Consider the following 57,671-nt stretch of genomic DNA (forward strand, 5'->3'; position numbering starts at 1 on the left):
AGCAGTCCGTTTAAGCTTGGGAATAAAGAAACGTAAAGTAAAGCCAACGAGTACAAACCAGATGATAAATGGGATTAATAATAAGCTGTCTAAGTTAAATAAGATGACACCAGTGGTAATAAAATAAACGATCACATACATAAACATATCAGTGACCGTCATCACCGTATCGCGTACGGCTAGTGCGGTTTGCATTACCTTGGCAGAAACTCGACCAGAAAACTCATCTTGATAAAACTGCATCGACTGCCCGAGCATATGCTGATGAAAACGCCAGCGCATTTGCATCGGGAACACGCCCTGAATCGACTGAAAATGAATAAACGACGATAAGGCAATCCAAAACGGACTCAGTAGCATTACCGCTAGCATCAAAAGGAGCACGTCGCCTTTTTCAGTCCATAGCGTTTGCGGCGTATAGATACCTAGCCAGTCAACTATATTACCAATCCATGCAAATAGCATCGCTTCATAAATGCCGATACCCGCGGACAAAATCATAAAAAACAGTAGCCAGCCACGTAAACCTTTGGTACATGCCCACAAAAATCTCAACAGCCCTTGACGAGGTGAGGGTAATGGCATAGGAGTATCAGGAAAGGCGGGTAGACGATTTTCAAAAAAACGGAATAGAGCATTCATAGGCAAAAATGATACGCCAAGATAAACGATATTAAACGTCATCTTGGGCACTTACTTGTGTTATTGGGATTGCGCACTATTTTAGCAAAACTTCAGAGTTACACCTGCATGCTAATTGTAATTTGAACGCTACAGGTCGTATTTGGTATTAACTATTAAAAACCACTATAAATAGATTGCTGTACAAAAAATATTTTGTTACCTTCCCCTATTTCGTTTTATTCAATGGGGTATATTCTCTATTAATAATCATTGGCTTATCTAAAAATCAAACGCTTAAAAATGACTATATCAAGATTCTCAGCACTGGCATACAAACAATAAACCCGCAAAATTTCGATTTAAAAAGGTAGAAGCTAATGATTTATTTAACGATTGCAGTGCTATGTAGTGTCGCTGTTTCCGTTCTGCTCAAAGTATTGCGACAAAAGAACATAGATATTCGCCAGACGATCGTTGCTGGTTATCCAGTCGCCTTTTTACTGACTTTTATCTTATTAAAACCAGATGTGAGTAGTGTTAATACACTTGGCGCTGCATGGGGCATTATTATCGCTCTTGGTGTGCTGTTGCCCGCCGTATTTGTAATGCTTGGACGTGCCATTGAAGCCGTTGGAATGGTGGCAACCGATGCAGCTCAGCGTTTATCATTGATTATTCCTATTGTTGCCGCCTTTTTATTATTTGGTGAGATTTTGACTGGCACGCGCATATTTGGGCTAGCTTTAGGATTTTTGGCACTAGGAGCCTTGGTTTATCGTCCGCAGCAAGCTGTCATTGCTAATACCAGTGGCAATACTACTACTAGTGGCAATAACACCAATAGTATAAGTATGGCAGCTACTGAGACTGCCAATAAAAATCCTGTACTCAAAACACCCCTATGGTTGTTTGGGGTGTGGGCAGGTTATGGCATCATTGATATTTTGTTCAAACAAGTTGCCAAGCAAGGCACGGCATTTCCCTTGACTTTGTTTGTCAGTTTTGGACTTGCAGGGTTGTTGTTGTTTATTTATTTGCTCATCACTCATATACGATGGCAAGGTAATGCACTTGTCGCAGGATTACTGCTTGGTGCGCTCAACATGGGTAATATTTATGCATATGTGCGTGCACATCAAGTATTGTCTGACTCACCAAGTATCGTATTCACAGGTATGAACGTTGGAGTCATCGCAGTGGCGACTATCATTGGAGTAGGTGTCTTTAAAGAATCTCTTAATCGTATCAATATGCTGGGATTGTTGTTAGCAGTAAGCGCTGTGGCAGTACTGTTCTTAGCTTAGACAACGAGACAATGTAAATTTCACGAGCAATTTAACATTTATAATAGGAATAGAAGGTTAAGTTTGTATATGCTGATACCAGTATATATAATAAAGCATAGTGATATCATATATAAATCCAACAACTGTTCTTAAAAATCACTAATTCTTAACTTATTCAATGTAGGCACATAGTATGTCCTATGGTAAAGTTACTTATAGTTAGATCGTATGCAAGTTGTCATATAGCGCATAAGGTGTCACAGTAAAATTGATACTTATTAATAATTAGAGGATGCACACTTAATGGAATATCAAAAGCAATCACAACGGATAAAAGACGGCTCAGGATTTATCGCGGCACTCGACCAAAGTGGTGGAAGCACGCCTAAGGCACTTGAGAATTATGGTGTGAGTGGGGATGAGTACGATAATGACGAAGCCATGTTTGATCTTGTACATGAGATGCGTGTACGGATTATGACTTGCGACTGCTTTGATAGCGAGCGTGTTCTTGGGGCGATTTTGTTCGAAGATACGATGGATCGTGAGGTCAATGGTAAGCCTACGGCTAACTATCTATGGGAAGATAAAAATATCGTGCCTTTTTTAAAGGTGGATAAAGGCTTAGCAGAACAAATGAGTGGCGTACAAGTGATGCGTCCAATACCTAATTTAGATGCATTATTAGATAAAGCCCAAAATTACCCAGTGTTTGGCACTAAAATGCGTTCAGTGATTTATGAGCCAAGTGTCGATGGTATTGAGCTTGTCGTCCAGCAGCAGTTTGATGTGGCTAAGCAAATTATCTCTAAAGGTTTTATGCCTATCGTTGAGCCAGAAGTAGATATCAATAGTGATAAGAAGCACGAATGCGAGCTACTGCTTAAAACCAATCTATTACATAACCTTGAGCGCTTGGCTGATGATAAGCAAGTGATGCTTAAGCTGACTTTACCTGAAGAATCTGGTTTTTACCAAGAGTTGATTGATCATCCAAAAGTATTAAAAGTCGTTGCATTGTCTGGCGGTTATAGCCGTAGCGATGCTTGCGAAAAGCTTAAGCAAAACCCAGGTATGATTGCCAGTTTCTCACGCGCGTTTACCGAAGGTTTGAGTAAACAGCAAAGCGATAAAGAGTTTGCTGATACGATTAATACCTCAATCGATGAGATTTATAAAGCGTCGAAGGTTTAATCGAACCACTTTTCCTACATGCTAACGTAAAAAAGCTTGAACCTAACAATTAGGTTCAAGCTTTTTATTTTAACTAGATTTTAGTAAATGAATAGCTATATCTCTTTATACAACTGACGGCCTTCACTATGATGTTTTTCGGTCATCTCTGCCATACCTTTACTTCCTCGGCACTGGCTTTGCCAACTTGCTCGACCAGCTCAGTTTCTACTTCTTTAATCAGATGACCAGCATTGGTTAAGTCGCCCGTTTAAGGCGTTACCTTTTTATTAGCGGCATCTTTATCCAGTCCCGCTGCATATTCCCGCACGTTTTGAGTGATTTTCATCGAGCAAAATTTTGGGCCACACATTGAGCAAAAGTGGGCGGATTTGTGCGCATCTTTTGGCAAAGTTTCATCATGATATTCACGCGCGGTATCAGGGTCGAGGGCTAGATTAAACTGATCATCCCAGCGGAACTCAAAACGAGCTTTGGACAAAGCGTTATCACGTGCCTGCGCACCTGGATGACCTTTGGCAAGATCGGCAGCGTGAGCGGCAATCTTATAAGTGATGATGCCGTCTTTGACATCCTTTTTATTGGGCAGACCTAGATGCTCTTTTGGCGTGACATAACAAAGCATGGCGGTGCCGAACCAGCCAATCATCGCTGCTCCGATGGCACTGGTGATATGGTCATAACCCGGTGCAATATCGGTCGTTAATGGCCCTAACGTATAAAATGGCGCGTCCGCACACAGCTCAAGCTGCAAATCCATATTTTCTTTAATACGGTTCATCGCGACGTGACCCGGTCCTTCAACCATGACCTGCACATCATGCTCCCATGCTACTTTGGTCAGCTCACCTAACGTTTTAAGTTCACTGAATTGCGCTTCATCATTGGCATCTTGTAAGCAACCAGGACGCAGACCATCACCCAAACTAAAGGCGACATCATAGGCTTTCATAATCTCACAGATATCTTCAAAGTAAGTGTACAAAAAGCTTTCTTGTTGGTGCGCCATGCACCACTGCGCCATGATTGAGCCACCACGTGACACAATGCCTGTAAGGCGTTCGGCAGTCATCGGTACATAATCGAGCAGTACACCTGCATGAATAGTGAAATAATCCACGCCTTGCTCTGCTTGTTCAATCAAGGTGTCGCGGAATATCTCCCATGTTAAATCTTCAGCGACGCCATCGACTTTTTCTAGCGCTTGATAAATAGGGACCGTACCAATCGGCACTGGTGAGTTACGAATTAGCCATTCACGGGTTTCATGAATATGATTGCCGGTCGATAAATCCATAATGTTGTCTGCGCCCCAACGTGTTGCCCACGTCATTTTTGACACTTCTTCGTCAATAGAGGAGCCGAGTGCTGAGTTACCGATATTGGCGTTAATTTTTACTAGGAAATTGCGTCCGATAATCATCGGCTCAGATTCAGGGTGATTGATGTTATTAGGGATAATTGCGCGTCCAGCGGCAACTTCATCACGTACAAATTCAGGGGTGATAATTTTCGGCGTATTAGCACCGAAGCTCTCACCATCATGTTGACGCATATCAGTCAACTCGTGCTGCTTTTGCGTCTCACGAATGGCGATATACTCCATTTCAGGGGTGATAATGCCGCGACGAGCATAGTACATTTGCGTGACATTTTTGCCTGTTTTTGCACGGCGAGGTTTATCAATGTGGGCAAATCGTAAGTTGGCAGTGCTAATATCACGGGCGCGCGTTTGTCCATACTGACTTGATAGACCTTTTAACTGCTCGGTATCTCCGCGCTCGTTTATCCAGCCTTCACGTAATTTTGGCAATCCTTTGGTGAGGTCAATCTCAACATTGGGATCAGTATAAACACCTGATGTGTCATAGACATAAAACGGTGGGTTTTGCTCCCATTCGTTCTCAGAAATGCCTTGCACAGGGGTTGGATCAAGCGTTATTTCGCGCATCGGTACTTGAATATCGGGTCTTGAGCCTTCGATATAAATTTTACGGGAGGCGGGCAAGATACGGTGTAAGTCGCGGGCATCTTCTTCAAAGCGCGCGTCTGTTTGATGGCGATGGGCAGGTGTTTTTAGGGCATCTGCTTTTTTATCCGCTTTGCTGTCAGTCGCGTTGAGCGAAGCATTAGCTGGGATATGGGTTTGAGCAGCTTTTGTGTTCGAGGTAATGTCTGAGATAGTCATATGGTGTCCTAGCGTGTTGGTTTTTGAATAAAATCAACACCGCCAGTAGCTGCGGGGTAAGCATTAGTTATCCATGCGATATCAATTTAAATAAAATGATTACTCTACTAAACTTAGATCTAGTAAATTATTTTAGAAATTGGTAGACGCAGCTTCGTATCATTCGTCATTATATAGCGCTTGGCAAGCGACAAAAAATAGTGACGGTAATAAAAAGGCATTTCTGCACGCCCTTTGCACATATATAACCATTGCTTAAGACTTCCCTGCGTCGGTACTAACCGCATCAGGTTCGGCGGGTGATCTCTCAGCGAATGTACAAAGGCGATTACTTTAATAAAGTAAGTTTAGTAAAGCGAGCCTTTAATACACCGCACCCCGAGTCTGTCAGTGTTGTGAATCAACTTTATACTAGCAAACTTCTATGGCGAATTATAGTCATTTACCAAGTTTAATAGTATCAGGTTCAAAAGTGTAAACCTTAAGCCTCTGGCGTCCAACCTTGTGCACGCTCATAGTCTTCATTATCCAAAAACTTATCACGCTGTTCGGTTAAGAATTTTTTGGCTGCAGGATCCATCATGCTTAAATGGTTCTCATTAATAAGCATCGTCTGATGCTCAAGCCATTCTTTCCACGCTTTGTCAGATACCGTTTCTTGTAGCTCTTGACCTTTTTTATTAGGAAAAGGCGGATGCGGCATTTTTGGCAATTCTTGCTGATATTTACGGCAAAAAACTGTATTGGCTTGTGGGTTAAAACTCTCAGTCATGAGATGCTCCTTATTAAGTAAGCTATTAATTTATTAAGTCAAATATCGATATCAACCTATGATAACGGTCTTGGTCGATTTAGCAAAGGCTATCAAGTATATAGAAGGTAACCGTAAATCTGTTTAATACCAGTTTTGCCAGTATTATGACAAATAAAAAACACCCGCCCTAAGTAGTGAATGTTAGGAGCGAGTGTTAAATATACAATATTAAGGCGGTTTTTTTAAACCAGGCGTTTAAGCAAAAACTTTTAAGCGTGCACGACCATTAACGACAGCTTGCTTAACTTGATTGGGTGCAGTGCCACCTAAATGATCACGAGCTGCTAATGAACCTTCTAATGTTAAAAAGTCAAACACATCATCACCAATAGCATCACTAAACTGCTGTAGTTGGGCAAGTGACAAATCACTCAAATCAACGCCCTCTTTAATACCTAGAGCAACGGCATTACCGACCACTTCATGCGCATCACGGAATGCCACACCTTGGCGTACGAGATAATCTGCTAAATCGGTCGCAGTTGCATAACCTTTCATGGTGGCAGCACGCATGTTTTCTTTGTTTGGCGTAATATTTGGCAACATATCAGCGAACGCCAAAAGCGAACCAGTTAAGGTATCAACACAATCGAATAGAGGTTCTTTGTCTTCTTGGTTGTCTTTATTATAGGCAAGCGGCTGACTTTTCATAAGGCTCAATAAAGTCATCAACTGACCAAATACGCGCGCTGCCTTACCGCGTACCAGCTCTGGCACATCAGGGTTTTTCTTTTGCGGCATAATAGATGAACCGGTACAAAAACGATCTGGTATCTGTACGAAGTTAAACTGCGCTGACATCCACAGAATAATCTCTTCGCTCATGCGTGACATATGCATCATTAAAATAGAGGCAGCTGAAGTAAACTCGATAGCAAAATCACGGTCAGAAACTGCATCTAGCGAATTCTGGCAAATACCTTCGAAACCAAGCAACTCAGCAGTGATAGTGCGATCGATTGGGAAGGTCGTACCAGCAAGGGCGGCGCTACCAAGTGGCATCTGATTGATACGGCGGCGTGCATCAACTAGACGTTCAGTATCACGATATAACATCTCAAACCATGCCATTACATGATGACCAAAGCTGACAGGCTGTGCGGTTTGCAAATGGGTAAAGCCTGGCATAATGGTATCGGTATGTTGTTCAGCCAAGTCAAGTAGGCCGCTTTGCAGACGTACCAATAAGGCAATGATATTGTCAGTTTCTTCACGCAACCATAAACGAATATCAGTTGCGACCTGATCATTACGGCTACGTCCAGTATGCAGCTTTTTACCCACTGCACCGACGATATCGGTTAAGCGCGACTCAACGTTCATGTGCACGTCTTCAAGCGCAATCGACCATTTAAACTCGCCTGCTTCAATCTCGACAAGCACCTGCTTTAGACCGTCGATAATTGTTGCAACCTCGTCAGCCGTCAGAATGTCACATTCTTTGAGCATAGTAGCGTGAGCGATTGAGCCTTCGATATCATGTCGCGCAAAGCGCTGGTCAAAGCCAACCGAAGCGGTAAAGGCTGCAACGAAGCTATCGGTCGCCTCACTAAAGCGTCCACCCCACATTTGTTGCCCCTGTGCATTGTGGGCAGGGCTGTCAGCTTGATTAGGGGTAGCGGCATTTGTCTGTGTGGCCGCTGCATTTGTGCTAAAATCAAGTGAATTTGAATTTTTATCTTGCTTGGGATTACTAGGATTTGAAGAGTTGGCGTTCATATTGGTCTAAGACAAGTCAGGAAAATAAGAGCTCAAGTATAGCAAAGGATGAGGTTGCCTTGCTAGCTGAGCGCTTAGAGTTTTTTATGCCTAGGCTTACAGAAATGATGAAACCATGGCAATGGATGCTCTACATCTTCTTTTGGGCGTTGTTTGTTACGTCGATTGATCGTCATGATCTGGCTACTTGGCCTCAATTCTTCGTTAAATTCTTGAGCCGGATTGTTCAATATGTTTTGAGCATTATCCCGTCTTTATATCTAATAGATTATCTGCGGCCTATCTTTAAACGCGCCAACCCTATTAATGTCAGCATGAAAGTCTTACTTTTATTTACCATTACCTCTGCTGTGTCTGTAACGCTAGTCATGTTGGTTATGATTAATACTGGCTGGCTGGTTTATGAGCGTAAAGCCTTTGTATTAAACGTACTATTCAATATTGTGATTACCGTCGGTTTTACTTTAGTGTTTATGTTGTACTTTATTAGACGTTATCGTGAGCTGATCGCACTCAAGCAGTCATTTGAGCACAAACTTACTGCCCAAAATGACTTAATAAAAGCACGTATTGCCCCGCATTTTTTCTTCAATACAGTCAATAGTTTAGTATCACTTATTGAATCTAAGCCTCCGCAGGCCGCAGAGCTTTTACAACATGTATCAGCACTCTTTCGAGCCACTTTTAATGGCGCGCGCGAAATTAGCTTTGAAGAAGAAGTTGCCCTTTGTGAGCATTACTTAGCGATTGAATCGAGTCGTTTGGGCGATAAGCTGGTTGTAAATTGGAATCTTCCTGACGATGACGTCATGTATGATATGGTAATTACCGCGTTAACTTTACAAAGCGTTCTTGAAAAAATGCTGCTTAATGTCGTTGAGATGACAACTGAAACTATTTTTATCGATATTACTGTAACATGGCAACAGCATCGCGTTACTATCACTGTTACGGTCCAACTGCCCAGTAAAACCTTAATGGTTGTTCATGACTTACGTCGCCATGTGAACTTTTATATCCAAGCTGAGCGTCTCAGAGCCTATTTTGATCAAAGTGCTAATATACAAAGTGATGTCACCAACGAGCGAATTGTGACCGTGATTAACTACCCTCTACATGATGTAGGATTTTAGTTTTTCTTATTACACAACTTAAATCGACCATTTTTTCACCTTTCATTCGAGTATCGCTACCGTCAATTCAAACATGGCATATTTATTGCTGCTTATCTTGCATAACCATATTTTGGAGACTTAATCACTCGTATGCACTTAGGTTGATTGATTGGTAGCTACAGGGTTTGAATCAAAAACTATATGAATATCATCGTCAAGCTGTCTGTTTTAATAACATATAGATGACAAACGCTTTCCAAAACTCATGCAGGTTTTATAGCCTGGTTGGAGTAAGATAAATACGAATTATCGGTGTCTAACTAATTAATCATAGAGTTATTAAATAATTACTTTTATGTATGCTGGGCTACTACGAATTTATACAAAATAATATCAAGAGTAGTTAAAATATATTTATTATGCTGTAAAAGAGGAATCTACATGCGAATCGTAGTTTGTGATGATGAGCCACTTGCTCGTGAGCGCTTGGTCAGAATCGTGCAAGAATCAGGGTACGAGGTGGTCGCCCAAGCAACGACTGGTGCTGAGGCCATCACTGCAGTAAAAATACAGCAGCCTGATATAATATTGCTCGATATACGAATGCCAGAAATGGATGGGGTACGCTGTGCACAAGCACTTAATGAGCTTGAGCATCCGCCAGCTATCATTTTTGTTACAGCCTACGACCATTATGCCATTGCAGCGTTTAAAGCCAATGCGATAGGCTATTTACTCAAGCCTGCAAATAAAGATGAATTGTTAGAAGCGTTGAGTCAAGCAAAAAACCTGAATGCCGCGCAATTGAATGAGATTCGTAAACTTGAAGACCCGACTGCTCGTCCTGTGCGTGAACATATTGCAGCACGTACACATCGTGGCGTCGAGCTGATTAAACTCAAAGATATCTACTACTTTACTGCTGACCAAAAGTACGTCAAAGTCCGTCATAAAGAAGGCACAGTACTCATAGATGAGACTTTAAAAGAGCTTGAGCAAGAATTTGAGAGCCGACTGTTTCGGGTCCATCGTAATGCCATCATCAATCTAAGCTTTTTGGATTACTTAGAAACCATAGATTCTGGGCAATATCAAGTACGCTTTAAAGGTCTTGATGAGACTTTAGCGGTTAGTCGTCGACATCTACCAGCGCTACGAGAAAAGATTCAAAGTATGTAACCATGGCTTCTTATTATAGAAATGACTCAGAGATAGGTGTCTTCAACAACATATTCTAGAAGCTAACGCCTTTATGAATAGCTAGTAACAACCAAAATATCTCGACCATATCTTCGTACCCTTATTTATGCTTAAATAGGGGTATTTTTTTGCGTCAGATAAAAATTTTTGCACCTATTAAAAGCTTGTAAATAATAAATTTTCTGACGCATCAAACATAGTATTAACAATATAGCACTTAATAATCTTGAGGCCTATCATGAGTACCACGCAGCCATCTGCTTTGCATACCTTAAATATCGCCACACGTCAAAGCCCGCTTGCCTTATGGCAAGCAGAGCATATTCGTGATCGATTGCTGGAACTGTATCCAGAGATGACTATCAATTTACTAAAAATCATCACTAAAGGTGACAAGATTTTAGACACCCCACTAGCAAAAATAGGCGGTAAAGGCTTATTTGTTAAAGAGCTTGAGCAAGCACTATATGATGGGCAGGCAGATATTGCTGTGCATTCACTAAAAGATGTCCCTATGCAGTTGCCTGAAGGTTTAACACTTGGCGTTTATTGCAAACGTGCAGCGCCAACGGATGCATTTGTCTCTAACACTTATAATAGTATTGATGAATTACCACAAGGCGCGGTCGTTGGTACCGCAAGTTTACGCCGTCAATGTCAAATCAAAGCCTATCGTCCAGATCTACAAATCAAGACCTTGCGCGGTAACGTGGGTACACGTTTAGGCAAACTTGATGCAGGCGACTACGATGCCATTATTTTGGCAACCAGTGGCCTACAGCGCATCGAGCTTGATGAGCGTATTCGTGGTGAGTTAGCGATCGATACCTGCCTACCAGCTGTTGGTCAAGGGGCATTAGCAATTGAATGCCGTGAAGATGATGCAAATGTATTGGCACTGCTTGCCCCGCTTAACGATGATAAGGCGCGCATTCGCTTAATCGCTGAGCGCGCTTTAAATCGTCATTTAGAAGGTGGTTGCCAAGTTCCGATTGCCGCTTATGCGGTATTGCATGCTGATAACGCTAAAGAAATCACTACCGATTATGATAACGATGATAGCGGTCATAACTTATGGCTACGTGGCCGAGTCGGACAAGCAGATGGTAGTGAATTGCTAAAGGCTGAAAAGCGTATTGCATTGACTGGAACGCAAGCAGAGAAAGAAGCACAGGCCAATCAATTAGGTATCGATGTCGCCAAGATGCTACTTGCCGATGGTGCTGGCGCTATTTTGGCTGCGATTTATCATCCGTAATTATACTTAGTCATAAGTATTTATATAAACAATAAGTAGTATGTTACGCCGCTAATACAGATAACACTAAGTTGAATAGGTGTTCACTATCTGTAGTAGCGGTATCTAATTACACAATCTTTTGAGCAGTGGTAGGTCTATGTCTTGCGCATTGTCGTCTCAGTCAATTGATAATTTATCATTACCGCCAGCAGTCGTAATCAATACTCGTCCGTTAGAGCGTGCAACACCCTTAACAGAGCATTTGCAGGCTGCAGGTCTGACCGTAATCGAGATGCCAATGCTAACGCTACAATCGCGCGCGGTAAATGATACAGATATCGAGTTGATGCGTGATTGGTTAGCAGGTAGTTATGAAGCGCTCGTTATCGTCAGCCCTACTGCGGCAGCAGCAGGATTGGCAGTATGGCAAGCTCTTGAACAAACCAATAAACCATCTGATAATGGTGCGTTGTCAGAGTCAGATATGCTTAATGTTAACAAAGCACCAAGTCATTTGATTGCAGTAGGGGAAGCGACAGCTTCTGTTTTGCAAGATCCCAAACTGCCATTTAACTATCCAATATTACAACCGACTATTGCCAATAACGAAGGTATGCTAGCCATGCCGGAGATTGAGCATCTACAAGCGGGCGATAAATTTCTGATTTGGCGTGGACTGGGTGGGCGACGATTATTGGTCGATACGTTAAAGGCGCGCGGGGTACATATTGATAGTATTGCTTGGTATGAGCGTACTTTACCTACCGATGCCAGTACAAATTATAAGCAATGGCTTAAGCAGTTTATTAGGCAAAATAAAGTACAATCGCAGCAGGTTACTCAACTACAAGCTGCTAAGCCTATCGTTATTATTAGTAGTGGTACAGCATTTGAACACTGGTCAAGCGTAGTCGAGCAAGCGCAGTCAGATGCAGATTTTGCTATAGAACGTACAGTGTTACCAACATTAGCAGATTTTAATTATGTGGTATTGGGTGAGCGCTTAGCTGATATGGTAGCAGCTGAGCAAGTAAGCTATTGGCGAGTAGAAGACTTATCTCCTGCGACTATTTTGGCAGCGATTGTGCAGAATGTTCTTTAAGCAGAATTGTCTGTAAATAGAGAGTAAAACGACAAACCTACCTTATTTGCTCATTTTTAAGTGTCATTAAAACTACCAATAACGGTGCTGTCTTATGTCAACCGAATTTAAAACTTCTACAGCTGATACATTATCTGTAAATCAGCAGCGTCGGCAGGCGAATATCTTGTTATTACGTTTGCAATGGTTGTTTATCTTATTATTAGTCATTGCCTTAGTTTGGCTATATGTTGCTCAGCAACGTTTTCAAAACCAAATCAATGAACGTCTGCAAAGTAATGAGCATGTAGTCAGCCGTCTAAATGAGATGGACGACCGTTTATTTTCAATCAGTCAACAGAGCCTACCAGAGCCAAATACAGCCGTCAGTAATCAAGCTCAAAATCAGCTCAATTTATTGCGTATTCAAATGCAGGTAGCAGACAGACTACTCGCTGATAATAATTATAAGGCATCAATTGAATTGCTACGTGGTTTACTATGGCAACTGTCACAAGATAATAATGAGATATCGCCAGCGTTGACAATTGTCATTAAAGAAAGCTTGACCAAAGATATTGAGCGTTTACAAGCGCAAAGCTCACAGCCTAGTCCATGGCAATTACAAAACTTGGCCATTCAAAACATTCAAGATTTTTTGCACAGTTACGATCGCAAAATTAGTCGTAATGATATTAGTTATCCTGATAGTAACCGCAATAATAATACAAAGACATCTTCTGATACTACTACTGGTTCAGCGCGTACGGCTACTAACAAAGTACATAATAATAGTGCTCCATTAAACCGTCAGCAGTTAACTATTCATGAAGTCATCATGACTCTGAATCTAGCTATTCAAGCCAGCAATATGCGTGAGCAAGATCAGCTGATTGTATGTTTAAGCCAAGCGCGTGAGCAGTTACAAACGTTGGTTAAAAACACTTCCAGTACTCAGAAAAATAATGCTAGTAAAACAGCACAGTCCTCTGCTACAGACACCGACCAAATTAATAAAGGTCAACAAAGTCCAACGGCTACGGAAGCGCCAGAGAACATCACAGAGGTAATTGTTTGGCTTGATAAACTGATTGCTGATGCGCCCAAGCCTAAGCCTTTATTGACTACTCAGATTTTGGATAAGCCTAAGCGTTAAGTTATATTAGATTGATAGATGTTTGGGCATTTTAGATTCTGATATATTAAAAATACAGATTAAGGTGGTTTATGAACAACGCTAGTCATGAAATAAGATTAACAGCTGACATACCAGACGATAGCTATCCTGCTGAATTGGCAAATTATCCAGTAATACATACTCAGCCCATACATTGGGGTGAGATGGATGCCTTTAATCATTTAAATAATGTGGTGTTTTATCGTTATGCTGAGTCAGCGCGCATCGCTTATTTGCAGACCTTAGGTATGTTTGATGGCAGTATGGTCACTGTGCTGGCCCAGTCTAGCTGTCAATATTTACGTCCAGTCGTATACCCTGATACTCTATTACTGGGCGTGCGCTGTCAACGCTTGGGCGCGACCAGTATCGTCATAGAATATAGTTATTATAGCTGTGCGCAGCAAGCCGTAGTCGCTACTGCTGAGGCAGTGATAGTACGACTAGAGAGTGATGGCAAAACTAAGTTGCCATGGACAATCGAGGAGCGTGCGCGTTTGTTAGTGCTTGAACAAAAAGTAGCTCACACCCCTAAGTTATAATATGCGTCATTGAGCTGAAGCTAAACGATAAAAGAGTTAAATAATAAAAAGGCACGCTAATCAGATTAGCGTGCCTTTTTTGAATAATCTTTTTGAGCGATTTTTTAATTGTTTATCACAATGGTTTTAGCAAATTAACTTAAGCTGGTTAGTCGTTTAATCTTGCTTTGGTGCATGAATAAAATCGATGACATTTAGCTCAAAGCCTGATAGCGCATAGAACTTCATTGGCGATGATAAAAGGCGCATATCGCGTACACCTAGGTGGCGTAAAATCTGCGCGCCAACACCAATACTGCGATAAGGCTGCTGGGCGATAGTTGAGAGCGACTGGTTTTCAGAGGCTTTATCTAACGCATCTCCCAAGTCGATTGGTTGATGGCTACCAATCCAAACCAAGACACCACGTTCTGAAGCACTGATTTCTTCTAGAGCTGATTGTACGCTCCAACCACTGCGTCCTGTGGTATCGTTTTTAGCCGCAAATAAATCACGTAGCGGATGGAAGCCATGTACACGTACGGTACTAATGCCTTCGCTAACATTGCCTTTTACCAAGGCTATATGAGTCTCATCAGCACCAAACTCGCGGAAACGATGCAGAGTGAAAGTACCATATTCAGTCTCAAACGGATGCGATTCAATCTCTTCTACCGTTTGCTCATTAGCGATGCGATAGTTGATAAGGTCAGCAATGGTGCCGATTTTGATATCATGTTCTTTGGCGAATATCTCAAGGTCATCACGGCGCGCCATCGTACCATCGGCATTGATAATCTCTACAATAACGGCTGCAGGCTCAAGTCCTGCTAGGCGTGCTAAATCACAGCCAGCTTCGGTATGTCCGGCACGGTGTAATACGCCACCATTTTGTGCCATGATTGGGAAGATATGCCCAGGTTGAACGATATCTTCTGGTTTTGCCGCTGATGAGACTGCTGCTTGGATGGTGCGTGCACGATCCGCTGCAGAAATACCAGTAGTAACGCCTTCAGCAGCTTCAATAGAAACAGTAAAGTTGGTACTGAATTTTGCTTCGTTACGATCTGACATGAGTGGCAATGCAAGCTGTTGGCAACGCGCTTGTGACAAGGTTAAGCATACCAAGCCGCGGGCATGGGTAATCATAAAGTTAATGTCTTCAGGACGGACATGCGTGGCCGCCATGATGATATCACCTTCGTTTTCGCGATCTTCATCATCCATCAAAATGACCATTTTACCGGCGCGAATGTCTTCAATAATTTCAGGAATCGTATTTAAACTCATAAGAAGTCTCAATGATTTATTATTTATAGATATGTAGGGGTATAAAATTTTATCAGCCCATTGTAGCAGATAGGCTAAAGGGCTGTAATTGTCGTAAGTTGCTAACAGTCATTGGTTAAGATTTAATGATCATCTAAACTTTGTTGCTTTTGGCGCATTGTTGCTGTTGGTATATTGTCACTTTCAGCATATTTTAAAGGTTTTTTTGCCATGGCGTACGGTTTCATCGTTAGACCAGAGTGTTTAATTAGTTAATTCCTGCTATTTAGCGCTAGCCATTTAAAAAAAATAATCTGAAGCATAACAAGGGATGTAACGAAAGCTTTCTTTAGTTATTGCTAGCGGCTTGGCTTTTGAGCCAGTCCATAAACTGCTTACTATGTTGTTCGCGTTGGTTATCTGCAAACTCATAAAAACGTGTACCCACCAGATTATCAGGCAAATAAGTCTGCGGATAATAATGATTGGGATAGTTGTGCGGATAAGCGTAGCCTTTGCCATAACCTTGTTCACGCATAAGCTTGGTCACCCCATTACGGAGATGGAGCGGTACAGGTGAAGCATCTTTTTCTGCCAGCGCCATCGCAGCATTAATAGCATTGTAGGTGCTATTGCTCTTAGCACTGGTCGCCAGATAAACCACTACTTGCCCTAGGATGATTCGCGCTTCCGGCATACCGATTGATTGCACACTGCGTAAAGCAGCATCAGCAAGTAATAAGGCATTAGGATTGGCATTGCCGATATCTTCGCTGGCCAAAATGACTAAGCGCCGAGCAATAAAGTCAGCAGGCTCACCGCCAACTAGCATTCGCGCCATCCAGTATAAAGCGGCATCAGGATCAGAGCCGCGTACGGACTTTATCAGCGCTGAGACAATATCGTAATGCTGCTCGCCATCTTTATCGTAGCGCACTAATGCTGTTTGAGCGACTCGGCCAACCAGCTCATCATTAATAATAATCGGCGACTGCTTTGGGTCAGCGGTTTGTACTGCAAGCTCTAACAGGTTTAATGCTTTACGTGCATCGCCATGCGCTAACTGGCTAATAAAATCCTGTGCTTGCAAGTCAATAGATAGCGATTTTAATACCGTGTCTGCCGTAATAGCACGCGTTAGTACGGTCGCGATTTGCTCTGCGATGAGTGGTTCTAAGCGATATACTTGGCAGCGTGAGAGTAGGGCATTATTGACACTAAATGAAGGGTTTTCTGTAGTGGCCCCAATCAAGGTAATATCACCGGATTCGACAGCGCCCAATAATGCATCTTGTTGTGCTTTATTAAAGCGATGAATCTCATCGATAAAAACCACTGGTGATTCAAAGCTTAAAGAGTCCTTGCTGTCTAACACCTCACGTAACTGCTTTACGCCAGTATTAAGTGCTGAGAGTGCATGAAAAGGTCGCCCAACTGCATCAGCTAATAGCATGGCAATAGTAGTTTTACCAATACCTGCCTCCCCATGCAAGATAATCGAAGGCAGATGATTCTGTTCGACCAAGCGCCGTAGAGGTGCACCCTCCGCTAATAAGTGCGCTTGACCGATGATATCGTCAAGGGAATTGGGGCGCATGCGCTGGGCAAGTGGCGTATCAGCATGAAAGTTAGGGGCCATAAGACTCTCTATGTTTTTGTATTGAACCTCATATAAATCCGCTACAGTAGCAACTGTGCTTACTGTACGATATGAGTTATCTATGCACAGCTCTTCTTTACATCATAAGATAGTAACCATGATAGTAATATCGAAATTATATGAAATCAGACAAATGATAATTTAAGTAAATTTTTTAGTAGTTATTATCAGTAATTTTTTAATAAATATTATTAAAAAGTCACTGATAATTAAAGCAAAGGTTAGGGCACTTTTGGTTCAAAAAAGCCATACAAGTGTACAACTTATGTCCTTTGCACTTTTATTTTATGGTCATAGGCTTTATTTATAGCCTATTAATCCATCTATTAGCTGTCAGTGCTAAACATTAACCATGGAGATATTCATCGCCTATGACACATTCCGTAAAGCAGTTATTGAGTCAAAGCCTGCGTTTATCAAGTCGTTTTGCCAAGCAATCACGTAAGCTTAGTGCAGGTGAGATCATGTTAGCGCGTTCAGTCTTTGGCGGTGGTATCGATCTTGAGGCAGTGCGGTTAAAAACGGCTTGGTGGGTACTCAAAAATTACGCAGTCAGCCCTAATGGAAATATATATTTTCATCCGGAGGACTGGATAGCAGACTTTAGCAATGCCACTCTTAGTAAGCAAAGCTGGCTAATTCATGAGCTTACTCACGTTTGGCAATTGCAGCAAGGTTTAAAAGTGATTCGCGGCGCCCTTGTTGATCGTCGCTATGATTATGACTTAGAGCTGGGTAAGCCATTTTTTAAATACGGTATTGAGCAGCAAGCACGCATGGTGCAGGATTATTTCGTCCGCCATCAGCTTGGTCAAGACTGTCAAGATCTAGAAGCCTGTATTCCTTTTTTGACGGTAGGCTCTAACGCGGAGACTAAGCGTACTAATAAACCATTCACAGTTTAACCTTCAACTAAGGTCTCATAACCGCTATTATAAAATATAATTAAATTAATATTAACCATAAGAATTAACAACAAATTCTATCTGCTATATTAGCTTTTAACAAAGGAATTGTGCCGTGATTTTTACTTTTTGGAACTCAAAGCTTGATACCGTTCGACCAAAAAACCCTAGTCATCAGGGTGCTACTGTTCATTTATGGCGAACACCTAATTTAATAGTAGCGATACTTGCAGGAACATTGATGCTGGCAGGTTGTCAGCAACAGTCAGAAACTACGGAATCTGACAATGACAGTCAAACAAGCACACAAATTGATGCTGAAAATGCTAAGCCTGCGCCATTGAGTGATTCAGCTGAAGCGCGTATCGAGCAGTTTCAGCCTTTGTACGTCGTCCAGATGCAAGGTCTACAACGACGTTTGCAAGCAGAGTTTGAGGCACTACAAGCAGCTGATGCTTCTGATAGCGATAATGCCTTGTTGCTTGATAGTGCATCTGAGCCAGTCGATGATACGACTAATACTAATAGCCCCGATTCTACAGTTAGCGCCACTGCTGACCCTATAACCAATGATGCAGATATTGAAGCTACTAACGAGGTAGCTACGAATGATGCCGAAGTTGAGATAAATACTAGTACTGAAGTGGGGGAGCGTGATCTAGAGGTACTAAAGCGTATTAGCCTTGAGCCGCGCAGACCTGAAGTATTAACTGAAGAAGAAATTATCGAACGTTATCAACAAGCGATGCAAGCGCTTTATGAGCCAGCGACTACCGCGCTTAGTGCTCAAGATACAGACACTTTACTAAATATCGCTACTCTAGTGCCGCAGTTATTTGAACATGCAGAGATTGCTGAGAGAGTAAGTGTAAAGAGCCCCGCACTAGCACGCTTAATCATCCAGCATCAAGTATGGCAGCAGATAGAAGCTCAACAAGCGCTCGATATGCAGCAAATGAAATTAAAGCAACAGCAAGAATTTGAAGTTCTAATGACGAAGTTTAATGACACTATCAAAGACTATGATGAGCAAATCGCTAAATACGAGCAGACTTTACAAGAGTTTCAGTAACCGCTTCTGTAATCCTCTTGAATGGCTTCTTTTTTCAATACGTACTTTTCTGATAATTGCTTATAAGCGCTCAAACTATTCATTTAAACGACAATAAAAAATCCCGCACAATGGCGGGATTTTTTATTGTTTTAATATCTAATTAAACTTACTTACGGTCTTCAACTTTAACGAAATCGCGATGCGTTTCACCAGTATATAGCTGACGTGGACGACCGATTTTGAACGGTGCGCTATGCATCTCTAACCAATGGCTGATCCAACCAGAGGTACGAGCTAGCGAGAAAATAACGGTAAACATTGACGTTGGGATACCAATGGCTTTTAAGATAATGCCAGAGTAAAAGTCAACGTTTGGATATAGGTTACGCTCAACGAAGAACGGGTCTTCTAGAGCAATCTTTTCAAGTGCCATTGCAAGCTCAAGCTTAGGATCATTGATACCTAGGGCACCTAATACTTCGTCACAAGTCTCTTTCATGACTTGGGCACGTGGATCAAAGTTTTTATAGACACGGTGACCAAAGCCCATTAGCTTCACTTCACGGCTCTTCACTTTTTCCATAAATGCAGGTACGTTTTCAACTGAACCGATTTCATCAAGCATCTCAAGGACAGCTTCGTTAGCGCCACCATGTGATGGCCCCCATAGCGCAGCGATACCAGCAGCGATACAAGCATAAGGGTTAGCGCCAGTAGAACCAGCCAAACGTACCGTAGACGTTGAAGCGTTCTGCTCATGATCAGCATGTAAAGTAAAGATCTTGTCCATTGCTTTGGCAATCACAGGGTTTACTTTATAGTCAACGTCAGCAGGGGTTGCAAACATCATATATAAGAAGTTTTCTGCATAATTAAAGTCGTTACGTGGATACATGAACGGTTCGCCTTGTGAGTATTTATAACTCATCGCAGCAAGCGTTGGCATTTTAGCAATCAGACGGATAGCAGTGATTTCACGATGATTCTCATCACTGATATCTAATTTATCATGGTAAAACGCTGATAAAGCACCAACGACACCAACCATAATTGCCATTGGATGCGCATCACGGCGGAAGCCTTCAAAGAACTTACGCAGTTGATCATGAACACCTGAATGCTTACGGATTTTTTCAAAAAAGTCTGCTTTTTGCTCAGCAGTAGGTAGATCACCATGAACAAGAGCATAAGCAACTTCTAAATACTCAGCATTGTTCGCTAACTGATCGATAGGATAGCCGCGATGTAATAACTCGCCTTTACCACCATCGATAAAAGTAATCTTTGACTCGACAGGAGCAGTAACTTTAAAACCGGGATCATAAGACCAATAACCAGATTCTTGTAAAGCGGCAACGTCGATAACCGGGCGCCCTAAAGTGCCTTTAATAATTGGAAGTTGGTATTCCTTACCATCTACTGTTAGGGTGGCGTTGTTATCAGCCATAATTTCATCTCCATTGGTTTTAGCTTGTTAGAGTAAAAGTACTAACGACACATAACTTCGTGTCGTCACATGAACAAATACGGATTCAACTAATTTCAGATTCTGGCTATGTTACCAGTAATTCGGCACAATTAGAAAAGACTTTTGACAGCCATTCCCCCAATTTACGTGGTTTCAGGGTATTTCTATCGGGTAATTTTTGTATCAAAATATGTCTGCTTGCTTATTTATAGTAAATTAAGTGTTTTTAGCAGAGTAACATGATGACTATTATCATGATATAAAATGACTCTTTTTAATTGTTTAGTTATACTAAATTTTATATTAATACGGTTGAAAACAGACAGTGCATACCTAGTAGAGTAAAACCATAAAAGCTACTATCAATAAAAGAGTAGTAGGTTTACGACAATTCTATTACAGATAATTGACTTTATGTTAAGACAGCCACGATATTCACTATTTAAGGGATAAATTTGTAATTGTTGGCTAGCCATTTTATAATGGCGTGATTTGACTGATGCTAACTTTGTTTTAGTAAATGCTCGCTAGCGTATGTTGGTTCATTAAATGCTTAACCGAATGCTTTTTGTTAAAGTTAATATGTTAATTTGCAAGCATAACAATAGTTTATGACTTGAATGCTGTCGTTGTTTGTTCTATTTTTAGATTGACTATGATTCAGTTCATTTTAGAAAAGATGACCGAGTAGCGTTATCTTTTTTGCCTTAAAGAACTAATTAAAAATAGACCAGTTAACTGTACAGCCAACTATTATATTAATGGTAGATAAACAAAACAACAGATCGCTTCAATGACAGCATAGCCTTGTTATTCATTTATGTTTTATCGTCAGTGAATAACTAATAAGTGCTCACGATAATGAGTAGGTGCAGCATAAACAGTTAATTGTTAACTTCTTAATTAGCACAGTCAGCTAGCTCTTCCTTACTTTATTCGTCTCATGTGTTGCTGGATGTTTAGTAGGATCAATTCCTACTTAGCGTTGTTAGTAGACACAGGAGTATAACCGCAAAAAGGATGCCCGCTGTGAAAAGCAACCGACCTATTGATCTGCCTTTGAGCCAAGTGATTAGCGTTAATCGCTCACCGATTGCGATAGCTTCAATTTTACATCGTATATCTGGCATTATTCTATTTCTATTAATTCCTGTCATGCTTTGGTTATTACAGACCTCTTTGGCCTCGCCTGAGAGCTTTGAAACCGTGTTTGATAACGTCTTTATTCGCTTCTTAGCATGGATATTTGTTGCCGCAATTGCTTATCATTTTGTGATGGGTATGAAGCACTTATTTGCTGATATGGGCATGAATGAGGAGCTGAAATCTGGCCGTATTGCCTCTATGGTCAGTTTTGTGATTGCAGCGATTCTAATTGTCGCGTCATTTGTATGGGTGATGTTCTAATGATAAAAAATGATTCAGGAATCAAAAGCGCCACCGGTCTGACAGGTTCAGGCTCACGTGACTGGATTGTCCAGCGTATTAGTGCTGTCGTATTGGCAGTCTATAGTGTTGTATTACTGGGCTTCTTTTTGACACATGGTAATGTGACCTTTATTGAGTGGTCAGACTTTATGACCAGCTTACCAATGCGTCTATTCAGTTTAGTCGCTGTACTGGCGCTTGCTGGCCATGCTTGGGTCGGTATGTGGACAGTATTTACCGATTACATTACGTCTGGCAAGATGGGTGAAAGCGCTCCAAGACTACGTATGGTATTACAAACCTTAATGATTATCGCCATTTTAGTTTATCTATTCTGGGGTATTATGATTTTTTGGGGTAATGGCTTCGGTGTCGTTGCTGTTTAACTATTGAAGACATCTCGTTTTCAGACCCTACAATGACGGACTGCTCAGTCAGTTTTAATGGCCTCTAAAGTCTTTAAGAGCAGTCAGTCAGTAGCCATATTAGATTCATCATGTTGGATAGTGTGCACAAACATTGTCAGCTTAGCGCATTCATAATGGTAGGATGCACTATATAATGTATCAAGCGCCGATACGAAGGAAGCTTATTAAAAGCTACGTAGAGTCTCAAGCTTAATATAATGATGAATATGCAAATTTTAGTAAGTGGTTGAAGGTTGTCTCAAAGATATTAGCGCTTCTGTTGAGCTTATTCTATTGAACATATAAGGATACTCAAATAATTGAACGTGATGTCTGATAGACACTCCTTGTATTTACTTCACAAGCATTAGGAAAACCGTAATGGCAACAAGACAAGACAATACTATTAGCAACATTAAGACCCTGAACTACGACGCAGTCATCGTTGGCGGTGGCGGTTCAGGCATGCGTGCTTCACTACATTTGGCTGAAGCGGGCATGAAGGTTGCAGTGCTTACCAAAGTATTCCCAACGCGTTCGCATACTGTTGCGGCACAGGGCGGTATCGGTGCAAGCTTAGGTAATATGAGCAATGATAACTGGCACTTTCACTTTTATGACACCGTTAAAGGGTCAGATTGGTTAGGTGATCAAGACGCTATTGAATATATGTGCCGTGAAGCGCCAAAAGTTGTTTATGAGCTTGAGCACATGGGCATGCCGTTCGATCGTAACGAAGATGGTACGATTTATCAGCGTCCATTTGGCGGTCATACGTCAAACTATGGCGAAAAAGCCGTTCAACGTGCTTGCGCTGCAGCTGACCGTACAGGTCATGCATTACTACATACGCTATATCAGAAAAACCTAGAGCAAGGCACTGAGTTTTTTATTGAGTGGATTGCCCTTGATTTGATCAAAGACGAAGCTGGCAACATCAACGGTGTTGTAGCGCTTGAGCAAGAAACAGGTACGGTTGCGGTATTCCAGTCACCAATCACTGTCCTAGCGACAGGTGGTGCTGGTCGTATCTTTGCTGCCTCTACCAACGCTTATATCAATACTGGTGACGGTATTGGTATGGCAGTCCGGGCAGGTATTCCATTGCAAGATATGGAATTCTGGCAGTTCCACCCGACGGGCGTTCATGGTGCAGGCGTACTGTTGACCGAAGGTTGCCGCGGTGAAGGGGCTATCTTACGTAATAAAGACGGTGAAGCCTTTATGGAGCGTTATGCGCCAACCGTGAAAGACTTAGCACCTCGTGATCTAGTATCGCGCTCTATGGACCAAGAGATTAAAGAAGGTCGTGGTTGTGGTCCTAATGCGGATCATATCGTAATGGATATGACCCATTTGGGTGTTGAAACCATCATGAAGCGCTTACCATCAGTATTTGAGATTGGTAAAAACTTTGCGAACGTTGATATCACTAAAGAGCCAATTCCAGTTATCCCAACCATTCACTATATGATGGGCGGTATTCCGACTACTATTCATGGTCAAGTCATTGTACCGGATTTAGAAGCGGGTACTGACGAAGACGGCCTATATGCAAAAGGCAACGTGGTTAAAGGTCTATATGCTATCGGTGAATGTGCTTGCGTTAGTGTTCACGGTGCCAACCGTTTAGGTACTAACTCACTGCTTGATTTATTGGTTTTTGGTCGCGCAGCAGGTAAACATATCGTTGATGAATATCATCATGCTGATCATAACTACAAGCCGCTTGACCCTCATGTATTAGATTTCACGGTACGTCGTTTGGATAAATTGCAGCAGTCTACAGAAGGCTACAATGCGCAAGACGTGGCGGATGAGATTCGTGCGACTATGCAAACGCATGCGAGCGTCTTCCGTACGCAAGCGATGATGGATGAAGGCGTTGAAAAGATTTTAGCGCTAGGTGAAAAGATTGATCAAATTCATTTGGGTGATAAATCACAAGTGTTTAATACTGCCCGTATTGAAGCATTCGAAGTTGCCAATCTATATGAAGTAGCGAAAGCGACGATGATATCAGCAGCTAAGCGTCACGAAAGCCGCGGTGCTCATAGTGTGTCTGATTATGATCGTCCAGAAGACGATGACTATGCACCAAATGGCCGTAATGATCACGATTGGATGAAACATACCTTATGGTATTCTGAAGATAACCGTATCATTTATAAGCCAGTTCGCAAAGTTCCATTGACTGTCGATTATGTCGAGCCAAAAGTTCGCGTTTATTAATTCTGTATTACACGCTGTTTGTGTATGAATAGGATTAACGTTTTATCCCTTATTAATTTATTAAAAAGGTGACCGCCAGCTACAAGCTTATGCCAGTGCTATGATTGAGATTAAACATTAGCACTGGCATGTTGCAACCTTTGTATGCCCGCCATCACCTACGTGTGGAGTTTAGCATTATGAGCCGAGGTACTCGCACCATCGAAATCTATCGCTACGATCCTGATCAGGACGCAGCGCCACGCATGCAAACTTATACGATTGAGCTACTAGACTCAGATCGTATGTTGCTTGACGTATTATTACGCCTAAAAAAGGAAGATGAGACCATTACCTTCCGTCGCTCATGCCGTGAAGGCATCTGTGGCTCTGACGGCGTAAATATCAATGGTAAAAACGGCCTAGCATGTTTGATCAACATGAATACGTTGCCTGAAAAAGTGACCGTTCGCCCATTACCAGGTTTGCCAGTGGTTCGTGATTTGGTTGTTGATATGAACCAATTTTACGAGCAGTATGAAAAAGTACATCCGTACTTAATCAATGAGCAGCCAGCGCCACCAACTGAGCGTTTACAGTCACCTGAACAGCGTGAAAAGATGAATGGTCTTTATGAATGCATCTTATGTGCTTGTTGTTCAACCAGCTGCCCATCATTTTGGTGGAACCCTGATAAGTTCTTAGGTCCAGCAGCACTACTTAATGCTAACCGTTTTGTAGTTGATAGCCGTGATACAGATACGCAAGCGCGTTTGGCTCGTTTGGATGATCCGTTCAGCCTATTCCGCTGCCGTGGAATCATGAACTGTGTATCAGTTTGTCCAAAAGGTCTGAATCCCACTAAAGCAATCGGTAATCTACGTAATATGTTGCTTGATCAAGCCGGTTAAATAAGTCGATTAACAACAAGTTTGTTTAAATATCCAATACTAAAACACCGTCTGAATATCAGGCGGTGTTTTTAATTGCTTGTTATTTTTTAGAGTAGATAATAAAAGTGATGAGTCGGATTTTGGCAGTCATGCAACTTATCTGTAACCAATATCTTGTTCAATGTAAGTCTATGCGTACAGTGCGTTGGTAGCGTGTAAGAGTTCGGAGCTTAGCATCTGTTTACCTGTACAATTTACCTCTATAAGCAAAGCATTTGTAAACTAGTCTGGTGTTAACTTCGCTTGCTGTAGAATGGTACTGTTTTTCAACGATACTATTTTTAAAATAAAGCCAGTATATGACAACTTGTGATAAATATTCGGCTCTAAAAATGCTATCATAGTCACTGTAAGTGTTATTCAAAATCAGACCTATCGCAATGCGTTCATTATGGGCGAAGATTATTATTTCACTCTGAACAAGTGGATAATTTTTGCTGAATGATAATTAATATTTATTACGTAAATACATAGTATTGAACAAACAAACTATGTCAGGTAATTGATGCATGTTACCCTATATAGCAGTGTATGCTTGGCGTAAAAGCAGGTGATAATGTTTAGTAGTGAGTATTTTCGGCAGTAGTTAACTGAGATAAACCAATAAATACTCAGATTATTATCAATAAAATTAGATTAATAATGCGCAGTAAAATTTCGTTTGATTAATCTAATGGTTATAGATGAAACCATTATATATAAATTAAATTTGTGAAACGAGGCAAGAAACAAGACCGAACGTTCACAAATATTTGTAATAGTGGTATCACGGTAATAATGAGGGTTAAAGTTACTTGTTGCTATCTATTCCAGACAGTTATAAAAAGTAAATTTTGGGCTTGATATTGTAGTTGGTCATACATATCTACCCCATCAAGTAATAGCATGTAAAAGCGCTCCTTGATAAACAGTACTTAACGATATATGTCAGTTTTTCTAAAAGCCTAGCATATGACAGATTACACAACAATAAGCACAATTCCATTCATTTATCTATCAAATAGACGATTATTATGAATAGTATAACTAAAGAAGCAGCCGGTGTAGAACATACTGAACTTGCCGCTGACAATGCCCATTATATCGAATCTCTTTATGAGCAGTTTTTAAGCGATCCGAGTAGTGTCGATAACGATTGGCAAGATTATTTTAAACAATACCAGTCTCCTAACGATGCCAAGCACAACGAGATTAAAGATCAGTTCTTACTGCTTGCACGAAATCAAACCGCTAATAAAGGTGGCGCTGCCCCTGATAGCTCACCTACGAGCACATCAGCAGACTGTGCTGATCCTAAACAGATGGGTGTTCAGCAGCTGATTTCAGCGTATCGCCGCCGTGGTCATCGCCGTGCGCAGCTTGATCCTTTAGGTTTGCACCCGCGTGCTGAAGTAGAGGATTTAACCCTTGCTTATCATGGCTTATCAGAAGCTGATCTTGATACTATATATCCTACCAGCGATATTAGTATTAGCAAATCAGAAGCGCCATTGCGTGAGATCATTGAAATCATGGAACGCGTCTACTGCCGTTATATTGGCGTAGAGTACATGCATGTTACCACCAGTACTGAAAAACGCTGGATGGAAAAATATCTTGAGACAAACTTAGGTTACATCAAATTCGATAAAGAAAAGCGCTTATCTATTCTTGAGCGTTTGACTGCGGCTGAAGGTTTAGAGAAATATTTAGCGCGTAAATATACGGGTGTAAAGCGTTTCGGCTTAGAAGGTGGCGAGAGCTTTATTCCTGCTGTTAATGAAATCATTCAACGTGCTGGCAGTTATGGTACTAAAGAGATGGTTATCGGCATGGCACACCGTGGACGTCTTAACTTATTAGTGAACGTTCTAGGCAAAAACCCAGCTGATCTATTTGATGAGTTTGATGGTAAAGTGCAGCCAGAAAAAGGTTCAGGCGACGTAAAATATCATAATGGTTATTCATCCAACGTGATGACACCAGGTGGTGAGGCGCATTTAGCGTTGGCCTTTAACCCATCGCATCTTGAAATCGTAGCCCCAGTATTGCAAGGTTCTGTCCGCGCGCGTCAAGTACGTCGTAATGATCAAGCCCGTCATAACAACAAAGATGGCAACTCAGTATTGCCAATCGTTGTTCATGGTGATGCCGCATTCGCAGGTCAGGGCGTCGTGCAAGAGACTTTCCAGATGTCACAAACGCGTGCTTATACCACGGGTGGCACACTACATATCGTTATCAATAACCAAGTTGGTTTCACTACCAGTCGCCAAGAAGATTTGCGCTCGACAGAGTATTGTACCGATGTGGCAAAAATGGTGCACGCACCTATCTTACACGTGAATGGTGATGATCCTGAGTCAGTAATCTTTGCCGCTCAGCTAGCACTTGATTACCGTCATGAGTTTGACAAAGATATCATTATTGATCTCTTCTGCTATCGCCGTAACGGTCATAATGAAGCCGATGAGCCGTCAGCGACTCAGCCACTGATGTATGCGGTTATCAAGAAGCTACCAACGACTCGTGCTATTTATGCGCAGCAGCTTATTAAAGATGGTGTCATTAGCGACGAAGAAGCTACAAACTATGAAGATGCGTACCGTGAGTCACTAGATCGTGGCGATTATGTGGTGAACTCTTTAGTTAGTGATCCTGATGAAGCGCTATTTGTAGATTGGAAACCTTATCTAGGTCATGATTTGGTTGATGACTGGGATACCAGTGTCGATATAGAAAAGCTAAAACAATATGGTCGCCGTATGGCTGAGATGCCAGAAGGCTACAAACTGCAACGCCAAGTTCAAAAAGTCGTTGACCAACGTTTAGCTATGCAAACTGGTGAAGAGCCTCTTAACTGGGGTGCGGCAGAAACGCTTGCTTATGCCTCACTTGTCGATAATGATGAAGTGTTAGTACGTATCACCGGTGAAGACGTGGGTCGCGGTACTTTCTCACATCGTCATAGTGAAATATATAACGTCAATGACGGTAGTATGTATGTGCCACTAGCCCATATTAGTGAAAAACAAGCTCGCTTTGCGACTTATAACTCATTGCTATCAGAGGAAGCAGTATTGGCCTTTGAATATGGCTATGCGACGACTGTTCCAGATGCATTGGTCGTTTGGGAAGCACAGTTTGGTGATTTCGTTAACGGTGCGCAGGTAGTCATTGACCAGTTTATCTCTAGTGGTGAGACTAAGTGGCAGCGTGTTTGTGGTTTAACGATGCTATTACCGCATGGCTTTGAAGGTCAAGGTCCTGAGCATTCTTCAGCGCGTCTTGAACGCTTTTTACAGTTATGTGCTGAAGACAATATGCAGGTCATTACGCCAACTACGCCAGCGCAAATATATCACGCGCTCCGTCGTCAAGCGGTACGTCCAATTCGTAAGCCGCTAATCGTCATGTCACCAAAGAGCTTACTACGTCATAAGCTTGCGACTTCACAGCTTGAAGAGCTTGCCAATGGTAAGTTTGAAACGGTATTACCAGAGATCGATCAGCAAAATGCCGATCAGGTCACACGTCTAGTATTGTGTGGTGGTAAGGTTTATTACGATTTACTTGAGCAGCGTCGTGCTTTAGGGTTAGATCATGTGGCCATTGTGCGTATTGAGCAGCTCTATCCACTTCCAGAAGAACGCTTGATTGCTGAAATAGAAAAATATAGCAATTTAAAAGAAATTGTTTGGACGCAAGAAGAGCCGTTGAACCAAGGCGCTTGGTATTATTTGGCACCGCATATGTTCCGTATCGTCGTACCACATCCGACTAAAGCGAAAGTTATGGAGCCGGTAGCGCGTCCTGCTAGTGCAGCACCAGCAACAGGCTCACCAAAATTGCATGCTCAGCAGCAGCAAGCATTAATCGCTGGTGGTCTTGGCATTAGTGTCGATGAGTTGGCTGAATAAAAGCTATCAGTATAAGATAAATCAATCAGGCGATAGCAGTTAGGACTCATTACGTTATTAGATCATCAATAAGTAAGTTGTTTATAAGGGTGTATCATTATCCATGACACGCCCTTAAATGAGCACTAACTGTCTATCACGACTTAATAATAAATAGTAATATCCAAATCTAAGGAGTATATCGATGGCTGAAATTAAAGCCCCCGTTTTTCCAGAATCGGTTGCCGATGGCACAATCGTTGAATGGCACGTCACTGAAGGCCAACAAGTTAACCGTGATGACCTTTTAGCAGAAATCGAAACTGATAAAGTAGTACTAGAAGTCGTCGCGCCTGATAATGGCGTTGTGACCAAAATCGTTAAGCAAGTTGACGATACTGTACTATCTGACGAGCTTATCGGTGAGTTCGAAGCCGGTGCTAGCGCTGGTACAGCCCCAGCCGTAGATCCAGACCAACCTGCTGCGCCTGTGCAAGAAAAACAAGCAACTGATGGCGGCGAGCCAGTACAAGCGACTGATAAAAAAGGTGGCGCTGAAGCCGATCATAAAGATCAAAGCCCAGCAGTACGCAAAGCGGCCAAAGAGAGTGGCGTAGATCCTAAAAACGTCGAAGGCAGTGGTCGCGGAGGTCGTGTTACTAAGACTGATATGGCAAGCCCAACGCTAAAAGCTGACAGCTCTATCAAATCTGATAGCGGTCGTCCTGTAGCTGAGTCAACAGGTGAGCGTACTGAAAAACGTGTGCCAATGACTCGTCTACGTAAGCGTGTCGCTGAGCGTCTATTATCAGCGTCGCAAGATACTGCGATGCTAACCACGTTTAATGAAGTCAACATGAAGCCGTTGATGGACTTGCGTACTAAGTATAAAGATAAGTTTGAAAAGCGTCATGGTGTACGTCTAGGCTTTATGTCTTTATTCGTACGTGCAGCTACCGAAGCGCTAAAACGTTTCCCAGCAGTGAACGCCTCATTAGATGGCGATGATATCGTTTATCATGGTTTTTACGATATCGGTGTTGCTGTCTCATCAGATCGTGGCCTAGTTGTTCCTGTATTGCGTGATACTGATCGCATGAGCATGGCGGATGTTGAGAGCAAAATCCGTGAGCTTGGCGGTAAAGCACAAGAAGGCAAATTAGGTTTAGATGAGATGACTGGTGGTACATTCACTATCTCAAACGGTGGTGTATTTGGCTCACTTATGTCAACGCCTATCTTGAACCCACCGCAAACTGCTATCTTAGGTATGCATGCTATTAACGATCGCCCAATGGCAGTCAATGGTAAAGTTGAAATCCTACCGATGATGTATCTTGCGTTATCTTATGATCACCGTATGATCGATGGTAAAGAAGCGGTACAGTTCTTAGTCACTATCAAAGAATTGGTCGAAGATCCATCATTGCTCCTACTAGACTTATAAGCTTCTAAGCTTGTATCGGCAATCGCTGATACAAGCTTTTTGCTTTGGTGCGAAAGATTATAGATGCATTTTTATAAATGCTTTGCAGTCTTTAATATCCGGTTTTTAGTAATATGGATAAGCGCTATATGACACACGATGCTGAATTAGTGTATTAACTATCTATTTATCGCGTGATGTATGGCTCTTTTTTATTAAATCGTATAATGATTGCACCTATAAACAGAACTAAAATCAAAACCAAAATTAGAAAAGGAACGGACTATGAAAGACAATTATGATTTAGTCGTCATTGGCGGCGGTCCTGGTGGTTACGAAGCAGCTATCCGTGCAGGACAGCTGGGTATGAGCGTTGCTTGTATCGAAAAACGCGTTTATAAAGGCGAGCCTGCTCTTGGCGGTACTTGCTTAAACGTCGGTTGTATCCCATCAAAAGCGCTACTTGACAGCTCGCATCGCTATGAAGCTACTAAGCATGATCTTGATGAGCATGGTATCAGCACAGGCGACGTATCTATCAATATCGAACAAATGATAGAACGTAAAGAAGGCATCGTTAAGCAATTGACTGGCGGTGTTGCAGCATTATTAAAAGGTAACGGCGTTGACTGGCTACAAGGCTGGGGCACGTTAGTTGATGGCAAAGGCAGCGATAAAAAAGTTAAGTTTGTCGCTCTTGAAGACGAAGCGGAAAGCACTATTACTGCTAAGAATGTGATTCTAGCGGCAGGTTCTGTGCCTATTGATATCCCAGTTGCCAAAACTGACGGTGATCGTATCGTTGATTCTACTGGCGCGCTTGATTTCACTGAAGTGCCTAAGCGTTTAGGCGTTATTGGTGCAGGTGTAATCGGTCTTGAGCTTGGTTCTGTCTGGCGTCGTTTGGGTTCAGAAGTTGTGGTATACGAAGCACTACCTGAATTTTTAGCAGCTGCTGATAAAGACATCGCTAAAGAATCGCGTAAGATGTTGAAGAAGCAAGGCCTTGATATCCGTGTTGATACCAAAGTAACCAATGCTGAAGTACAAGGTGACGAAGTTGTAGTTACCAGTGAAAACAAAGGCGAATCAAGCGAGGAGCGCTTTGATAAGCTAATCGTCTGTGTTGGTCGCCGTGCTTATTCTGAAAAACTACTTGGTGAAGACAGCGGTATTACCTTGACTGAACGTGGTCTTATTGACGTGAATGATCAATGTAAAACCAATCTCGATGGCGTATACGCAATCGGTGATTTAGTCCGTGGTCCTATGCTTGCGCATAAAGCAATGGAAGAGGGCATGATGGCTGTTGAGCGTATCCATGGCGAAAAAGCTCAAGTTAACTATGATACCATTATCAATGTTATCTACACGCATCCAGAAATCGCGTGGGTTGGTTTGACTGAACAAGAAGCGACTGAAGCGGGTTATGAAGTCAAAACTGGATCATTTAACCTAGCTGCTAACGGCCGTGCGCTTGCACAAAGTGAAGCGCAAGGCTCTATCAAAGTCGTTGCTGATGCAAAAACAGATCGTCTATTAGGTATGCATGCTATCTCAGCTGGTGCTGGTGATATCGTCCATCAGGGTATGATTGCGATGGAATTTGTCTCTAGTATTGAAGACTTGCAGCTAATGACGTTCGCGCATCCAACGATTTCAGAAGCAGTGCATGAAGCTGCTCTATCTGCAGATGGCCGTGCCATTCACGCGATTCAGCGTAAAAAGCGTAAGTAGCTTTTGAAATTAAGATATTCAAAATTAAGATAATCAAAGTTAAGACAATTTAAGTAAATAACAAGTTTAACCGGATGGCGCGACCGCATTCATTATTGAGATAGCGGTCGTGACCATCATAAGTGCTCAGATATATTTTTCTAAGCACTTATTTTCACTTTTTATTAATTGTAAAAAATAAAGGATACAATCAATGAATTTACATGAGTATCAAGCAAAAGAGCTACTAAAAAGCTATGGTTTGCCAATTCAAGAAGGCATCATTGCCTATAGTGGCGAAGAAGCTGCTGCCGCTTTTGACAAGACGCCAACTGATATCGCTGTTATCAAAGCACAAGTACATGCTGGTGGCCGTGGTAAAGCTGGTGGTGTTAAGCTAGTTAAGACTCGTGAAGAAGCTAAGCAAGTCACTGATGAGCTTATCGGTACCAATCTAGTGACGTTCCAAACTGACGCTGATGGTCAACCAGTCAACTTTGTATTGGTTGCAGAAGATATGTATCCAGTACAAACTGAGCTATATCTTGGTGCTGTCGTCGACCGTTCTACTCGTCGCGTAACCTTCATGGCATCAACCGAAGGTGGTGTTGATATCGAAGAAGTGGCTAACGAGACGCCAGAAAAAATCTTTAAAGTAAGCGTAGATCCATTAGTAGGTCTCATGCCTTACCAAGCACGTGATGTCGCATTCAAGTTAGGTCTTGAAGGCAAGCAGATCAATCAGTTTGTAAAAATCATGACTGGTGCTTATCAAGCATTTATCGAAAACGACTTTGCTTTACTTGAAGTTAACCCGCTAGCTGTTCGTGAAAACGGCGAGATCGTTTGTGTTGATGGCAAAATCGGTATTGATTCAAACGCTTTATATCGTTTACCAAAAATTGCAGCTCTACAAGATAAGACTCAAGAAAATGAGCGTGAGCTAAAAGCCGCTGAGTTTGACCTAAACTATGTTGCCCTAGAAGGCAATATCGGTTGTATGGTAAACGGTGCCGGTCTTGCAATGGCTACGATGGACATCATCAAATTGTATGGCGGCAAGCCTGCTAACTTCTTAGACGTTGGCGGCGGGGCAACTAAAGATCGCGTTGTTGAAGCGTTCAAAATCATTCTAGAAGACAGCAGTGTTGAAGGCGTTTTAATCAACATCTTTGGCGGTATCGTACGTTGTGACATGATTGCAGAAGCTATTATCGCTGCGGTCAAAGAAGTTGACGTAAAAGTACCTGTTGTTGTACGCCTAGAAGGTAATAACGCTGAATTAGGCTTACAGATCCTAGAAGAGTCTGGTCTAAAACTGACTTCAGCCCAAGGCCTAGCAGACGCTGCTCAAAAAATTGTCGACGCTGTTCAAGCATAATGTATTTAAAGCACAGTTCTTTAAATATAGGTGCTTAAACATAGTAGTCAAAGCGTAGTAGCAGTTTTAGTTGATGACAAGTCGTTAACATTTAACGATATGTAAGCTAGCAAACTGCTATTACAAGACAACCGAATACAAGGAATAAACAATGAGTGTATTAATTGATAAAGATACCAAAGTATTGGTACAAGGCTTCACTGGTAAAAATGGTACGTTCCACTCTGAACAAGCCATCGAATACGGTACTAAAGTCGTCGGCGGCGTAACGCCAGGTAAAGGCGGTCAAACGCACCTAGGCCTACCAGTATTTAACACTATGCGTGAAGCTATGGAAGCTACTCAAGCTGATGCTTCAGTTATCTACGTACCAGCACCATTCGTACTAGATTCTATCGTTGAAGCAGTAGATGCAGGCGTGAAGCTGATCGTTGTGATTACTGAAGGCGTACCAACGATCGATATGCTAAAAGCTAAGCGTTATATCGAAGAAGCAGACGGCGTCCGTATGGTTGGTCCTAACTGCCCAGGCGTTATCACTCCAGGTCAGTGCAAAATCGGTATCATGCCAGGTCATATCCATCTGCCAGGTAAAGTAGGTATCATTTCACGCTCTGGTACGCTAACTTATGAAGCGGTTGCGCAGACGACTAAGCTCGGCTTTGGTCAATCAACCTGTATCGGTATCGGTGGTGATCCTATCCCTGGTATGAACCAGATTGACGCACTAAAACTGTTCCAAGATGATCCACAAACCGAAGCCATCGTATTAATCGGTGAAATCGGTGGTACTGCTGAAGAAGAAGCAGCCGCTTATATCAAAGAGCACGTGACTAAGCCAGTCGTTGGTTACATCGCTGGTGTAACGGCTCCAGAAGGCAAGCGTATGGGTCATGCTGGCGCGATCATCTCTGGTGGTCAAGGTACTGCTGAAGAGAAATTCAAAGCCTTTGAAGATGCAGGCATCGCGTATACTCGTGATCCAGCTAAAATCGGTGATAAGCTAAAAGAAGTTACTGGTTGGTAATATAGCTTTAGCTCTAATATATAAGCTTAAAGTAACATTAAAAGAAACACTCCTACATTGGGGTGTTTTTTTTGGTTGGAGAAAGTGTGTTTAGTACATCTTAAACCAAATTTAGAAAAACCTCACTCAGTATCATCATACATATATTGCTACGATAACTTGGATGGAATAGCTATTAATGGCGATAATCGGTACTTTATCCTATGTATAAGATATTTTTTACATTAAATTTTAGTATTAAATATACTTATATTCACAAATATGAATATTTCGTAGAGCTTACTAGTCAAAGCTTAAACTCGCAAAAGCAAATAAACCCACAAATAGCGTGTATCTGAGCCATTACATTAACTAGATTAACACCTTGAAAAAACTTTGCTACAACCCTACAATGAGGTGTTTTTATTGTAGCGAATTGTCATGAATAACAAGATCTTAGTAACTGGTGGCGCTGGTTATATTGGCTCACATACCTGTATAGAGCTGCATAGGTAGGATAGTATGATCTTTTAAAAATTATTCATAAAGAACTGTATAGGAACAGCTCTTGGAATATTGTTTTGATAGATACTTACAATATCCGAAACAAGCAAATAAATCATGCTGTTACTGTTATATCCCCAATTAAAGCGTAGTTAAAGAAGCATTGTTAGAAAACAATCATATCTCATATAATGTTAACCTATATAACATTCTCAAGACGTGAAAAGAATTACTAGATAAAAATGTCGAAATAAGTATATTAAGCGACTATTAAAATTATCTTGAAAAAGTATAGTGACACTTCTACAATTGAGTGTTTTTATTTAAATATTACGTGAATTAAGGTTAAGAATAAATGTTAAGTAACTCAACAATTTTAGTAACTGGTGGTACAGGCTCTTTTGGTCATAAATTTATTCCAATGACACTTGAAAAGTATAACCCTAAAAAAATTATCGTATTTTCGCGTGATGAAATGAAGCAATGGGAAATGGCTAAGCTTTTTCAAGATGACCCACGCGTGCGTTTCTTTATTGGCGATGTTAGGGATAAAGAAAGGCTTTATCGAGCACTAGATGGGGTCGATTATGTTGTACATGCTGCTGCTACAAAAATTGTTCCAACTGCCGAGTACAATCCCTTTGAATGTGTAAAAACCAATGTACATGGAGCTATGAACTTAATTGATGCTTGTATAGACAAAGGCATAAAGCGAGTAGTTGCATTATCAACTGATAAGGCAAGTAGCCCTATTAACCTATATGGTGCTACGAAGCTTACCTCTGATAAATTGTTTGTAGCAGGAAATGCTTATAGTGGTCAGCATCCTACACAATTTGCTGTAGTACGTTACGGCAATGTCATGGGTTCACGTGGATCGGTTATTCCATTCTTCTTATCGATTAAAGAGAAAGGTGAGCTACCTATTACAGATGACCGTATGACACGTTTTATGATTACTTTAAAAGAAGGTGTAGAGCTTGTATGGCATGCTTTTGAAGACATGGAAGGTGGAGAGATCTACGTTAAGAAAATTCCATCAATGAATATTATGGATGTTGCTAAAGCTGTAGCACCAGAAGCTCAAACTAAGATTATAGGCATTAGACCGGGTGAAAAATTACATGAGCAAATGATCGGTGCTGAAGATTCTTACTATACTTATGAGTACGCTGAGCACTTTAAGATATTACCTACCATTAACAACTGGGGTAATTCACCAGAACGTGTTAAAGATGGCAAAAAAGTCCCAGAAGGTTTTGTTTATTCAAGTGATAACAATACTGAATGGATGCCAAGGAAAGAGCTTGAGTCTTGGATACAAGAAAATAAAGATAGAATTGGTAAAATATAATGAATTTCATACCGTATGGTCGCCAAAATATCACTAAAGAAGACATTAATGCCGTTGTAGAGGTATTAGAATCGGATTTTCTTACTCAGGGGCCAAAGGTTCCTGAGTTTGAAAACTCTATCAAAGAGCAGTGCAATGTTGAATATGCTTTGGCAATGAATAGTGCAACATCTGCTTTGCATGTAGCATGTTTGGCTTTAGATGTTGGCAAAGACGACATTGTTTGGACGACACCTATTACATTCGTAGCGTCAGCAAACTGTGCCTTGTACTGTGGCGCTATTGTAGATTTTGTAGATATTAACCCTAAGACTTACAACTTATGTGCTCAAGCTTTAAGGGAAAAGCTGCAAATTGCTAAAGCAGAAGGGGAACTACCCAAAGTAGTTATTCCTGTACACTTATGTGGTCAGCCTTGTGATATGGAAGGGATTTATGAGCTTTCTAAAGAGTATGGCTTTTCGATTATCGAAGACGCATCACACGCAATAGGTGGTAAGTACAAAGATGAGCCAATAGGTAATTGTCAGTATTCTGATATTACCATATTTAGCTTTCATCCAGTCAAAATTATTACGACTGCTGAAGGTGGTGTTGCTACGACTAATAGTAAATATTTAGCACAAAAGATGGACTTGCTACGCAGTCATGGTATTACACGTGATTCTGAGTTGATGACTAACGAACCAGATGGTTCTTGGTATTATCAACAAGTCATGCTTGGATTTAATTATCGCATGACTGAAATGCAGGCTGCATTAGGTGTATCACAAATAAAGCGTCTCAGCACTATCACTGATAAACGTCATCAGCTTGCCAAAAATTATGACAGCTTATTAGCTGAGCTACCCATAATAACGCCTTATCAGCATTCAGATGGATATTCGGGATTACATCTCTATGTAATACGTCTCAAAACCAACCAGATTCAAAAATCTCATAAAGAGGTTTTCGATGAGTTGCGGGCTGCTAATATTGGTGTAAATCTGCATTATATTCCAGTGCATTTACAGCCCTACTATCAGCAGAAACTAGGGTTTAAGATGGGCGACTTTCCTGAAGCGGAGTTATATTATTCTCAGGCGATTAGTTTGCCAATGTATCCCGATTTGACAGAAGAGCAGCAAGCTTATATCGCTCAAACTCTGAGGAGTATATTGAACCATGGCTAATATTGCAGTCATTCCTGCACGAGGTGGAAGTAAAAGAATTCCAAGAAAAAATATAAAAGAGTTTTGTGATAAGCCTATCATTGCTTATGCTATAGAATCCGCTATCAATAGTGGATGTTTTAGTGAAGTTGTAGTGTCTACTGATGATCACGAAATTGCACATATCGCAAAGAAATATGGAGCAAGCGTTCCATTTATTCGACCACAAGAAATTTCGGATGACTTCGTCGGAACTAATGCTGTAGTTTCGCACTGTTTAGATTGGTTTGAGGAAAAAGATATCGTCTTTGATTATGTATGTTGTATATATGCTACAGCTGCATTTATTAACAAAAATATCATTCAATCGGGGTATCAGGCTATATGTTGTGAAGAGTATGACTATGCAGCTACCGTGACTAACTATTCAGCGCCTATTCAAAAGGCTATGTATATAGATGATGAAACTAGTACTCTGGTAATGCGCGAAAAAGCAGCTTCAGAGGCACGAAGTCAAGACTTACAACCTTTTTATCATGATGCTGGACAAATATATTGGTCTACACCTGAGTTCTTTAGAAAAGATGCTAGAGTTTTTTTAAATAGAGTCTATCCAATAGTAATACCAGAGTATTTAGCTCAAGATATTGATACTCCAAGTGATTGGATAATAGCTGAGGCATTATTTCAAACTTTAATAAAAGATAGTAACCTTTAATGAGTACATATATTGCTTTTCGAGTAGATGCTTCTTCTGAAATTGGAACTGGGCATTTAGTGAGGTGTTTAACATTAGCTAAGAGGTATCTTGACAAAACCGATTATAAAATTGTATTTATAACTAATGAATTGCCATCTACTTTGCTGAGCTTATTTGCTAATAAAAAGGTTAACTTGTTACAAATTGATGTCAAGCATATTAGAGAGAGACCAGTTTGTGAGAATTTAGTCAATAATTGGGAAGAGGATTTATTAGAGACAGTAAATATACTTAGCAGTAATAATATAAGAAAGGTAGACCTATTTGTTGTAGATCATTACGGTCTGGACTATAAATGGGAAGAAGGGATCAAAAGTATTTACGATACAAAAACTCTGATTATTGATGATTTAGCTAACCGGAAGCACTCGGCAAACATCCTTCTTGATACAAACTTACATAATAATTCATCTGTAAGATATAAAGGATTAATAGGAATAGATGTATTGTGTTTGTTTGGCCCGTCTTTCGCATTATTGCGAGAAGAGTTTTTAGAGTATCACTCTCAGGTTAAAGTCTCTAATAAAAGCGTTATAGCAATGTTTGGTGGAAGTGACCCTACAGGAGAGTCATTTAAACTATTAGATGCAATTGTTGATTTCAATAATAAAGATTCAGATTTATTATCAGGGTTAAAAATATATGTTGTAGCAGGTAAGGCAAATAAGCATATAGAAAAGATTAAGCACTTCAAAACTTTGAACTTGCAAAGTGTAGAGATATTTGACTATATCGATAATGTGGCTGAGCGTATGGCAGAGTGTTCATACGCGATAGGTGCAGGTGGTACTTCAGTATGGGAGAGAATGTGTTTAGGTGTACAATCCTTTATAGTCTCTGTTGCTGAAAATCAACTCGAAGCCTCAAAGTACCTAGATAGTCTGGGATATGTATCATTTATAGGTGAATCAAATGAAATAGCTTCAAAGGATTATTTAGAAATATTATATACAATCGCAAAGTCTAAAAGTGATTCATTCCTGATTTCTGATCCAGAGCTACTAAAGCAGATAGTTCCAGGAAATGGGTGTGAGTTAGTAGTTAATAAGACTATAGAGTATTTGAATAGAAGTTATATACTTAATTGAGCAATGCTATGAAATATCCAAAGAATGAGTTTAAACCTTTTACCTATGAGTTGCTTGAGCTAGTTCGTGGTTGGAGGAATGAACCACGAATAAGAAATAATATGTATTCCACTGATATAATTGGTCGAGATCAACAGGTGGAGTGGTTTGAGAAAATGGTTGAGGACCCAAGTAGGGAGTATTTTGTATATTTCCAAAACGATAAACCGATTGGCTGCTTAAGTTTTACATCTATAAATAATGAGGATTGTCAATGGGGATGCTATCTTGGAGAAGAGAGAGTTTGGCCTGGTTCAGGTATTATTTTAGCAGTAGCAGCTCTTGATTATGCTTTTAAAGGTATTGGTGTTGAGCTTCTAGAGGCCGAGGTTCTAGAGTTTAATAAGTCACCTCAACAAATGCATCAAACATTTGAGTATCCAGAATCTTATATTAAGGAAACTAATGCTATAAGAGATGGTAAACAAGTAAATGCTATAGTGTATAAATACTCGAGGGAAGCTTGGGAAAAAAATAGAGACAACGTACTTGATAAGTTCCCAATAAAGTTTAGACACGCGGCAAATCACATTTTCTTTAAGGGTAAGCTTTTATCTTAAAGCGGGATAGGGCTATAGTATTATTAAATAACTGAATCAAAATCGTATAGATAGGAGCATGTAAATGAACGACTTAAAGCAGCTTATTATTGATAAAATCAACGAGGTAGCTGAGCAAACGGATAGTGAACTTGTAGATAATCTGAATGATGAAACTGTCTTACTTGAGAGTGGTCTCTCGTCACTCGGTTTTGCAATTTTAGTGGCTACACTAGAAGAAGAGTTGGATTTTGACCCGTTTAGTGAAATGGATGATGCCGTTTACCCTCGTACATTAGCAGAATTTGTAAAGATATATGAAAGAAATTAATCAATCAACAAAAAGCAATCTAGCCTTTCTTATAAGTAGGATAGAGTCTGATAGACCGTTAGTATCGTTCAATGATAAGCTTATTGACGTTGGTGAGTTAATTGATTGTGCTCACGAATTGAGAGCTGGAACTCTCAAGGATCTATTTAATCAGGATGTAGCAGTCTGTATTAGTGATTCGCTAACATATATTCAATCATTAATAGCTTTAGATGGCTTCGCTAAAAGTATTTTGATATTACCACCTTCCTTAAATAGTGATATAGCTGCAGCTTTAATAAAAGAAAGTAGTTGTGCTTATTTATTTGACGGAAAATCACTAAGTAATTTGAATGAGTCTGGTATACCTGAAACTAAGGTACAAACTGCAGCTTCAAACAAGCTTAAAACAAATTGGATTCTGGCTACGTCAGGTACTACTGGAACACCAAAGTTAATTTATCACACTTTAGGAAGTTTAATATCAACAACAAAACAAGATATATCTAGAGGTAAAGATTACTGTTGGGGCTTAGTTTATGAACCGACAAGATTTGCAGGCCTACAAGTCCTATTACAATCTTTAATATCTGGTTCTAAGCTTGTTATTCCATCGTCTAACAATTTCAACGAGCAAATCTCTACCTATATTGAGGGAAAGGTAAACGCTCTCTCGGCAACCCCTTCATGGTGGCGTAAATTACTAATGCTACCCAATAGTAATTTAAGGTTAAAAGTCATTAGCATAGGTGGTGAAATTGTTGATCAGACTCTATTGAATCAGTTACTACAAACCTTTCAAAGCGCTAAAATCACTCATATTTATGCATCAACTGAAGCTGGAGTTGGTTTTTCAGTTAAAGATGGTAAAGCAGGCTTTCCTATCGAATGGTTAGAAGAAAGTACTGACTCAAAAGTAAAGCTTAAAGTTTCTAATGAGGGACATTTACTGATTAAACCTCGAGCAAGTGCGTCTGGTAAAGCAATGAATGAAAGAGTTAACGCTGACGGGTTTATTGATACGCAGGATCTAGTTCAAATAATAGACGACAGAGTTCTATTTAAAGGTAGAAGTAATGGAGCTATAAATATTGGGGGTAGCAAAGTACAACCCGAAGAAGTCGAAGAAGTTATACGACACCATCCACAAGTTAAGGATGTTTTAGTTTTACCTAAAAAGAGTGCACTGATAGGCGAATTAGTACAAGCAAAAGTTGTCATAAAAGATGAATCTGTAGATAAAAAACTTCTAAAAAAGGAAATAATTGAGCTTTGTAAATCTTCTTTAGAAGGCTACAAAGTACCAGCATTGATATCTTATGTCGGTGCATTAGAGTATAACTCTACAGGCAAACTAATACGTTAATGAAGTAGAGGATATTGTTGTGAATGATAAGACGGTAGTAGTTACTGGTGGTACTAAAGGTTTAGGGTTAGCAATTGTTGATCGGCTTTCTGAAGAAGGTTACACAGTTGTTGCGATAGGTCGTACCCTCTCAGAAGATTTGGAGAAACTAATTCAGGTTTCTTCTAATATAAAGTTTATAAGTTATGATTTTTGTAACACTGATAATATTAAAAGTTTAGCTAAAGATATAAATAAAAAATATGGCCGAATTTACGGTCTTGTTAATAATGCTGCATTAGGAAATGATGGGATTCTTGCTACTATGCATGAGACAGATATTGAAGAAATGTTAAAAGTCAATATTCAAGCTCCTATTCTACTCACCAAGTATTTAGTAAGGTCTATGTTGTTAAACCAAGAAGGAAGAATTGTAAATATATCTTCTATAATTGCTTCAACAGGATTTAATGGATTGTCTGTATATGCAGCTTCCAAGGCTGCTTTAGCTGGGTTTACTAAATCATTGTCAAGAGAAGTTGGTAAGGCCAATATTACTGTGAATACAGTATCACCTGGTTATATGAAGACTAAGATGACTGAGGGTCTTGAAGGGGATAAGCTGAAAAGTATAGTTCGACGTAGTCCTCTCGGTAGGCTCGCGAGTGTAGAAGATGTTTCAGATGTCGTTTCTTTTTTATTGAAAGATAGCTCTAAAAGTATTACAGGGTCAAATATTACTGTAGATGCAGGTAGTACTGCATAACATATTAGAAATTAGGATAAAAATAATGAATATTTTAGGAAGAAAGATTGATGAAAATCATCCTCCATATATCATAGCAGAGATGTCGGCGAACCATAATGGCTCAATAGACAATGCAAAAAAAATAATATCAGAAGCTAAAAATTGTGGTGCAGACGCTGTTAAGTTACAAACTTATTCTGCTGAAACAATAACAATTAAGTCAGATAGGCCTGAGTTTTTAATCAAAGAAGGTCTTTGGGAGGGTCAAACATTATTTGATCTTTATAAAAGTGCTGAGATGCCATGGGATTGGCATAAACCCTTATTTGAACATGCTAAAGAAGAAGGTATTACAATCTTTAGTAGTCCATTTGATTTTACGGCAGTTGATCTTCTTGAGGATTTAAATACGCCTGCTTATAAAATTGCTTCTTTTGAAGCGATTGATATACCACTTATAAAATACGTAGCCTCTACTAAAAAACCAATGATTATCTCAACTGGTATGGCCAACCTAGAAGAAGTTGAGGAGGCTATAGAAGCAGCTAAAACGTTTGGTTGTCAAGATTTGGTGATTTTACATTGTGTGAGTGGTTACCCAGCTGACCCCCGAGATTACAATCTAAAAACGATACTCGATATGCAAAAAAGGTTTGGTGTAATGATTGGACTTTCTGATCATACGATTAGTAATACTACAGCTATAGCTAGTGTGGCACTGGGGGTTAAAGTAATTGAAAAACACTTCACTATGGATAGGAATGGTGGGGGAGCTGATGACAGTTTTTCTTTAGAACCACAGGATTTAAGACAGTTATGTAGTGAAAGTAAGATTGCTTGGGAGGCGTTAGGAAAGGTTAGTTACGGGAATAAAGGTGAAGAAAGTAAGAATTTACAATTCCGTCGATCCCTGTATGTTGTGAAAGATATTGAAAAAGGTGAAAGGTTTACTTCTGAAAATGTTAGGTCTATTAGACCCGGGTTAGGTTTAAAACCAAAGTTTTATGACAAGATTATAGGTAGTAAAAGTAAAACCAACATTGAAAAAGGTACTCCGCTCTCTAAAGATCTCATATGTTGAGACTGACAACTACGTAGGTATATAACTCTGTGAAAAGAAAATTAAAGAAACTCTTCCAAAATCCTAGAAAATCTTTGGTAGATACTTATAAAAAAAGAAGCTTTCAGATGATTGATACATCTGAAAGCTTCTTGAAAATAAATTTTAGCTCAATTGATTTTAAATTAACTGAACTAATTCCAGACCTCAAGAAAAATGATAAAGAGTTATTAGCAGATGTCTCAAACTCTATCATTAAACTAAATGAACATCAGTTCCAAAAATCATTTGAGATTTTACATTTTGAGCTGTTAAGTAGGGTACAGGATTTTGATAGCAATGACTTTACTATTACGAGGTTTGACGGGTGGTGCTCGGCAGTTTGTAACCTGACAGGCATGTACTGTTACGCTAATCAGCGTTTTCTTGATCAAAAGGGATTAATATTTCCTGATGAATACTATGATGATTTAGAGCAAACTCTGAAACTTGGTATTGAGAGTTTAATTCAAAAGCAAGGTCCGGTTAAAAACTTAGCGGAATGGCAGAAAATAGATGAATCCTATTACAAGAGTTCAAGAAAATCACTTGCAAACGCATTAAATTATTTAGCAAGAGAAGCCTATGTCTATTCTCGCTCATCATTTAAGGACGGTTACAGTCTTTTTCTAAATCGATATGACATATTAGCACATAGCTATACTTTTGCTAGTATAAATATTGTTGATGAAGATGACGAGCATTTAAAAAATCTCTATAAAATTCATGATGATATTAAAGTATATTTATCGAATAAGAGTAACCAGACGGTTGGGAAAGGATTATTCATTCAAAATCAAGACATATTTTTTAAAAAAATATTTTATGTTTTTGTGAACTTATCAGTAAAACTTTTTAAAACCGATGATGTTGTTAGATTTAAAGATTGGTTTTATATTCCAACTGCCAACGCTCCTTTTAAGGTTGATATAACACCTTTCTTACCCGTAATATTTAATCATATTCAAGAGTTTCCTTATTTTCATGAGCGCTTCTCTACAGTAGTCGAAATAGAGTCTGTCTCTATGCGTCTATCAAAGATCAAATATAAAATTGATACAGGGCAGCTTGGATATATTAATATAGAACAGCCTTTTTTAGACAAAATTAATAACATGCATTTAGGCGATATATATAATTTACTTAATGTTTTGACGTTTGTTTCTTTTAAAGAAAAAATAAAAATATTGCCATCGATTAAAAAAAGACTGAGAAATTTAAAGTATAGTGATGGTCATAATATTAATTATTTAGCTAGAGTTATTCAAAGTCAAAACACTGAAAATGACATTGAAAATCAAAAGGCATTAAATGAAGCCTATGCTATATCTGTATCAGGGTTTGATAGTGAAGTGAGTAATTGCGATGACAGTGTATGTATAGAAAATAATAATGTTGTTTTATTTGCATTAAATCAATGCCGTATTACTGCTCCTATGATGTCTGGCATTTCCAAAATTCTTTATGACTCTAATTATAAGTTTTTTAATTTAGAAGAGCATTATCAAATTAGTCATACAGTTCCTAAATGGCCATTTTCAGTAACATTATCTTCAGATTTTATGAGCTGTGTAGGAGTTCCTTCAGAACCAAAGGAGCTTTTAAACAAGGGTTGGTTAGTTGATCTAGAAAATTCAATTTTGAAGTTGGATGGTATCAATTATTACCAAGGGATGTATGAACGAGTTAGTAGAGTTCTTAAGGTGTTTAATGTGCCTTGGCACCTTCCAGTAGCTAAAACATATCTTAATATGTGGTTAATACAGATAGATAGAGTTATATATGCTCTAAAAGAAGTACGTAAAGTTGCAATTGAGAAAAAATTAAAAATAATTTTAGTTAGCACTCAGGCGCATTTTGTGCCTTGGTTTGCGCTCAAAACATTTGCAGTCAATCATAGCAATGAATTTTCACATGTTACTTTAAGTTCAAGTTATGAGAATTGGAAGTCAAATGTTGGTGGTAGACCTTTATCAACTTTAACATTTATGAATAACTCCCAGCAAGCTTATCCTAGTATTCCTGCATTTGGAAGTTATAGTAGTTTTGAAACTTGGTATAAAGACTATTATATCGCCTTCAAAGATTATTGGGATTCTGAAAGACTTGTATTAACTTCGATGAAAAGATCTGGAACGGTAGAGCCAAGCTTGAAGACTGATGAATTATATTCAAGGCTGAAACTTGCAAAGGCGAGTGGTAAAAAAATATTTTGTGCTATAGGTAAAATACCTTATGATTTAGCCGTACCTTATCAAGGAGGACCTGCACATAATGATATGGGAGACTGGTTAAATCATTCAGTTGAAACTATTGAAAATAGTGATAATTTATTGCTAATTAAACCTCATCCGCATGAATTAAAAACTGAAATTTCTGGTAAGCCAATTGAAGGCTTCTTGGATATGATTAAGAGTAAAGACTCTCTTAGAAATACAGTGCTTTTACCTCATCTGGGTGTGAATTTACAAGATCTCTTCGAATACGTAGATGTATTTATATGTTGGAATGGTTCATCAATAGCAGAGTTAGGTGCACAAGGCAGGAAGGTCATAGCTTGCGATGACTGGGCTAAATACAACTATCCTATAGATGTTTATCTACCAAAGAATAGACCTCATTATTGCAATATACTAGAAGGAAAGGTTGAAGTAGAAATGAGTTCCGAGTTCTTTGAAAAAAGTGAGGCTTATACAGTTTATCTTACTCAAGCACCATTTGCATTAAAATATAAATTCGCTACACGCTCTTCAACAAATATTAGGTTTAATGAGGCTAAAATTCAATTAAAAGCTTTTAATGAAATTGGTTTTAAAAAATTAGCAGTTAGAAGTGATGAAATACTACAGTGTTTTTCGTAGTCATATGTACTCTTATGGTCGCTATAGTAGATTCGCCCTAAAAAGAACATAGCGCTACTAGAATGAGTTTTGCGCAGCCTCTGGGGACGCAGCATGCAAGTAAAATTTATATCAGTAGCGCTTTTAAAGATATAACAGTTTTACTTTCAGCTGACTATATGTGAATAGTAAATGAAATATAGTAAGATAATTAATTATACTTTGATTTAAGATTCGAAAAGTCATTACTGCAAAGTATTTCTTATTTTCAATACTAGGCTTTCTTTATTTCCTAGGGGAGTTGCGGTAACATGGCTGATTGTAGAGTGCCAAATATCGTTTCCAGCTGCATCAATTCTCCAATTAACATCACTAGTATTACTAAACATAAGCCCTTGTACCTCTAGCGCACCAGCCAGTTCAATAATGAAGTTACATGGTGATACTATTATATCTAAACAAGAGAGTAGGGCAGCCACATTTTCAAAATCATTCATTAAATCCAACTCTGGAAAGTTGATAATATCTATAGAGTAGTTGTTTTTTACATACTCTATATCATTTTCGTATGAGCCATATTGTAAATTGATGAATAATACATCCTCGGTCTTAAATATAGGCTCCATTTGGGTCACATCTAAATAATGAATGTCTCTTGTGAAGCTCCTCAAGCTACTCTTCCACGATATTCCAACTAGCTTTTTATTCGAGTAAAGTGATAGTCTTTTTTTCCAGTGCTCTATTAAATCAGGATTTGCTTTTAATGTAGCACTATTACTAAAGTCAGAAATATTAGACCTTAGATTTTTCAATATATCTAAGTTTGTGATCAGTTGTGTTTCTTTCTTTATTTCGTTATAGGTATTGTTGTCTAACGCGGTACTTAGAAACTTGGTAGGAAGATTGCAATATTTATTTATATTTTCTGAGCTAATACTACCTCTTACTGATCTATAGCAAGGTACAAACTTAATATTAGGGAAGGATCTCTGAAAAAGAGATAGCAGTCTAGGTTCACAAGTTATTTTAAAGTTTCTTATTTTTGAGTTAACCTCGTTATAAACGGTTGACCATCGAATCTCATCACCAGGACCCCATATTGCAAGAACCAGTGTCTCTTGTTGAGGGTTAAGCTTTTCTAATTCATTGTTATAGTTTAATTCTTTACTGTTTTTTAAAGTCTTAGACGTTTTGTTATCAGCAGCGTACATCCATCCTTTTTTGAAATTACCAATTCCAAAGTACATATTACGTAAGACTAAACTGTTAACATTTATGTTACTCTCATCCTTTAAAAATACATCGTATGCCTTGTTATAATCCCCTACTTCACAGTAAGTTCTTAATAACCCATTAAAAGAATCGGAGTCGTTAGGAAATTTTTCAAGTAAGGTGTTGTATTTTTCTATGGCTTGCTCAAAATTCTGACTCCATAAATTAAAGTACGCAAGCCATAGTAGTCCTTTTTTTGTCTCTGGATCGACTATGTAAGCATTGTAAAACTCAGAACTCGCTTTATTTGAGTTTAGCTCTAGATGTATCCGAGCTTTACATATTTTGAATCTTTGAATATGTTTATTCGTTAGTCTAATATATTTATTAGTTTTTTCGTATTCTAACGTAGATAGTGCTGTAGACACAGTATGATATAGAAATAGATTAGTGTTTAACCAAGTATATGAACACTGAAACAATTTTTTGTATGTTATTAAATTGTAGTAGGGGGTGTAGTAGTCAGGTCGTATTGTTAATGCGGCGATGTATGAGCAGTTAGCTTTTTTGCTTTTACCAAGTAACCTGTAGATATCGCCAATGAGTAGAAAGCATTTTGAACTTAAATTTCTTTTTTCGCCTAGTGAAAGTCTTTCGTCAACTATGACAGTCTTGATTAGATAAAAATAACTGGTTAAACTTTCAGAATTGAAAAGTTTTTCTGATTGAGTTTTAATAATCTCTATTTGGGTTTTGTAATATTCTTCCATTCTAAGTCTCTTGTTTTTGGAATGGTTTTAGTGTTAATAAAACTTTAAGAATCTTTCTTATTAATCAAGATGCCTAGGTTTATTGGATTTTGATAATCTGTTATTGACGATTGAGTGGATGGTGTTGAAATCTTTCTGAACTCATGATGTAAGTCTATAGCTGAATCTTCTAATGATGCAATTACTCCTTTAACCTTCAATTCTTCTAACTGAGAGACAAAGATTTCCGGATTTAAGAAGTCTAAGCCTTTAAAGTCTGTATATTTATATTTCCACCATTCCGACGATAGAAGATTTTCAATCAAGTCATCACTAAACCTATATTTTTTAATTACTGCGGGTGAACCTGCTACTACTGCATAAGGTGGAACATCTTTAGTAACAACAGACCTAGCTGCTATTACCGCGCCATTGCCTATAGTAACACCTCTTTTTAAAAGAACACCCTCACCAATCCACACATCATTACCAATGGTGGCAAAGGCGAAGTTTATTTTTAGTCCAGGAGGCTTTTTTGGAAAATCTATGCTGATATCTTTTTCAAATATTCCAAATGGTGCAGCTCTCGAGTAACAGAAACCACTCATACTTAAGCGATCGACGGGGTGGCTTGACCCCATAATCTTTACATTTTCTGCGATAGCACAATAACGTCCTATTTTCAAATCTTGAGGTGGGAAATAGCTTTTTGTATAAGAGAATGAGCCAACCGAACCTAATCTTGGTCCAACGAAAATACCAGAATAAGGTTCAATTAGGGCTTTTCCTGTAGTATTGTAAGGTTTGCCAATCTTAAGCCAAGAACTAGAATAGTTTCCTTTAGAATTTAAATAAACTTTATGCTTTATTAACAAGTCCATATGAGTTTGCTCAAGAGTAATTATACTGCTCATTTTTTATCCTTACAAAAATTAATAGATAATGAAAGACTAGGTTATAAGATTTATATGATGTATTCTTGATACAGTTAGTCACCTACTAAACGAATCTGAGCTACGTAAAATGAACACTTTAAAATATAGAGACTATAGTTATATTTGTAGTATTGCCATTGTATTTTGGTTCAAGTTAAAGCTCTGATATTGACATAGTAATATTTTTTATTGTTAACTTATTAATAGCACATAATAAATAGTTAGATTGAACAAGACATGCCGAAGGTGCTTTATTCTTATCTCATTCTCATCCTCTGTTAACCCCCAACCATAATAAAACGGTCGCCCTAATACGGTGACCTTTTTTCCTCTGAGTAATGCCTCAAACCCACCTAATGAAGTAATCGTATAGACATGATCAATTGTCTCTAAAGCATCCACTAAATGAATAGATTGGATGAGTATAAGACAATCTAACTCAGTGAGCGTGTTGATAAGAGATGGGTCATTAAGGGTCATTGGATGCGGTTTGATTATGATCTGCGCCTCAGGATTTTCTTCAATGGCTTTATTGACTACATTAAGCAGCGTAATGCCAATGCCGCCACCGTATTTCAATGAATCATCATGTGGTACCTGTCCTAATACCAACACTCGCTTCTTATTCTTAACCCCATATATTGGTGCGACATCCACATAGGGCTGATGATTGTATTTGCTCACACGTTTTGATACGTAATAATCGAGCATCTCCTGTGCTAATGCCTCATCATAACCGTCCTGCTCAAAGTCAAAATTGGCAATTAAATCTGTTAAATCGTTTGGTCGAGTGGTATCAAAGTAGGGCGCTTGACTGTCCATGACGATAGATAATGGCGGAGCACCGCTCTCATCGTCAGGGCCTGAGCGAATAAAGCCATCTTCCAAAAAAAACACATCTAAATCTTGTTCACGTATATAGTCAATGAAATAATCAGGTGCTTTATAACCCCAGATGTAAATAACGGGATTGACGCGCTTGATAAAGGGCTTTAACCATAGCTCAAAGTAACGTTTATTAAAATGTCGCTGGATTTGAATATGCGCTTGCTCCAATACCCAGTCCCCAACGATATCTTGCCAAGGTAGCATACCGACTACTAACGCTAGACGCTGCTTTGGCTGGCGATAGTGCTTATAATAGCCTAATAACAGTGGCTGGATATAAGAATTGAATTTCATAGTATGGTTAGCGCCCTAGTGGATGAAATATCTTATCTTTAAGAGACTGGATGAATTGTGTTGGCAATATAGTGCGATTCTCAGTATAGTTGCCTTTATAATTATAATAAATGTATGTTTTAAAAACGTCTCGGCTGATTTTATGAAAAACAAGATATTAGTAACTGGCGGTGCGGGCTATATTGGCTCTCACACTTGTATTGCGCTGCATGAAGCAGGCTATGATATTGTAGTATATGACAATCTATCTAACAGTAGTCGTGAAGCTATCAACCGTGTCTCTACTCTTATTGGTCAGTCGATTGAGTTTATCAAAGGCGATACGCGAGATGCCGAGATGCTCAAACAAATCTTTGTAGCGCATCAGTTCTTTGCTGTGATCCATTTTGCAGGGCTAAAAGCAGTAGGTGAGTCTGTTGCCAAACCTTTACTATATTATAATAATAACGTCAGTGGTAGCATCACCTTACTTGATGTCATGGCACAGTATAATGTCAAGAATCTAATTTTTTCGTCCTCTGCGACTGTCTATGGCGATCCTGAAACCGTACCTATCGATGAGAACTCAAAGCGCTCTTGTACCAATCCTTACGGACAAAGCAAACTTGCCGTCGAGCACATCTTAGAAGACTTATCAGTATCAGACAAGAGCTGGAATCTGATTTCTTTAAGATACTTTAACCCAGTAGGATCTCACCCATCAGGACAGATCGGTGAAGACCCTAACGATATTCCGAATAACTTAATGCCATATATCTCGCAAGTAGCGGTAGGCAAGCTTGAAAAGCTCAGTATTTTTGGTAATGACTATCCTACTGTAGATGGTACTGGTGTACGTGACTTTATCCATGTCACTGATTTGGCGCAAGGTCATGTCGCAGCGCTGAATTATTTACAGCAACAAGCCGGCTCTAAAAGCGGTTCGGATACAACTGGCTCAGTTGGCTTCTTGCCTATTAACTTAGGGACTGGTAAAGGCACCTCTGTCTTAGATCTAGTTGCAGCGTTTACCAAAGTCTCTAAACAGCCTATTCCTTATAAATTTTCTGCCCGCCGTGCCGGTGATATAGCCAGTTGCTATGCTAGTGCAGATAAAGCCAAAGATTTATTAGGCTGGGAAGCCAAACTGTCAATTAATGAGATGTGTCAGGATACTTGGCGTTGGCAAAGCACGAATCCGAATGGTTATAATGAAGCCTAAGCTTTATTGAGCTATCGTCATCTACGGATGATTGCTTGCTGTTTTAACTTATCGATTTAACTTTAAACTCACTTTTCTTATGAATATAGCCAAACATATATGAAAAATATCACCCACGCCGTTATTCCCGTCGCAGGCTTTGGCACTCGTATGCTGCCACTATCTAAATCAGTGCCGAAAGAGCTATTGCCTTTAGGTAATCGCCCCGCCATTCATTATGTCGTTGAAGAAGCGATCGCTGCCGGTATCAAGCACATTGTACTGGTTGGCCATGCGCAAAAAAGTGCGATTGAAAACTACTTCGATATCAATGCCGAGCTGGATAACCAATTGCGTCATAAAGGTAAGGACGAGCTGGCCGATAGTCTCAACTGGTTACCAGACGATGTGACGGTATCGATGATACGTCAGGGCAAGCCACTAGGGTTGGGTCATGCGGTATTGGCAGCACGTCCCATTATAGGCGCGCATGATTTTGCTGTCTTGCTACCAGATGTCGTCCTTGACCCGTTTACCACTGATATGTCTGCTGATAATTTGGCCTTTATGATTGATGCCTTTGCTAAAGATAGTCATTCGCAAATATTGGTAGATAAGGTCGCCGATGAAGATGTGCATAAATACGGTATTGCCCAATTAAATGAAGCGTTTAGTGCTGCGAGCGATATCGATGATAAAACAGATGTGAATGCTAGCTTTAAAGTCGCAGGCTTTGTAGAAAAGCCGAGCTTAGCAGATGCGCCATCTAACTTAGCGGTGGTCGGTCGTTATGTATTTAGCAATCAAATCTTTGACTATTTGGCTAATACCAAAGCCTCTGTCGGCGGTGAGATTCAGCTGACCGATGCCATTGATGCGCTGATTAGCGAATACGGGGTTAATGTGACGACGATGCGCGGCGATAGCTATGATGCTGGCGATATGCGTTCATATATGCAGGCTTTTATCTATTTCGCCCAGCAACAATTAGCAGAAGATGAATAGCTGATGGGTAATAACACTAATGAATAGTATCAAGGAAGATAGCGCATATAACAACGCTCGCAGCTCTAAGTATTGGCAACAGTTGCAAACGCTAGCGGCGCAGCCGTGGTCACTTGCGACATTGTTCGCACAAGATGATGGGCGTGCGACGCGCTTTAGTACGCAAGAGGGTGCGCTATATATGGACTACAGCAAGCAATGTATCGATGAGACGGTGTTATCTAATCTGTTGAGTCTGGCTGATAGCTGTGATTTATCTGCCCGTATTAAAGCGCTCTTACAAGGGGCGATGGTCAATACCAGCGAAGAGCGTGCGGCTTTGCATACGGCGCTACGACTGCCAGAGACCGCAGCGCTACAAGTTGGTGAGCAAAATGTGGTCGCCGATGTGCATCGTAGTCTGGCGCAGGTAGCCAGATTATCCGAGCGTGTCCGTAGTGGCATATGGCGCGGATTTTCAGGCAAGGCTATCACCGATGTGGTCAATATCGGGGTTGGTGGTTCTGATCTGGGGCCACTGATGGCGACCACTGCGCTTGATGAGTGGGCAGATACTGATATTGAAGTGCACTTCGTCTCGAACATGGATGGTACCCAGCTTGATAATTTGCTCAAGCACTTAAATCCTGAAACCACCTTATTTATTATCTCCTCCAAATCCTTTGGTACCATTGATACCTTGTCTAATGCTAAGACAGCACTGTCATGGCTGCTTGCTACCGCCAAGCTGCGCGCTGGTACGGAAGACAGTGTGTTACGCCGCCACTTTATTGGCATATCGGCTAATGGTGACAAGATGAGCGCTTGGGGTATCCACCCTGAGCATCAGCTACAGCTTTGGGAGTGGGTTGGCGGTCGTTTTTCTTTATGGTCAGCGATTGGACTCGCTATTGCTATTCGTATTGGTATGGCGGGGTTTAAAGCGCTATTGGCTGGCGCTCATAGTATGGACGAGCACTTTGCGCAGGCTGATTTTGCCGAAAACTTACCAGTATTGTTAGGCTTACTTGCCGTTTGGAACAGTACTTTTTTACAAGTGAACGCCCATACCGTACTGCCTTATGATGGACGTTTAAGCTATTTGCCCAGCTACTTGACCCAGCTTGAGATGGAGAGTAATGGTAAGTCGGTTACTCAGCACGGTGATCATATTGACTATGATACCTGTCCGATTCTGTGGGGCGAGATAGGATCTAACGCGCAACATGCTTTTTATCAGTTGCTACACCAAGGGACGCAGCAGGTCTCTTGCGACTTTATCGCTTGCGTGCGTCGTTATAGTGATAAGGTACACAATGCTTCTTTGCAACAGCAACATGAGCTGTCGTTAGCGAATTGTCTGGCGCAAAGCCGGGTGCTGGCCTTTGGTAATGCTGCGATTGCAGATACTGATGCCAATGCTGTTACTGAGGCGGATAAATATAAATACTATCGTGGTAATCAGCCATCAACGACACTACTTATCGATGAGCTTACACCGCATAGCTTAGGGGCTTTGGTTGCGCTCTATGAGCACAAGGTCTATGTCATGGCCAGTATTTGGGATATTAACCCGTTTGACCAGTGGGGCGTAGAGATGGGTAAGCAAATGGCTGAGTCGGTGCATTATGCTATGCAGCAAGAAGATAGTGGTCAATTTGATACTTCTACTGATCAGCTTTTGCAGCATATCAAGCGTTGGTCTTAATGTTCATCAGATAATGTTATTAGTATAAAAATATTGAAGGTCACTCTATGTCAGTTCAACTGCTTCATCAATCCAAAAATCCTGCAGTTTGTGTGATTGTTGGTCATGGTATCGAAGCTATTACCAGTGCCGTGGTGCTAGCAAGCTTAGGTCAGACTGTACACTTATATGCAGACGTCGAGATGCTAGAGCAGCAGTTGCAGCAATATAGCTTTGAGCGTCATTTGCAGGCGCTATGGCAGATGTATGACCAGCAAGAGCAGATTATCAGTCGAGCGTTGCCAAGCAGTGCTGATAATCTGTTGCAGATCTATGAAATAACAGGTGAAGCATCTCATCTTAATGATGATGATAGCGCCCGCGAACAAAGCTCAGAAGTGGCGCTTTATTGGTTATTTTTAGACAGTATAAAGTCAGTATGGTTGGAGGAGAGCTGGATTACCGCTTTCAATCACAGTCATCAGCAGACGTTGCCTGTGATTATAAGTGGCATTGAACAATTAGGGCATATCTCAGCACTCGCCCAACGCTTGCAACGTGCGTGGGTATACTACATACCGTTTGTCTTCTTACAAGACGGTGATGCTTATAGCTCGATGTTGAATCCTTCATTGTGGCTACTTGGTGAAAAGACTGCGAATAGCAGCAGTCAGCATTTAAGTGCGCTGCAACCTTTGATGAAACAAGCTCGTGCTCGTCATTGTGCCGATATCGCTACGATAGAGTTTGCCCGTAGCAGTATCATGAGTATGCTGGCGACGCGGGTTAGCTTTATGAATGAGATGTCGCGTCTTGCCGATAGCCATGAAATTGATATTCAACAAGTCAGTCACATCATGGGTCTGGATGAGCGAGTTGGTAGCAGTTACTTGCAGGCGGGCTGGGGCTTTGGTGGTAATACCCTGCCTACTGAACTCTTACAATTACAGCAGTCGGGGCAGGCGAGCCGCGTGGATATGCCACTGCTACAGTCAGTTATACATATTAATGAAGATCAGAAAGAGCTGATATTCCGTAAATTCTGGCAATATTTTGATGGCTTTATCGATAACAAGACCGTGATGATTTGGGGTGGTAGTTATAAGTCGGGATCAGGGCGTACTGTAGGGTCTGCAATCCATCCCCTGTTAGCGCTGCTATGGTCTTATAATATTCAGACGCTGGTCTATAGTGACAAAGCGCGTACTGAACTACAGGCACTATATGGTCAGCAGCCTTTATTAGAATTGGTTAACGATCCTTATGCGCCATTGGTTGATACACAAGCGTTATTTATCATGAGCTGGCCTTTAAATAGTGACTTGGATGTGAACCAAATTAATAAGACGGCGCAACCTATTTTTGATGCGCAAAACGCATTAACCTGCACGCAAGTTGAGCGTTTGGTAGGTGGCTACATGGGTATTGGTCGTGCTAAATAACCTGCTTTATTAAACAATTTTATTAAACAATAAAAAGCGCCTGTTAATATCTATGTTAACAGGCGCTTATCTTTTTTAAATTCACATTTTTCCGCAAAAAACTCTTAAGCTAAAACAGCACCTTGTGCTTCAAGCCACTCTTTTATTTCTCGTATCTTACCGGCTAATAACTGCTCATCACCACGAGTTTCGATATTCAGCCTGATCAGCGGCTCGGTATTCGATGCGCGCAAATTAAAACGCCACTCCCCAAAGTCGAGACTTAAGCCATCAAGCGTCGATTTGCTTGGGTTCTCAGCGCTAAACTTATCCTCGATAGCGCTGATGATGGTTGGCGCGTCATTTGTGGTGAGACGAAAATTTAGCTCACCTGAGCTGGGATAAGCTTTGATATAGCCAGTGACCAACTCAGATAGCGTCTTACCAGTATTGGATAATAGCTCAATAGTTAATAGCCATGGAATCATGCCGCTGTCGCAATAGAAAAAGTCACGGAAGTAGTGATGAGCAGACATCTCGCCGCCATAGACTGCACCTGACTCGCGCATGACTTGCTTGATAAATGAGTGCCCAGACTTACTGATGACTGCCTTGCCATTATGTTGTTTGATGACTGCTTCGGTATTGTATATTACCCGGGGATCATAGACGATGGATTCGCTTGGATACTTGTTTAAAAACGCTTGTGCCAACATCCCGACCACGTAGCTACCATCAATAAATTCGCCGCTTTCATCGAATAAAAAACAGCGGTCAAAATCTCCGTCAAAGGCAATGCCCAAATCGGCTTTGTTTGCCAGTACTGCTTGCTGGGTAGCCACTCTATTAGCTTCAATCATAGGATTGGGAATGCCATTGGGGAAGCTGCCGTCTGGCGTATGATGCAGTTTAATCACTTCAATGGGTGCGCCAGCTTGTGCCAGCTTGTCAATTAATAAATCAACGACGGGGCCTGCACTGCCATTACCTGAGTTAATCACTAACTTCAGAGGTTTGAGCTTGTCAGTATCTATAAAGCTGATGACATGATTAACATAAGCGCTTTTATCGTCTAATAACTGTAATTTTCCTGACTTGTTACCAGTGTTAAACTGCCCTGATTCTGCCAATGCTTGAATCTCTGCTAAGCCATCATCAGCGCTAATTGGTTTTGAATGCTCTTTCACCAATTTTAAGCCATTATAGTTAATAGGATTATGACTGGCAGTGACTTCAATACCACCTAAGGCCTGATAATCACTGGTGGCAAAATACACTTCTTCTGTACCGCTCATGCCTAAATCAATGACATCAACACCCGCATCTATAATCCCAGCAATCGTCGCTTGTTTTAACTGCTCGCTTGCATGGCGAATATCGCTACCGATAACGATGGCAGGTTTTAAGTTTTTTAGTTCAGTTGAGCTATCAGCGGCGCTATAACGCTGATATAAAATCTGCGCAAAGGCACGCCCGATACGGTAAGCGATATTTTCATCAAGACTTACTCCAAGCTCACCGCGAATATCATAAGCTTTAAATGAGCTAATCGTAATAGGATGAAATTCAGTTGCTGGCTGGTAGCTAGTGGTCGCAGAAGTAGACATAATGACAAGATTCCTT

The 57,671-nt window shown here is 40.3% G+C and carries 44 protein-coding genes and 1 riboswitch (1 of these 45 cut by a window edge); of the genes, 33 read left to right on the top strand and 11 right to left on the bottom strand.

Annotated features, from left to right (window positions below):
• On the bottom strand, nucleotides 1-642 hold the 5' end (the start) of the coding sequence (locus AK823_RS00510; RefSeq protein WP_068330005.1) for an ABC transporter ATP-binding protein. 1,269 nt of this gene lie to the left of the window's left edge; 642 of the gene's 1,911 nt are visible here — the first part of the coding sequence; it begins with the start codon at nucleotides 640-642; its stop codon lies beyond the left edge, outside the window.
• Nucleotides 643-1,001: 359 nt separating this feature from the next.
• Here AK823_RS00510 and AK823_RS00515 point away from each other — a divergent pair, with 359 nt between their 5' ends.
• Complete coding sequence (locus AK823_RS00515) at nucleotides 1,002-1,928, top strand: hypothetical protein (RefSeq protein ID WP_068325397.1); 927 nt, start codon at nucleotides 1,002-1,004, stop codon at nucleotides 1,926-1,928.
• Nucleotides 1,929-2,213: 285 nt separating this feature from the next.
• The gene (locus AK823_RS00520) at nucleotides 2,214-3,104 is read left to right on the top strand and encodes a fructose bisphosphate aldolase (protein WP_068325399.1); all 891 of its coding nucleotides are present in this window, start codon (nucleotides 2,214-2,216) and stop codon (nucleotides 3,102-3,104) included.
• A gap of 250 nt (nucleotides 3,105-3,354) precedes the next feature.
• Here the strand turns inward: AK823_RS00520 and thiC are convergent, their stop codons facing one another.
• From thiC to argH, 3 genes are all read right to left on the bottom strand, one after another.
• On the bottom strand, nucleotides 3,355-5,292 hold the full coding sequence (gene thiC / locus AK823_RS00525; protein WP_068325401.1) for a phosphomethylpyrimidine synthase ThiC: 1,938 nt from the start codon (nucleotides 5,290-5,292) through the stop codon (nucleotides 3,355-3,357).
• A gap of 246 nt (nucleotides 5,293-5,538) precedes the next feature.
• Nucleotides 5,539-5,683: riboswitch (TPP riboswitch) on the bottom strand.
• A 90-nt stretch (nucleotides 5,684-5,773) separates the two neighbouring features.
• Nucleotides 5,774-6,064, bottom strand: a complete 291-nt coding sequence (locus AK823_RS00530; RefSeq protein ID WP_068033730.1) for an oxidative damage protection protein — start codon at nucleotides 6,062-6,064, stop codon at nucleotides 5,774-5,776.
• A 237-nt stretch (nucleotides 6,065-6,301) separates the two neighbouring features.
• Nucleotides 6,302-7,675 (bottom strand): argininosuccinate lyase, encoded by a 1,374-nt coding sequence (argH, locus tag AK823_RS00535; RefSeq protein ID WP_068325403.1) that lies wholly within the window; start codon nucleotides 7,673-7,675, stop codon nucleotides 6,302-6,304.
• A gap of 236 nt (nucleotides 7,676-7,911) precedes the next feature.
• On the opposite strand from argH, the gene AK823_RS00540 reads away from it, so the two are divergent.
• From AK823_RS00540 to AK823_RS00565, 6 genes are all read left to right on the top strand, one after another.
• Complete coding sequence (locus AK823_RS00540; RefSeq protein ID WP_228138884.1) at nucleotides 7,912-8,958, top strand: sensor histidine kinase; 1,047 nt, start codon at nucleotides 7,912-7,914, stop codon at nucleotides 8,956-8,958.
• A gap of 423 nt (nucleotides 8,959-9,381) precedes the next feature.
• Nucleotides 9,382-10,119 (top strand): LytTR family DNA-binding domain-containing protein, encoded by a 738-nt coding sequence (locus AK823_RS00545; protein ID WP_068033736.1) that lies wholly within the window; start codon nucleotides 9,382-9,384, stop codon nucleotides 10,117-10,119.
• Between the two features lie 283 nt (nucleotides 10,120-10,402).
• The gene (gene hemC / locus AK823_RS00550) at nucleotides 10,403-11,398 is read left to right on the top strand and encodes a hydroxymethylbilane synthase (RefSeq protein ID WP_203226500.1); all 996 of its coding nucleotides are present in this window, start codon (nucleotides 10,403-10,405) and stop codon (nucleotides 11,396-11,398) included.
• Between the two features lie 139 nt (nucleotides 11,399-11,537).
• The gene (locus tag AK823_RS00555) at nucleotides 11,538-12,482 is read left to right on the top strand and encodes a uroporphyrinogen-III synthase (RefSeq protein ID WP_068325405.1); all 945 of its coding nucleotides are present in this window, start codon (nucleotides 11,538-11,540) and stop codon (nucleotides 12,480-12,482) included.
• A gap of 94 nt (nucleotides 12,483-12,576) precedes the next feature.
• Nucleotides 12,577-13,617 carry a hypothetical protein gene (locus AK823_RS00560; RefSeq protein ID WP_068325407.1) on the top strand — a complete coding sequence of 347 codons (1,041 nt, stop codon included), beginning with the start codon at nucleotides 12,577-12,579 and terminating at the stop codon, nucleotides 13,615-13,617.
• A 71-nt stretch (nucleotides 13,618-13,688) separates the two neighbouring features.
• Entirely contained in the window at nucleotides 13,689-14,180 is a 492-nt protein-coding gene (locus tag AK823_RS00565; protein ID WP_082785584.1) for an acyl-CoA thioesterase, read from the top strand.
• A gap of 156 nt (nucleotides 14,181-14,336) precedes the next feature.
• On the opposite strand, the gene ribBA is transcribed toward AK823_RS00565, so the two are convergent.
• Nucleotides 14,337-15,449: a bifunctional 3,4-dihydroxy-2-butanone-4-phosphate synthase/GTP cyclohydrolase II gene (gene ribBA, locus AK823_RS00570; protein WP_068325409.1), complete on the bottom strand. Its 1,113-nt coding sequence runs from the start codon at nucleotides 15,447-15,449 to the stop codon at nucleotides 14,337-14,339.
• A gap of 328 nt (nucleotides 15,450-15,777) precedes the next feature.
• Nucleotides 15,778-17,067: a replication-associated recombination protein A gene (locus tag AK823_RS00575; RefSeq protein ID WP_068325410.1), complete on the bottom strand. Its 1,290-nt coding sequence runs from the start codon at nucleotides 17,065-17,067 to the stop codon at nucleotides 15,778-15,780.
• 392 nt (nucleotides 17,068-17,459) lie between these two features.
• Here AK823_RS00575 and AK823_RS00580 point away from each other — a divergent pair, with 392 nt between their 5' ends.
• Nucleotides 17,460-17,993: a type IV secretion protein Rhs gene (locus AK823_RS00580; RefSeq protein ID WP_068325412.1), complete on the top strand. Its 534-nt coding sequence runs from the start codon at nucleotides 17,460-17,462 to the stop codon at nucleotides 17,991-17,993.
• Between the two features lie 115 nt (nucleotides 17,994-18,108).
• Nucleotides 18,109-19,065 (top strand): hypothetical protein, encoded by a 957-nt coding sequence (locus AK823_RS00585; protein WP_149031829.1) that lies wholly within the window; start codon nucleotides 18,109-18,111, stop codon nucleotides 19,063-19,065.
• A 148-nt stretch (nucleotides 19,066-19,213) separates the two neighbouring features.
• Here AK823_RS00585 and gltA read toward each other — a convergent pair whose 3' ends face one another.
• Nucleotides 19,214-20,494, bottom strand: a complete 1,281-nt coding sequence (gene gltA, locus AK823_RS00590; protein ID WP_068033753.1) for a citrate synthase — start codon at nucleotides 20,492-20,494, stop codon at nucleotides 19,214-19,216.
• Nucleotides 20,495-21,535: 1,041 nt separating this feature from the next.
• Here gltA and sdhC point away from each other — a divergent pair.
• The 19 genes from sdhC (at nucleotide 21,536) to AK823_RS00685 (ending at nucleotide 46,719) form a co-directional block, all read left to right on the top strand.
• Nucleotides 21,536-21,922, top strand: coding sequence for a succinate dehydrogenase, cytochrome b556 subunit (gene sdhC / locus AK823_RS00595; RefSeq protein ID WP_082785585.1), 387 nt, complete (start codon nucleotides 21,536-21,538; stop codon nucleotides 21,920-21,922).
• A 20-nt stretch (nucleotides 21,923-21,942) separates the two neighbouring features.
• A complete protein-coding gene (gene sdhD / locus AK823_RS00600; RefSeq protein WP_068038841.1) occupies nucleotides 21,943-22,329 on the top strand; it encodes a succinate dehydrogenase, hydrophobic membrane anchor protein in 387 nt (128 codons plus the stop codon).
• 402 nt (nucleotides 22,330-22,731) lie between these two features.
• The gene (gene sdhA, locus AK823_RS00605) at nucleotides 22,732-24,582 is read left to right on the top strand and encodes a succinate dehydrogenase flavoprotein subunit (protein ID WP_068325418.1); all 1,851 of its coding nucleotides are present in this window, start codon (nucleotides 22,732-22,734) and stop codon (nucleotides 24,580-24,582) included.
• A 179-nt stretch (nucleotides 24,583-24,761) separates the two neighbouring features.
• Nucleotides 24,762-25,472 carry a succinate dehydrogenase iron-sulfur subunit gene (locus AK823_RS00610; protein ID WP_068033760.1) on the top strand — a complete coding sequence of 237 codons (711 nt, stop codon included), beginning with the start codon at nucleotides 24,762-24,764 and terminating at the stop codon, nucleotides 25,470-25,472.
• 1,055 nt (nucleotides 25,473-26,527) lie between these two features.
• Nucleotides 26,528-29,413 (top strand): 2-oxoglutarate dehydrogenase E1 component, encoded by a 2,886-nt coding sequence (locus tag AK823_RS00615; RefSeq protein ID WP_068325420.1) that lies wholly within the window; start codon nucleotides 26,528-26,530, stop codon nucleotides 29,411-29,413.
• A 184-nt stretch (nucleotides 29,414-29,597) separates the two neighbouring features.
• The gene (gene odhB, locus AK823_RS00620; protein ID WP_068325422.1) at nucleotides 29,598-30,839 is read left to right on the top strand and encodes a 2-oxoglutarate dehydrogenase complex dihydrolipoyllysine-residue succinyltransferase; all 1,242 of its coding nucleotides are present in this window, start codon (nucleotides 29,598-29,600) and stop codon (nucleotides 30,837-30,839) included.
• Nucleotides 30,840-31,103: 264 nt separating this feature from the next.
• The gene (gene lpdA / locus AK823_RS00625; protein ID WP_068033766.1) at nucleotides 31,104-32,555 is read left to right on the top strand and encodes a dihydrolipoyl dehydrogenase; all 1,452 of its coding nucleotides are present in this window, start codon (nucleotides 31,104-31,106) and stop codon (nucleotides 32,553-32,555) included.
• A gap of 193 nt (nucleotides 32,556-32,748) precedes the next feature.
• Entirely contained in the window at nucleotides 32,749-33,915 is a 1,167-nt protein-coding gene (sucC, locus tag AK823_RS00630; RefSeq protein WP_068033767.1) for an ADP-forming succinate--CoA ligase subunit beta, read from the top strand.
• A gap of 151 nt (nucleotides 33,916-34,066) precedes the next feature.
• The gene (sucD, locus tag AK823_RS00635) at nucleotides 34,067-34,942 is read left to right on the top strand and encodes a succinate--CoA ligase subunit alpha (RefSeq protein WP_068325424.1); all 876 of its coding nucleotides are present in this window, start codon (nucleotides 34,067-34,069) and stop codon (nucleotides 34,940-34,942) included.
• Nucleotides 34,943-35,780: 838 nt separating this feature from the next.
• Complete coding sequence (gene pseB / locus AK823_RS00640; RefSeq protein ID WP_068325426.1) at nucleotides 35,781-36,779, top strand: UDP-N-acetylglucosamine 4,6-dehydratase (inverting); 999 nt, start codon at nucleotides 35,781-35,783, stop codon at nucleotides 36,777-36,779.
• On the top strand, nucleotides 36,779-37,951 hold the full coding sequence (gene pseC / locus AK823_RS00645; RefSeq protein WP_068325428.1) for a UDP-4-amino-4,6-dideoxy-N-acetyl-beta-L-altrosamine transaminase: 1,173 nt from the start codon (nucleotides 36,779-36,781) through the stop codon (nucleotides 37,949-37,951). Before pseB ends, pseC begins: the two co-directional genes overlap by 1 nt.
• The gene (pseF, locus tag AK823_RS00650) at nucleotides 37,944-38,648 is read left to right on the top strand and encodes a pseudaminic acid cytidylyltransferase (RefSeq protein ID WP_068325430.1); all 705 of its coding nucleotides are present in this window, start codon (nucleotides 37,944-37,946) and stop codon (nucleotides 38,646-38,648) included. Before pseC ends, pseF begins: the two co-directional genes overlap by 8 nt.
• Entirely contained in the window at nucleotides 38,648-39,778 is a 1,131-nt protein-coding gene (gene pseG / locus AK823_RS00655; protein ID WP_068325435.1) for a UDP-2,4-diacetamido-2,4,6-trideoxy-beta-L-altropyranose hydrolase, read from the top strand. Before pseF ends, pseG begins: the two co-directional genes overlap by 1 nt.
• Nucleotides 39,779-39,786: 8 nt before the next feature.
• Complete coding sequence (pseH, locus tag AK823_RS00660; protein ID WP_068325436.1) at nucleotides 39,787-40,377, top strand: UDP-4-amino-4,6-dideoxy-N-acetyl-beta-L-altrosamine N-acetyltransferase; 591 nt, start codon at nucleotides 39,787-39,789, stop codon at nucleotides 40,375-40,377.
• Nucleotides 40,378-40,441: 64 nt separating this feature from the next.
• Entirely contained in the window at nucleotides 40,442-40,687 is a 246-nt protein-coding gene (locus tag AK823_RS00665) for a hypothetical protein (RefSeq protein WP_068325438.1), read from the top strand.
• Nucleotides 40,674-42,032 (top strand): class I adenylate-forming enzyme family protein, encoded by a 1,359-nt coding sequence (locus AK823_RS00670; RefSeq protein ID WP_068325441.1) that lies wholly within the window; start codon nucleotides 40,674-40,676, stop codon nucleotides 42,030-42,032. The genes AK823_RS00665 and AK823_RS00670 overlap by 14 nt, the downstream gene beginning before the upstream one ends.
• 19 nt (nucleotides 42,033-42,051) lie before the next feature.
• A complete protein-coding gene (locus tag AK823_RS00675) occupies nucleotides 42,052-42,777 on the top strand; it encodes an SDR family oxidoreductase (protein ID WP_068325443.1) in 726 nt (241 codons plus the stop codon).
• Nucleotides 42,778-42,802: 25 nt separating this feature from the next.
• A complete protein-coding gene (gene pseI / locus AK823_RS00680; protein ID WP_068325445.1) occupies nucleotides 42,803-43,840 on the top strand; it encodes a pseudaminic acid synthase in 1,038 nt (345 codons plus the stop codon).
• Between the two features lie 29 nt (nucleotides 43,841-43,869).
• A complete protein-coding gene (locus AK823_RS00685; protein ID WP_068325447.1) occupies nucleotides 43,870-46,719 on the top strand; it encodes a hypothetical protein in 2,850 nt (949 codons plus the stop codon).
• A 224-nt stretch (nucleotides 46,720-46,943) separates the two neighbouring features.
• On the opposite strand, the gene AK823_RS00690 is transcribed toward AK823_RS00685, so the two are convergent.
• The 3 genes from AK823_RS00690 to AK823_RS00700 all read right to left on the bottom strand — a co-directional run bounded on the left by AK823_RS00690 (nucleotide 46,944) and on the right by AK823_RS00700 (nucleotide 50,776).
• A complete protein-coding gene (locus AK823_RS00690) occupies nucleotides 46,944-48,680 on the bottom strand; it encodes a hypothetical protein (protein ID WP_068325449.1) in 1,737 nt (578 codons plus the stop codon).
• A 44-nt stretch (nucleotides 48,681-48,724) separates the two neighbouring features.
• On the bottom strand, nucleotides 48,725-49,573 hold the full coding sequence (locus tag AK823_RS14330; RefSeq protein WP_068325451.1) for a CatB-related O-acetyltransferase: 849 nt from the start codon (nucleotides 49,571-49,573) through the stop codon (nucleotides 48,725-48,727).
• 213 nt (nucleotides 49,574-49,786) lie between these two features.
• Nucleotides 49,787-50,776 carry a hypothetical protein gene (locus AK823_RS00700; RefSeq protein ID WP_068325453.1) on the bottom strand — a complete coding sequence of 330 codons (990 nt, stop codon included), beginning with the start codon at nucleotides 50,774-50,776 and terminating at the stop codon, nucleotides 49,787-49,789.
• A 142-nt stretch (nucleotides 50,777-50,918) separates the two neighbouring features.
• On the opposite strand from AK823_RS00700, the gene galE reads away from it, so the two are divergent.
• The 4 genes from galE to AK823_RS00720 all read left to right on the top strand — a co-directional run bounded on the left by galE (nucleotide 50,919) and on the right by AK823_RS00720 (nucleotide 56,069).
• A complete protein-coding gene (galE, locus tag AK823_RS00705) occupies nucleotides 50,919-51,977 on the top strand; it encodes a UDP-glucose 4-epimerase GalE (RefSeq protein ID WP_068325454.1) in 1,059 nt (352 codons plus the stop codon).
• Nucleotides 51,978-52,076: 99 nt separating this feature from the next.
• On the top strand, nucleotides 52,077-52,961 hold the full coding sequence (locus AK823_RS00710; RefSeq protein ID WP_068325456.1) for a UTP--glucose-1-phosphate uridylyltransferase: 885 nt from the start codon (nucleotides 52,077-52,079) through the stop codon (nucleotides 52,959-52,961).
• 19 nt (nucleotides 52,962-52,980) lie between these two features.
• Nucleotides 52,981-54,648: a glucose-6-phosphate isomerase gene (gene pgi, locus AK823_RS00715; RefSeq protein WP_068325458.1), complete on the top strand. Its 1,668-nt coding sequence runs from the start codon at nucleotides 52,981-52,983 to the stop codon at nucleotides 54,646-54,648.
• A 47-nt stretch (nucleotides 54,649-54,695) separates the two neighbouring features.
• The gene (locus AK823_RS00720; RefSeq protein ID WP_068325461.1) at nucleotides 54,696-56,069 is read left to right on the top strand and encodes a UDP-glucose/GDP-mannose dehydrogenase family protein; all 1,374 of its coding nucleotides are present in this window, start codon (nucleotides 54,696-54,698) and stop codon (nucleotides 56,067-56,069) included.
• Between the two features lie 104 nt (nucleotides 56,070-56,173).
• Here AK823_RS00720 and AK823_RS00725 read toward each other — a convergent pair whose 3' ends face one another.
• Complete coding sequence (locus tag AK823_RS00725; protein ID WP_068325463.1) at nucleotides 56,174-57,655, bottom strand: phosphomannomutase/phosphoglucomutase; 1,482 nt, start codon at nucleotides 57,653-57,655, stop codon at nucleotides 56,174-56,176.
• Nucleotides 57,656-57,671 lie beyond the last annotated feature (16 nt).

The sequence above is a fragment of the Psychrobacter sp. P2G3 genome (assembly GCF_001593285.1).
Classification (GTDB): Bacteria; Pseudomonadota; Gammaproteobacteria; order Pseudomonadales; family Moraxellaceae; genus Psychrobacter.

Bases quoted from the DNA above. Each gene is read 5' to 3' on its own strand.
- AK823_RS00515 (WP_068325397.1), top strand. From the start codon at position 1,002: ATGATTTATTTAACGATTGCAGTGCTATGTAGTGTCGCTGTTTCCGTT.
- AK823_RS00520 (WP_068325399.1), top strand. From the start codon at position 2,214: ATGGAATATCAAAAGCAATCACAACGGATAAAAGACGGCTCAGGATTT.
- thiC (WP_068325401.1), bottom strand. From the start codon at position 5,292: ATGACTATCTCAGACATTACCTCGAACACAAAAGCTGCTCAAACCCAT.
- AK823_RS00530 (WP_068033730.1), bottom strand. From the start codon at position 6,064: ATGACTGAGAGTTTTAACCCACAAGCCAATACAGTTTTTTGCCGTAAA.
- argH (WP_068325403.1), bottom strand. From the start codon at position 7,675: ATGTGGGGTGGACGCTTTAGTGAGGCGACCGATAGCTTCGTTGCAGCC.
- AK823_RS00540 (WP_228138884.1), top strand. From the start codon at position 7,912: ATGCCTAGGCTTACAGAAATGATGAAACCATGGCAATGGATGCTCTAC.
- AK823_RS00545 (WP_068033736.1), top strand. From the start codon at position 9,382: ATGCGAATCGTAGTTTGTGATGATGAGCCACTTGCTCGTGAGCGCTTG.
- AK823_RS00555 (WP_068325405.1), top strand. From the start codon at position 11,538: ATGTCTTGCGCATTGTCGTCTCAGTCAATTGATAATTTATCATTACCG.
- AK823_RS00560 (WP_068325407.1), top strand. From the start codon at position 12,577: ATGTCAACCGAATTTAAAACTTCTACAGCTGATACATTATCTGTAAAT.
- AK823_RS00565 (WP_082785584.1), top strand. From the start codon at position 13,689: ATGAACAACGCTAGTCATGAAATAAGATTAACAGCTGACATACCAGAC.
- ribBA (WP_068325409.1), bottom strand. From the start codon at position 15,449: ATGAGTTTAAATACGATTCCTGAAATTATTGAAGACATTCGCGCCGGT.
- AK823_RS00575 (WP_068325410.1), bottom strand. From the start codon at position 17,067: ATGGCCCCTAACTTTCATGCTGATACGCCACTTGCCCAGCGCATGCGC.
- AK823_RS00580 (WP_068325412.1), top strand. From the start codon at position 17,460: ATGACACATTCCGTAAAGCAGTTATTGAGTCAAAGCCTGCGTTTATCA.
- gltA (WP_068033753.1), bottom strand. From the start codon at position 20,494: ATGGCTGATAACAACGCCACCCTAACAGTAGATGGTAAGGAATACCAA.
- sdhC (WP_082785585.1), top strand. From the start codon at position 21,536: ATGCCCGCTGTGAAAAGCAACCGACCTATTGATCTGCCTTTGAGCCAA.
- sdhA (WP_068325418.1), top strand. From the start codon at position 22,732: ATGGCAACAAGACAAGACAATACTATTAGCAACATTAAGACCCTGAAC.
- AK823_RS00610 (WP_068033760.1), top strand. From the start codon at position 24,762: ATGAGCCGAGGTACTCGCACCATCGAAATCTATCGCTACGATCCTGAT.
- AK823_RS00615 (WP_068325420.1), top strand. From the start codon at position 26,528: ATGAATAGTATAACTAAAGAAGCAGCCGGTGTAGAACATACTGAACTT.
- odhB (WP_068325422.1), top strand. From the start codon at position 29,598: ATGGCTGAAATTAAAGCCCCCGTTTTTCCAGAATCGGTTGCCGATGGC.
- lpdA (WP_068033766.1), top strand. From the start codon at position 31,104: ATGAAAGACAATTATGATTTAGTCGTCATTGGCGGCGGTCCTGGTGGT.
- sucC (WP_068033767.1), top strand. From the start codon at position 32,749: ATGAATTTACATGAGTATCAAGCAAAAGAGCTACTAAAAAGCTATGGT.
- sucD (WP_068325424.1), top strand. From the start codon at position 34,067: ATGAGTGTATTAATTGATAAAGATACCAAAGTATTGGTACAAGGCTTC.
- pseB (WP_068325426.1), top strand. From the start codon at position 35,781: ATGTTAAGTAACTCAACAATTTTAGTAACTGGTGGTACAGGCTCTTTT.
- pseC (WP_068325428.1), top strand. From the start codon at position 36,779: ATGAATTTCATACCGTATGGTCGCCAAAATATCACTAAAGAAGACATT.
- pseF (WP_068325430.1), top strand. From the start codon at position 37,944: ATGGCTAATATTGCAGTCATTCCTGCACGAGGTGGAAGTAAAAGAATT.
- pseG (WP_068325435.1), top strand. From the start codon at position 38,648: ATGAGTACATATATTGCTTTTCGAGTAGATGCTTCTTCTGAAATTGGA.
- pseH (WP_068325436.1), top strand. From the start codon at position 39,787: ATGAAATATCCAAAGAATGAGTTTAAACCTTTTACCTATGAGTTGCTT.
- AK823_RS00665 (WP_068325438.1), top strand. From the start codon at position 40,442: ATGAACGACTTAAAGCAGCTTATTATTGATAAAATCAACGAGGTAGCT.
- AK823_RS00670 (WP_068325441.1), top strand. From the start codon at position 40,674: ATGAAAGAAATTAATCAATCAACAAAAAGCAATCTAGCCTTTCTTATA.
- pseI (WP_068325445.1), top strand. From the start codon at position 42,803: ATGAATATTTTAGGAAGAAAGATTGATGAAAATCATCCTCCATATATC.
- AK823_RS00690 (WP_068325449.1), bottom strand. From the start codon at position 48,680: ATGGAAGAATATTACAAAACCCAAATAGAGATTATTAAAACTCAATCA.
- AK823_RS14330 (WP_068325451.1), bottom strand. From the start codon at position 49,573: ATGAGCAGTATAATTACTCTTGAGCAAACTCATATGGACTTGTTAATA.
- AK823_RS00700 (WP_068325453.1), bottom strand. From the start codon at position 50,776: ATGAAATTCAATTCTTATATCCAGCCACTGTTATTAGGCTATTATAAG.
- galE (WP_068325454.1), top strand. From the start codon at position 50,919: ATGAAAAACAAGATATTAGTAACTGGCGGTGCGGGCTATATTGGCTCT.
- AK823_RS00710 (WP_068325456.1), top strand. From the start codon at position 52,077: ATGAAAAATATCACCCACGCCGTTATTCCCGTCGCAGGCTTTGGCACT.
- pgi (WP_068325458.1), top strand. From the start codon at position 52,981: ATGAATAGTATCAAGGAAGATAGCGCATATAACAACGCTCGCAGCTCT.
- AK823_RS00720 (WP_068325461.1), top strand. From the start codon at position 54,696: ATGTCAGTTCAACTGCTTCATCAATCCAAAAATCCTGCAGTTTGTGTG.
- AK823_RS00725 (WP_068325463.1), bottom strand. From the start codon at position 57,655: ATGTCTACTTCTGCGACCACTAGCTACCAGCCAGCAACTGAATTTCAT.